The organism is Pseudomonas fluorescens (assembly GCF_902497895.1).
GTDB lineage: Bacteria > Pseudomonadota > Gammaproteobacteria > Pseudomonadales > Pseudomonadaceae > Aquipseudomonas > Aquipseudomonas fluorescens_BP.
Genome location: NZ_CABVHQ010000053.1, coordinates 1 through 42,198 on the forward strand (window position 1 = coordinate 1; position 42,198 = coordinate 42,198).

At 59.3% G+C, this 42,198-nt stretch carries 36 protein-coding genes; 21 read left to right on the plus strand and 15 right to left on the minus strand.

The features are described 5' to 3' along the window. Together F8N21_RS22410 and rpmE are read right to left on the minus strand one after the other, a co-directional pair. Nucleotides 1-665 (minus strand): malic enzyme-like NAD(P)-binding protein (locus F8N21_RS22410; RefSeq protein ID WP_318184208.1); only part of this gene is annotated, 665 nt, incomplete at its 3' end. A 369-nt stretch (nucleotides 666-1,034) separates the two neighbouring features. After that, nucleotides 1,035-1,268: a 50S ribosomal protein L31 gene (gene rpmE, locus F8N21_RS22420; RefSeq protein ID WP_150644193.1), complete on the minus strand. Its 234-nt coding sequence runs from the start codon at nucleotides 1,266-1,268 to the stop codon at nucleotides 1,035-1,037. Between the two features lie 329 nt (nucleotides 1,269-1,597). On the opposite strand from rpmE, the gene F8N21_RS22425 reads away from it, so the two are divergent. From F8N21_RS22425 to F8N21_RS22470, 10 genes are all read left to right on the plus strand, one after another. Continuing rightward, on the plus strand, nucleotides 1,598-3,817 hold the full coding sequence (locus F8N21_RS22425) for a primosomal protein N' (RefSeq protein WP_150644194.1): 2,220 nt from the start codon (nucleotides 1,598-1,600) through the stop codon (nucleotides 3,815-3,817). 268 nt (nucleotides 3,818-4,085) lie between these two features. Beyond that, complete coding sequence (gene argS / locus F8N21_RS22430; RefSeq protein WP_150644195.1) at nucleotides 4,086-5,822, plus strand: arginine--tRNA ligase; 1,737 nt, start codon at nucleotides 4,086-4,088, stop codon at nucleotides 5,820-5,822. A gap of 1 nt (nucleotide 5,823) precedes the next feature. Next, complete coding sequence (locus F8N21_RS22435) at nucleotides 5,824-6,522, plus strand: SPOR domain-containing protein (RefSeq protein ID WP_150644196.1); 699 nt, start codon at nucleotides 5,824-5,826, stop codon at nucleotides 6,520-6,522. A 245-nt stretch (nucleotides 6,523-6,767) separates the two neighbouring features. Then, nucleotides 6,768-7,298 carry an ATP-dependent protease subunit HslV gene (gene hslV, locus F8N21_RS22440; protein ID WP_150644197.1) on the plus strand — a complete coding sequence of 177 codons (531 nt, stop codon included), beginning with the start codon at nucleotides 6,768-6,770 and terminating at the stop codon, nucleotides 7,296-7,298. Nucleotides 7,299-7,354: 56 nt separating this feature from the next. Next, nucleotides 7,355-8,692: an ATP-dependent protease ATPase subunit HslU gene (hslU, locus tag F8N21_RS22445; protein WP_150644198.1), complete on the plus strand. Its 1,338-nt coding sequence runs from the start codon at nucleotides 7,355-7,357 to the stop codon at nucleotides 8,690-8,692. Between the two features lie 120 nt (nucleotides 8,693-8,812). After that, nucleotides 8,813-9,190, plus strand: coding sequence for a gamma-butyrobetaine hydroxylase-like domain-containing protein (locus tag F8N21_RS22450; protein WP_150644199.1), 378 nt, complete (start codon nucleotides 8,813-8,815; stop codon nucleotides 9,188-9,190). A 257-nt stretch (nucleotides 9,191-9,447) separates the two neighbouring features. Continuing rightward, on the plus strand, nucleotides 9,448-11,127 hold the full coding sequence (phaC, locus tag F8N21_RS22455; RefSeq protein WP_150644200.1) for a class II poly(R)-hydroxyalkanoic acid synthase: 1,680 nt from the start codon (nucleotides 9,448-9,450) through the stop codon (nucleotides 11,125-11,127). Between the two features lie 134 nt (nucleotides 11,128-11,261). Further along, complete coding sequence (gene phaZ / locus F8N21_RS22460; protein WP_150644201.1) at nucleotides 11,262-12,119, plus strand: poly(3-hydroxyalkanoate) depolymerase; 858 nt, start codon at nucleotides 11,262-11,264, stop codon at nucleotides 12,117-12,119. Nucleotides 12,120-12,232: 113 nt separating this feature from the next. Then, complete coding sequence (phaC, locus tag F8N21_RS22465) at nucleotides 12,233-13,915, plus strand: class II poly(R)-hydroxyalkanoic acid synthase (RefSeq protein ID WP_150644202.1); 1,683 nt, start codon at nucleotides 12,233-12,235, stop codon at nucleotides 13,913-13,915. Nucleotides 13,916-13,977: 62 nt separating this feature from the next. After that, entirely contained in the window at nucleotides 13,978-14,598 is a 621-nt protein-coding gene (locus tag F8N21_RS22470; protein WP_150644203.1) for a TetR/AcrR family transcriptional regulator, read from the plus strand. A gap of 163 nt (nucleotides 14,599-14,761) precedes the next feature. Here F8N21_RS22470 and F8N21_RS22475 read toward each other — a convergent pair whose 3' ends face one another. The 3 genes from F8N21_RS22475 to F8N21_RS22485 all read right to left on the minus strand — a co-directional run bounded on the left by F8N21_RS22475 (nucleotide 14,762) and on the right by F8N21_RS22485 (nucleotide 16,468). Next, nucleotides 14,762-15,526 carry a phasin family protein gene (locus F8N21_RS22475; RefSeq protein WP_150644204.1) on the minus strand — a complete coding sequence of 255 codons (765 nt, stop codon included), beginning with the start codon at nucleotides 15,524-15,526 and terminating at the stop codon, nucleotides 14,762-14,764. 10 nt (nucleotides 15,527-15,536) lie between these two features. Beyond that, nucleotides 15,537-15,959 (minus strand): phasin family protein, encoded by a 423-nt coding sequence (locus F8N21_RS22480; protein WP_150644205.1) that lies wholly within the window; start codon nucleotides 15,957-15,959, stop codon nucleotides 15,537-15,539. Between the two features lie 233 nt (nucleotides 15,960-16,192). Further along, entirely contained in the window at nucleotides 16,193-16,468 is a 276-nt protein-coding gene (locus tag F8N21_RS22485) for a polyhydroxyalkanoic acid system family protein (protein WP_150644206.1), read from the minus strand. A gap of 155 nt (nucleotides 16,469-16,623) precedes the next feature. Between F8N21_RS22485 and ubiE the strand changes: the two genes are divergently transcribed. The 11 genes from ubiE (at nucleotide 16,624) to F8N21_RS22540 (ending at nucleotide 28,726) form a co-directional block, all read left to right on the plus strand. After that, entirely contained in the window at nucleotides 16,624-17,394 is a 771-nt protein-coding gene (ubiE, locus tag F8N21_RS22490) for a bifunctional demethylmenaquinone methyltransferase/2-methoxy-6-polyprenyl-1,4-benzoquinol methylase UbiE (RefSeq protein WP_007989286.1), read from the plus strand. Then, nucleotides 17,394-18,017, plus strand: a complete 624-nt coding sequence (locus F8N21_RS22495; RefSeq protein WP_150644207.1) for an SCP2 domain-containing protein — start codon at nucleotides 17,394-17,396, stop codon at nucleotides 18,015-18,017. Before ubiE ends, F8N21_RS22495 begins: the two co-directional genes overlap by 1 nt. Next, nucleotides 18,014-19,618 (plus strand): ubiquinone biosynthesis regulatory protein kinase UbiB, encoded by a 1,605-nt coding sequence (gene ubiB / locus F8N21_RS22500; RefSeq protein WP_150644208.1) that lies wholly within the window; start codon nucleotides 18,014-18,016, stop codon nucleotides 19,616-19,618. The genes F8N21_RS22495 and ubiB overlap by 4 nt, the downstream gene beginning before the upstream one ends. Before the next feature lie 79 nt (nucleotides 19,619-19,697). Further along, complete coding sequence (hisI, locus tag F8N21_RS22505) at nucleotides 19,698-20,090, plus strand: phosphoribosyl-AMP cyclohydrolase (RefSeq protein WP_150644209.1); 393 nt, start codon at nucleotides 19,698-19,700, stop codon at nucleotides 20,088-20,090. Between the two features lie 2 nt (nucleotides 20,091-20,092). Beyond that, nucleotides 20,093-20,425 (plus strand): phosphoribosyl-ATP diphosphatase, encoded by a 333-nt coding sequence (locus tag F8N21_RS22510; RefSeq protein WP_150644210.1) that lies wholly within the window; start codon nucleotides 20,093-20,095, stop codon nucleotides 20,423-20,425. Between the two features lie 26 nt (nucleotides 20,426-20,451). Continuing rightward, the gene (locus F8N21_RS22515) at nucleotides 20,452-20,733 is read left to right on the plus strand and encodes a twin-arginine translocase TatA/TatE family subunit (RefSeq protein ID WP_150644211.1); all 282 of its coding nucleotides are present in this window, start codon (nucleotides 20,452-20,454) and stop codon (nucleotides 20,731-20,733) included. Between the two features lie 10 nt (nucleotides 20,734-20,743). Then, nucleotides 20,744-21,199 carry a Sec-independent protein translocase protein TatB gene (gene tatB / locus F8N21_RS22520; RefSeq protein WP_150644212.1) on the plus strand — a complete coding sequence of 152 codons (456 nt, stop codon included), beginning with the start codon at nucleotides 20,744-20,746 and terminating at the stop codon, nucleotides 21,197-21,199. Continuing rightward, a complete protein-coding gene (gene tatC, locus F8N21_RS22525; RefSeq protein WP_150644213.1) occupies nucleotides 21,196-21,996 on the plus strand; it encodes a twin-arginine translocase subunit TatC in 801 nt (266 codons plus the stop codon). The genes tatB and tatC overlap by 4 nt, the downstream gene beginning before the upstream one ends. Next, nucleotides 21,993-22,700, plus strand: coding sequence for a 16S rRNA (uracil(1498)-N(3))-methyltransferase (locus F8N21_RS22530; RefSeq protein ID WP_150644214.1), 708 nt, complete (start codon nucleotides 21,993-21,995; stop codon nucleotides 22,698-22,700). Before tatC ends, F8N21_RS22530 begins: the two co-directional genes overlap by 4 nt. 308 nt (nucleotides 22,701-23,008) lie before the next feature. Then, entirely contained in the window at nucleotides 23,009-24,925 is a 1,917-nt protein-coding gene (locus tag F8N21_RS22535) for a methyl-accepting chemotaxis protein (protein ID WP_150644215.1), read from the plus strand. A gap of 210 nt (nucleotides 24,926-25,135) precedes the next feature. Next, nucleotides 25,136-28,726: a fibronectin type III domain-containing protein gene (locus F8N21_RS22540; RefSeq protein WP_191624379.1), complete on the plus strand. Its 3,591-nt coding sequence runs from the start codon at nucleotides 25,136-25,138 to the stop codon at nucleotides 28,724-28,726. A gap of 267 nt (nucleotides 28,727-28,993) precedes the next feature. Here F8N21_RS22540 and F8N21_RS22545 read toward each other — a convergent pair whose 3' ends face one another. The 10 genes from F8N21_RS22545 to F8N21_RS22590 form a co-directional block, all read right to left on the minus strand. Then, nucleotides 28,994-29,728 (minus strand): amino acid ABC transporter ATP-binding protein, encoded by a 735-nt coding sequence (locus F8N21_RS22545; RefSeq protein WP_150644217.1) that lies wholly within the window; start codon nucleotides 29,726-29,728, stop codon nucleotides 28,994-28,996. Then, nucleotides 29,721-30,680 (minus strand): amino acid ABC transporter permease, encoded by a 960-nt coding sequence (locus F8N21_RS22550; protein WP_150644218.1) that lies wholly within the window; start codon nucleotides 30,678-30,680, stop codon nucleotides 29,721-29,723. The genes F8N21_RS22545 and F8N21_RS22550 overlap by 8 nt, the downstream gene beginning before the upstream one ends. A 164-nt stretch (nucleotides 30,681-30,844) precedes the next feature. Then, complete coding sequence (locus F8N21_RS22555) at nucleotides 30,845-31,642, minus strand: transporter substrate-binding domain-containing protein (protein WP_150644219.1); 798 nt, start codon at nucleotides 31,640-31,642, stop codon at nucleotides 30,845-30,847. Between the two features lie 311 nt (nucleotides 31,643-31,953). Further along, nucleotides 31,954-34,524 carry a glucans biosynthesis glucosyltransferase MdoH gene (gene mdoH / locus F8N21_RS22560; protein WP_150644220.1) on the minus strand — a complete coding sequence of 857 codons (2,571 nt, stop codon included), beginning with the start codon at nucleotides 34,522-34,524 and terminating at the stop codon, nucleotides 31,954-31,956. Continuing rightward, nucleotides 34,517-36,358, minus strand: coding sequence for a glucan biosynthesis protein G (locus F8N21_RS22565; RefSeq protein ID WP_150644221.1), 1,842 nt, complete (start codon nucleotides 36,356-36,358; stop codon nucleotides 34,517-34,519). The genes mdoH and F8N21_RS22565 overlap by 8 nt, the downstream gene beginning before the upstream one ends. Before the next feature lie 273 nt (nucleotides 36,359-36,631). Then, on the minus strand, nucleotides 36,632-37,069 hold the full coding sequence (gene dtd / locus F8N21_RS22570; protein ID WP_150644222.1) for a D-aminoacyl-tRNA deacylase: 438 nt from the start codon (nucleotides 37,067-37,069) through the stop codon (nucleotides 36,632-36,634). Continuing rightward, nucleotides 37,066-38,037 (minus strand): prolyl aminopeptidase, encoded by a 972-nt coding sequence (gene pip, locus F8N21_RS22575; protein WP_150644223.1) that lies wholly within the window; start codon nucleotides 38,035-38,037, stop codon nucleotides 37,066-37,068. Before pip ends, dtd begins: the two co-directional genes overlap by 4 nt. 298 nt (nucleotides 38,038-38,335) lie before the next feature. Then, nucleotides 38,336-39,139 (minus strand): N-formylglutamate deformylase, encoded by an 804-nt coding sequence (gene hutG, locus F8N21_RS22580; protein WP_150644224.1) that lies wholly within the window; start codon nucleotides 39,137-39,139, stop codon nucleotides 38,336-38,338. 10 nt (nucleotides 39,140-39,149) lie between these two features. Further along, complete coding sequence (hutI, locus tag F8N21_RS22585; protein ID WP_150644225.1) at nucleotides 39,150-40,355, minus strand: imidazolonepropionase; 1,206 nt, start codon at nucleotides 40,353-40,355, stop codon at nucleotides 39,150-39,152. 17 nt (nucleotides 40,356-40,372) lie between these two features. Beyond that, complete coding sequence (locus tag F8N21_RS22590; RefSeq protein WP_150644226.1) at nucleotides 40,373-41,782, minus strand: amino acid permease; 1,410 nt, start codon at nucleotides 41,780-41,782, stop codon at nucleotides 40,373-40,375. Nucleotides 41,783-42,198 lie beyond the last annotated feature (416 nt).

The following is a 42,198-nucleotide window of genomic DNA, read 5'->3' on the forward strand; positions in this document are numbered from 1 at the left end:
CCGGTACGGTCAACCATGAAGATGTTTTCGATCTTCGCGCCCATGCTCACCAGCAACTTCATGCAGGAGATAGCGGCAGCACCAGCACCCAGGCAGACGATCTTGGCTTCTGGCAGGGTTTTGCCAGCGATTTCCAGGGCATTGATCATGCCGGCAGCGGTCACGATCGCGGTGCCATGCTGGTCATCGTGGAACACCGGAATATCGCACTGCTCGATCAGAGCGCGTTCGATTTCAAAGCACTCTGGCGCCTTGATGTCTTCCAGGTTGATGCCACCGAAGGTGATCGAGATGCGCTTGACGGTATCGATGAAGGCTTGCGGGCTTTCGGAGTCGACTTCGATGTCGAACACGTCGATACCGGCGAAGCGCTTGAACAGCACGCCCTTACCTTCCATGACCGGCTTGGAAGCCAATGGACCGAGGTTACCCAGGCCGAGAATCGCGGTGCCATCGGAAATCACTGCAACCAGATTGCCCTTGCCGGTGTACTTGTAGGCGAGTTCAGGGTCGCGGGCAATTTCGCGGACTGGTTCGGCTACACCGGGGCTGTAGGCCAGCGACAGGTCGCGAGCGGTAGCGGTGGCTTTGGTGAGCTCGACACTCAGCTTTCCTGGACGAGGATGGGCATGATATTCGAGAGCGGCAGTTTTCAGATCAGACATATCGGCATTCCGCTTTTTACTGTTGGACGACGGACCGCCGAGGATACTCGTGTCGCAAAGTCCCTACAAGACTGACCAGTCACTGGTGTCAAGCGCCCTACCTTAAGACTTTGGGTGGAGAGCCACGGAACACAAGGGATTAACTGTTCACAATAATAAGATAAAATGTCTACAACTTTTTCTTGTTACCTCAGTTTTGTCGTTCACCAGAGCCTGCAGGTGATCTGTACGCCGGTCAACACGATCGGCGCCGTACAGAAAAGGCCTGAGCGCTGGAGAAGCAAATCGCGGGCATGAAAAAGGCGCCCACCAGGGACGCCTTTTTCAACAGCGAGAAAAAGCCCATCGGGCTTTCCCGCACGACCCACCTTACTCTGCAGCAGCAGGAGCTTTGGTAGCGCCGAAAGCACCGAAACGCGACTTGAACTTGTCGACACGACCGCCGATGTCCAGAGTCTTCTGCTTACCGGTGTAGAACGGGTGGCACAAGTTGCACACGTCAACCGGCAACGGCTTGGCCAGGTTGGAACGGGTTTCGAAGACATTACCGCAGCTGCAAGTAACTGTGATGGCTTCGTATACCGGATGGATATCGGCTTTCATGGTGTATTCCTCAGGCTAGCGTGCCGCCACCCAACACTATTGTTGAATACCGCACGTAATTAGGCCGCGGATTCTACCAGACCTTGGCAATCACGCAAGCTGTCCCGGGTGTCCTCCATCAGAAAAGGCTGTTCAATTTTGACGGCGTCTTTTATCGCCATGCGGCGTTGCCGCTACTCCCCATAGCGCGCTATGGCTCGTCGCGGCGCCTTGCCTGACGATAAAATCCACTCGTCAACTCTTGAACGCTTTCCTAATGCAGGACACTACCCCGACCGTCTGCTAGGCTCCGAACCTTCTTCACCGCCCGCTTACCGAGAAATCCCCGCGTGCCCGACGCCATTCTGCGCCTCGCCCTGCCTTCGCCGCTGCGCCGCCTGTTCGACTATCGCGCCCCTGCCGGTGTCCTGCGTGCCCATCTGCATCCGGGCATGCGTCTGCGCGTGCCGTTCGGTCGTCGCGAGATGATCGGGATCCTGGTGGAGGTCACCAGCCACAGCGAAGTCCCGGCAGCAAAGCTCAAGCCGGCGCTGGCACTGCTCGACGCCACGCCCCCGTTGCCTGCAGCGTTGTTCAAGCTGTGCCTGTGGACTTCTCAGTATTACCAGCACAGCCTGGGCGACACCCTGAGCTGGGCACTCCCGGTATTGCTGCGTCAGGGCGAGCTGGCCGAAGCCCGCCAGGAGCGTTTCTGGTCGATCAGCCCTGGCGCACGCCTCGACGATCCGCGCATCAGCCGCGCGCCACGCCAGCGCGAAGCCTTGGCGACCCTGGCGCAGCATCCCCACGGTGTGGCCCATCAGTTGCTCAGCAAGCTCATGCTCAGCAAAGACAGCCTTGACCTGCTGCTGGCCAAAGACCTGGTGCAGGTGGAAATCCGCAAGCACGCCCCCGACGAACGCCATGAACACTGGCTGGCGCAACCGGAACTGCCCCTCAATCCGGAACAGCGCGCCGCCTATGAAGCGATTCGCGCAGGCTTCGACAGCTTTCATGCGTTCCTGCTGGCCGGGGTCACTGGCAGCGGCAAGACCGAAGTCTATTTGCAGTTGATCCGCGAAACCCTGGAGGCCGGCAAGCAGGCACTGGTGCTGATTCCCGAGATCAACCTCGGCCCGCAAACCCTGGCGCGCTTCGAGCAGCGTTTCAACGCTCGCATTGCATTGGTGCACTCGGCAGTCAACGACCGCGAACGGCTGGAGGCCTGGCTGGCGGCCCGGGACGGTGACGCCGACATCATTATCGGCACCCGTTCGGCACTGTTCACGCCGATGAAAAACCCCGGCCTGATCATCATCGATGAAGAACACGACGGCTCCTATAAACAGCAAGAAGGCCTGCGTTATCACGCGCGCGATCTGGCCTTGGTGCGCGCGCGCCAGGAAAACATCCCGATCGTGCTCGGCTCGGCCACGCCTTCGCTGGAAAGCCTGCACAACGCCTACACCGGCCGTTACGGCCTGTTGCGCCTGAATCAACGGGCCGGCGGCGCGCAACAACCGCGCTTCCTGCGCCTGGACGTAAAAAGCCGCCCGCTGGACAGCGGCATTTCCGGACCGATGCAACAGGCCATCGGTCAGACGCTCGCGGCCGGGCAGCAGGTACTGGTATTCCTCAACCGCCGCGGCTTCGCGCCGACCCTGCTGTGCCACGACTGCGGCTGGATGTCCGAGTGCAACCGCTGCGATGCACGCATGACGGTGCATCAGCGCTCCGCTGAACTGCGCTGCCATCACTGCGGCTATGTGGAGCGTGTGCCACGCCATTGTCCGAAATGCGGCAAGGTGGATCTGCGCCCCGTCGGCGCGGGCACTGAGCGAGCCGAAGAGCGGCTGGGCATTCTCTTTCCGGATTACCCGGTGCTGCGAGTTGACCGCGACAGCACCTCGCGCAAGGACGCAATGAATCAGCTGTTCGCTACCATCCAGAAAGGCCAGCCATGCATTTTGGTGGGCACGCAAATGCTCGCCAAAGGGCACCACTTTCCTCGAGTGACTCTGGTGTCGATCCTGGATGCCGATGGCGGACTGTTTTCCGGAGACTTCCGCGCCAGCGAACGCATGGCCCAGCTGATCGTTCAGGTCGCCGGGCGTGCCGGGCGCGCCGAAGAGCCGGGCAAAGTGATTATCCAGACACATCTGGCCGACCATCCGCTGCTGGTGCAATTGACCGAGCAAGGTTATTTCGCCTTTGCCGAACAAGCCTTGAGCGAACGCCGCGCTGCGGGCTTGCCGCCGTTTGCGCATTTGGCACTGTTGCGAGCCGAAGCGCACAAGCCGGGGCAAGCCGAAAGTTTTCTCGATGAGGCCTGCAGCGAGGCTGAACGTTTGCTGGGCGAACAGAAACTGACCGGTATCGAGTTGCTCGGCCCGGTACCGGCCCCCATGGAGCGCCGCGCCGGACGCTATCGCGCGCAACTCTTGCTGCAAGCCAGCGCTCGGGCGCCACTGCATCGGCTGCTCAGCAGTTGGCTGCTGAAGCTTGAGCAAATGCCCAGCGGGCGGCAGGTGCGCTGGTCGCTGGATGTCGATCCGGTGGATTTGTATTGATCGATAAATAGTCAAAAGATCGCAGCCTGCGGCAGCTCCTACGGGATCAACGCTCGCCACAAAATTGATGGCGTACTCTGGTGGTGTAGGAGCTGCCGCAGGCTGCGATCTTTAACGGTCTTGCCAGACGCGAAGATCTTCCTGCCCGGCTCCGCAGGTCTATAACCTGCCCACGAAGGTTGGCAAGCCCGCCTTCGCAACGGATAATGCCCAGTTTTTCCACCTGCGCATCGAAGCGCCACCGCGTCTGCGGTCGAAAGAGAAGACCATGAAAGACACCATTCGCCAGCTGATCCAGCAAGCCATCACCCAACTCGTCAACGAAGGTGTGTTGCCTGAAGGCCTGACGCCAGCGATTCAGGTGGAGAATTCCCGCGACAAAACCCACGGCGACTTCGCCAGCAACATCGCCATGATGCTGGCCAAGCCAGCCGGCATGAAACCGCGCGATCTGGCAGAAAAAATCATCGCCGCGCTGCCGGCTGACGAGAACGTCAGCAAGGCCGAAATCGCCGGCCCGGGCTTCCTCAATTTCTTCCAGAACACCCAGGCTCTGGCTTCGCGCCTGGACGCCGCGCTCGCCGACCCGCAGATCGGTGTGCGCAAGGCGGGTCCGGTGCAGCGTACGGTGGTCGACCTGTCGGCACCGAACCTGGCCAAAGAGATGCACGTCGGCCATCTGCGCTCGACCATCATCGGTGACGGCGTGGCACGGGTTCTGGAGTTCCTCGGCGATACCGTGATCCGTCAGAACCACGTCGGCGACTGGGGCACCCAGTTCGGCATGCTGATGGCTTACTTGCAGGAAAACCCGATTACCAGCGACGAGCTGTCGGACCTGGAAAACTTCTACCGCGCCGCCAAGCAACGCTTCGACGAATCGCCAGAGTTCGCTGATCGCGCCCGCGGTCTGGTGGTCAAGCTGCAAGCCGGAGATCCGGACTGCCTGGCGCTGTGGACGAAGTTCAAGGACATCTCGCTGTCCCACTGCCAGAAAATCTACGACCTGCTGAACGTCAAACTGACCCCGGCCGACGTCATGGGCGAAAGCGCCTACAACGACGACCTGATCAACGTGGTCAACGACCTCAAGGCCAAAGGCCTGCTGGTCGAGAGCAACGGCGCCCAGTGCGTGTTCCTCGATGAATTCAAAAACGCCGACGGCGACCCGCTGCCGGTGATCATCGTCAAGGCTGACGGCGGTTATCTCTACGCCACCACCGACCTTGCAGCCGTGCGTTATCGCAGCGGCATGCTGAAAGCCGATCGCGCACTGTACTTCGTCGATCAGCGTCAGGCCCTGCACTTCCAGCAGGTGTTCGCGGTGGCCCGCAAGGCCGGCTTCGTGACCCATCCGATGGAAATGGAGCACATGGGCTTCGGCACCATGAACGGTGCCGATGGCCGTCCGTTCAAGACCCGTGACGGCGGCACCGTGAAGCTGATCGATCTGCTGACCGAAGCTCAGGAGCGCGCTTACGCGCTGGTAAAGGAAAAGAACCCGGAGCTGGCTGAAGCAGAACTGCGCAACATCGCCAAGGTCGTGGGCATTGGCGCGGTGAAGTACGCCGACCTGTCCAAGCACCGCACCAGCGATTACAGCTTCAACTTCGACCTGATGCTCAACTTCGAAGGCAACACCGCGCCTTACTTGCTGTACGCCTACACCCGGGTGGCCGGCGTGTTCCGCAAACTCGGCCAGGACTTCAGCCAGGTGCAAGGACAGATCGTGCTCGAAGCTGCGCACGAACACGAACTCGCGGCCAAACTGGCGCAGTTTGGCGAAGTGCTGAACAACGTCGGCGACAAGGGCACCCCGCACATTCTCTGCACCTACCTGTACGACGTCGCCGGGCTGTTCTCGAGTTTCTACGAGAACTGCCCGATCCTGACTGCCGAAACCCCGACACAGATGCAGAGCCGCCTGCGTCTTGCGGCACTGACCGGTCGCACACTCAAGCAAGGCCTGGAGCTGTTGGGTCTGGAAACTCTGGAGCGCATGTAAGTTGGCTGCCAAGAAAAAACCTGCACCCAAGCGTGGCGCCAGCCGTTACCAAGCGCCTGCAAAACAGCCGATTCCAGGCTGGCTATGGATGGCCATCGGCCTGACCGTGGGCGCGTTCATCGTCTTTTTGATGAAGCTCGATCCTGGCCAGGGCGATGACGTCAAGCGGGTCAAGCAAGAACAGCAGAAAGCCAGCAGGATCGCCGAAGCGAACAAGACGCCTCCGAGTCCACAGCAACCGGTGAAGCCAAAATACGACTTCTACACCCTGCTGCCGGAATCCGAAGTGATAGTGCCGCCGGATGCCGTGCCGGAGAAAACCCTGCCGACACCACAACCGGTACCCGTGGCCCCGGTGACGCCGGCCGAAGCGGCGAAGATCGACACTGCCCGGGCTCAGGCGGCACTCGCCGGCATTACCCCGCCGCCGGCACCGCCAGTCTCGAAAGCGGCGCCCGTGACCAAATTCTTCCTCCAGGCCGGCTCGTTCCGCAAAGAGGCGGATGCCGACAAGGTTCGTGCGCAGATCATTCTGCTGGGGCAGAGCGTGTCGGTAGAGTCCGGCACGGTGAAGGATGAGACCTGGTATCGGGTGTTGGTGGGACCGTTCAGCAACCGTGAACAGCTGACCACCGCGCAAAAACAACTGGCCGGCAGCGGCTTTAGCAATCTGTTGTTACAACAGCGCCAGAGCCGCTAAACAGAACCCAGGGATAGCTCCTACAGGACAGCGCACCACCTGTAGGAGCTGCCGCAGGCTGCGATCTTTTCGCAGGTTGGGGTTCGCTAGAATCTGAAGCAGGATCAAAAGATCGCAGCCTTCGGCAGCTCCTACGGGCCTCGCACCACTCGTCTCCCATCTCCTCCTGCAGTTGAAATACGCCTCGCCACCCCCATATGAGTTCCCATCAGGGCATTTTCGCCCCGCAGCGTGGAGACTCTCCCTTGACCACCATCGTTTCAGTTCGCCGCCACGGCAAAGTCGTCATGGGCGGCGACGGCCAGGTTTCTCTCGGCAATACCGTGATGAAAGGCAACGCGAAAAAAGTTCGTCGCCTTTACCACGGTGAAGTCATTGCCGGTTTTGCCGGGGCCACCGCTGACGCCTTCACCCTGTTCGAGCGTTTCGAAGGCCAGCTTGAGAAACATCAAGGTCACCTGGTTCGCGCGGCCGTCGAACTCGCCAAAGAATGGCGTACCGATCGCACCCTCAGCCGCCTGGAAGCCATGTTGGCCGTCGCCAACAAAGACGCGTCCTTGATCATCACCGGTAACGGTGACGTGGTTGAGCCCGAAGAAGGCCTGATCGCCATGGGTTCCGGTGGCGGTTACGCTCAGGCCGCAGCCAGCGCCCTGCTGAAAAAAACCGATCTGTCGGCTCGCGAAATCGTCGAAACCGCACTCGGCATCGCCGGCGACATCTGTGTATTCACCAACCACACCTTCACCATTGAGGAGCAGGACCTCGCCGAGTAAGCCTGTGCAGGCCTAGCGCCAAGGCTTTCACTCTTGCTTGAGGACCGCAAATTATTATGTCCATGACTCCCCGCGAAATCGTCCACGAACTCAATCGCCATATCATCGGCCAGGACGATGCCAAACGCGCCGTCGCCATCGCGCTGCGTAACCGCTGGCGCCGGATGCAGCTGCCCGAAGAGCTGCGCGTCGAAGTGACGCCCAAGAACATCCTGATGATCGGTCCGACCGGCGTCGGTAAAACCGAAATCGCCCGGCGCCTGGCCAAACTGGCCAATGCACCGTTCATCAAGGTCGAAGCCACCAAGTTCACCGAGGTCGGCTACGTCGGCCGTGACGTCGAATCGATCATCCGTGATCTGGCCGATGCGGCGATCAAGCTCCTGCGCGAGCAGGAAATGACCAAGGTTCGTCACCGCGCCGAAGACGCCGCCGAAGAGCGCATCCTCGATGCCTTGCTGCCACCGGCACGCATGGGCTTCAACGAAGACGCCGCGCCGAGCCAGGACTCCAACACCCGCCAGCTGTTCCGCAAGCGCCTGCGCGAAGGGCAGCTGGATGACAAGGAGATCGAAATCGAAGTAGCCGAAATGTCCGGCGTCGATATCTCCGCGCCACCGGGCATGGAAGAAATGACCAGCCAGTTGCAGAACCTGTTCGCCAACATGGGCAAGGGCAAGCGCAAGAGCCGCAAGCTCAAGGTCAAGGATGCGCTGAAACTGGTCGGCGACGAAGAGGCCAGCCGCCTGGTCAATGACGATGAGCTCAAGGCCAAGGCCCTGGAAGCGGTCGAGCAGCACGGCATCGTGTTCATCGACGAAATCGACAAGGTCGCCAAGCGCGGCAACTCCGGTGGGATCGACGTGTCCCGTGAAGGCGTTCAGCGCGATTTGCTGCCGCTGATCGAAGGCTGCACGGTCAACACCAAGCTGGGCATGGTCAAGACCGACCACATCCTGTTCATCGCCTCCGGCGCGTTCCACCTGAGCAAACCGAGCGACCTGGTACCGGAGCTGCAAGGCCGCCTGCCGATTCGTGTCGAGCTCAAGGCCTTGAGCCCGCAAGATTTCGAACGCATCCTCAGCGAACCGCATGCCTCGCTCACCGAGCAATACCGCGAGCTGTTGAAAACCGAGGGCCTGGCGATCGAGTTCTTGCCCGACGGCATCAAGCGTCTGGCGGAGATCGCCTGGCAGGTCAACGAGAAAACCGAAAACATCGGTGCCCGTCGCCTGCACACCCTGCTTGAGCGCCTGCTCGAAGAAGTGTCGTTCAGTGCCGGCGACCTGGCCACCGCGCAGGACGCTCAGCCGATTCGCATCGACGCTGACTACGTCAACAGCCACCTCGGCGAATTGGCGCAGAACGAAGACCTGTCTCGTTATATCCTGTAAGCAACACTTGTAGGAGCGAGCTTGCTCGCGAAGGTGTGTCAGTCGACATCAATGCGGCTGACACAACCTTCGCGAGCAAGCTCGCTCCTACAGGGTTCCACCCATAACGGAACTCAAGTCATGACCAGACTCCCCAGCGCCATCGAACTGCACAAAGCCTCGAAAACCCTGACGCTGAAATACACGCCGGATGAGGTCTATCACCTGCCCGCCGAATTCCTGCGGGTGCACTCTCCCTCCGCCGAGGTCCAGGGCCATGGCAATCCTATCCTGCAATTTGGCAAGATCGGCGTAGGCCTGAGCAAGGTCGAACCGGCCGGTCAGTACGCACTGAAATTGACCTTCGACGACGGCCACGACAGTGGTCTGTTCACCTGGGATTATCTGTACCAATTGGCAGTCCGCCAGGACGATCTATGGGCGGATTATCTTGCCGAGCTCAAAGCCGCCGGAAAATCCCGCGACCCTAGCGAATCCATCGTCAAACTGATGCTCTAAATCAAGCCTTTCGCTCTTTAGAGGGCATTTTCTAATTTCATCTGCTTGAATGCTCTGCCGCACGGCTGGCATTTGGCCTGCTTGCGAAAAAAATTAAACTCGGGTAACCAATGGAGCTGGCAAGTTCCCTGCAGTGCTCTGTGCAATAAAAGCAGCGATGCAGAATTAACGGTCACCCCGAGCAGTAGTACCTGGCGTTTGCTGTGTGATTGCACAGCTGCTCCCGGTACTCGCATCAGGACTATGGAGCGTCGTAGATGAGTAACAAGAATAACGATGACTTGAATCGTCAAGCCTCGGAAAACACCCTGGGGCTCAATCCCGTCGTCGGCTTGCGTGGAAAAGATCTGCTTACCTCTGCTCGAATGGTCTTGACCCAGGCCATCAAACAACCGATTCACAGCGTCAAGCACGTCGCGCATTTTGGCGTCGAGCTCAAGAATGTGATGTTCGGCAAGTCGAAGCTGCAGCCGGAAAGTGACGACCGCCGCTTCAACGACCCGGCCTGGAGCCAGAACCCGCTCTACAAACGTTATTTGCAAACCTACCTGGCGTGGCGCAAGGAACTGCACGACTGGATCGGCGACAGCAACCTGTCCGAAGCGGACATCAACCGCGCGCACTTCGTGATCACCCTGATGACCGAAGCCATGGCCCCGACCAACAGTGCGGCCAATCCGGCGGCGGTCAAACGCTTCTTCGAGACCGGCGGTAAAAGCCTGCTCGACGGCCTCTCCCACCTGGCCAAGGACCTGATCAACAACGGCGGCATGCCGAGCCAGGTGAACATGGGCGCCTTCGAAGTCGGCAAGAGCCTGGGGACCACCGAAGGCTCGGTAGTTTTCCGCAACGACGTGCTCGAATTGATCCAGTACCGGCCGACCACCGAGCAGGTGCACGAACGCCCACTGCTCGTGGTACCGCCGCAAATCAACAAGTTTTATGTGTTCGACCTGAGTCCGGATAAAAGCCTGGCGCGCTTTTGCCTGCGCAACCACCAGCAGACCTTTATCGTCAGCTGGCGCAACCCGACCAAGGCCCAGCGCGAGTGGGGTCTGTCGACTTACATCGACGCACTGAAAGAAGCCGTCGACGTGGTCTCGACCATCACCGGCAGCAAAGACATCAACATGCTCGGCGCCTGCTCCGGCGGCATCACCTGCACCGCGTTGCTCGGCCACTACGCCGCCCTCGGCGAGAAGAAAGTCAATGCCCTGACCCTCTTGGTCAGCGTGCTCGACACCACCCTCGACTCCCAGGTTGCGCTGTTCGTCGACGAGAAAACCCTGGAATCCGCCAAGCGTCACTCGTATCAGGCCGGCGTCCTGGAAGGCCGTGACATGGCCAAGGTCTTCGCCTGGATGCGCCCCAACGATCTGATCTGGAATTACTGGGTCAACAACTACCTGCTGGGCAACGAGCCTCCGGTCTTCGACATCCTGTTCTGGAACAACGACACCACCCGCTTGCCTGCGGCGTTCCACGGCGACCTGATCGAATTGTTCAAAAACAACCCACTGATCCGTGCCAATGCACTGGAAGTGAGCGGCACGCCGATCGACCTCAAACAGGTCACTACCGACATCTATTCCCTGGCCGGTACCAACGATCACATCACGCCCTGGAAGTCTTGCTACAAGTCGGCGCAACTGTTCGGCGGCAAGGTCGAATTCGTGCTGTCCAGCAGCGGGCATATCCAGAGCATCCTGAACCCGCCCGGCAACCCGAAGTCGCGTTACATGACCAGCACCGAGATGCCGGTCAAAGCCGAGGACTGGCAAGAAAACTCGACCAAGCACACCGACTCCTGGTGGCTGCACTGGCAGGCCTGGCAGGCCGAGCGTTCGGGCAAGCTGAAAAAGTCCCCGACCAATCTGGGCAACAAGGCCTATCCGCCAGGGGAAGCCGCACCGGGCACTTATGTACATGAACGTTAAGTTGTAGGCAGTCACGAAGTCCGCGGCACTCGGAGGTGCCGCGCGCCCTACTCAACACGGACGAGGCCAGGCCTCGGATTTTCTGGAACAAGCTCGGGAAGGCTTGCCAGCGGTTTAACCACAGGGCTTCTGAGATGCCGCAACCGTTCATATTTCGTACTCTCGACCTGGATGGGCAAACCATCCGCACCGCGGTACGTCCTGGCAAGCCTCATTTGACGCCCCTGCTGATTTTCAATGGCATCGGCGCCAACCTGGAGCTGGTGTTTCCGTTCGTCCAGGCGCTCGACCCGGATCTGGAGGTGATTGCCTTCGACGTTCCCGGGGTCGGCGGCTCGTCGACACCCAGCATCCCCTATCGTTTCCCTGGTCTGGCCAAACTGACCGCGCGCATGCTCGACTACCTCGACTACGGGCAAGTCAACGTCGTCGGCGTGTCCTGGGGTGGCGCCCTGGCCCAGCAATTTGCCTACGACTACCCGGAGCGTTGCAAAAAACTGGTGCTGGCGGCCACCGCAGCCGGCGTCTTTATGGTGCCGGGCAAACCGAAAGTGCTGTGGATGATGGCCAGCCCCAGGCGCTACATCCAGCCGTCCCACGTGATTCGGATCGCGCCGCTGATCTATGGCGGATCCTTCCGTCGCGACCCTAATCTGGCCGCCGAACACGCCAGCAAGGTGCGCTCGGGCGGCAAGCTGGGTTACTACTGGCAACTGTTCGCAGGCCTGGGCTGGACCAGCATTCACTGGCTGCACAAGATTCTTCAACCGACCCTGGTGCTGGCCGGCGATGACGATCCACTGATCCCGCTGATCAATATGCGCATGCTGGCCTGGCGGATTCCCAACGCCCAGCTACATATCATCGACGATGGTCATTTGTTCCTGATTACCCGTGCCGAAGCCGTCGCGCCAATCATCATGAAGTTTCTCGAGGAAGAACGTCAGCGGGCCGTGATGCACCCGCACCCATCACCGTTTGGCAGGACTTAGCGTCTTGCGCATGTCGACCGGATCATCGCCCGCGCAGGAGAGCTCTGGACCGACTATGGTGTCTGTCTTGAATAGATGTGCTTGTTGAAGGCTTGACGAAGGAGTGTTGACCCATGAGAGACAAAGCAACGCCGGGCTCGTTGCCCACCCCCGCGGCGTTCATCAACGCTCAGAGTGCGATTACCGGTCTGCGCGGCCGGGACCTGTTCTCGACCCTGCGCAGCGTAGCGGCCCACGGCCTGCGCCATCCCGTGAAAAGCGCCCGTCATGCGCTGGCCCTGGGTGGTCAGCTGGGTCGCGTGTTATTGGGTGAAACGCTGCACACACCGAACCCCAAGGACAACCGGTTTGCCGACCCGACCTGGAGCCTGAATCCATTTTATCGCCGCAGCCTGCAGGCCTATCTGAGCTGGCAAAAGCAGGTCAGAAGCTGGATCGACGAAAGCGGCATGAGCCCCGACGACCGGGCCCGCGCGCATTTCGTTTTCGCACTGCTCAATGACGCCGTATCGCCCTCCAATACGCTGCTCAACCCCCTGGCCATCAAAGAGCTGTTCAATTCCGGCGGTCACAGCCTGGTTCGCGGTCTCAGCCATTTGTTCGACGACCTGCTGCACAACAACGGGCTGCCAAGTCAGGTCAGCAAACACGCCTTCGAGATCGGCAAGACCGTGGCGACTACCACCGGCTCGGTGGTGTTTCGCAACGAACTGCTCGAGCTGATGCAGTACAAACCGATGAGCGAAAAGCAGTACAGCAAGCCACTGCTGATCGTGCCGCCGCAAATCAACAAGTACTACATTTTCGACCTCAGCCCGGGCAACAGCTTCGTCCAGTACGCGCTGAAAAACGGCCTGCAGGTATTCGTGGTCAGTTGGCGCAACCCGGATGTTCGCCATCGCGAATGGGGCCTGTCCAGTTATGTGGAAGCCCTGGAGCAAGCGATGAATATCTGCCGCGCCATCAGCGGCGCGCGCGAAGTCAATCTGATGGGCGCCTGTGCCGGCGGCCTGACCATCGCTGCCCTGCAAGGCCATCTGCAAGCCAAGCGGCAACTGCGACGGATCTCCAGCGCCACCTATTTGGTCAGCCTGCTCGATAGCCAGATCGAAAGCCCTGCCACCTTGTTTGCCGACGAGCAGACCCTTGAAGCCGCCAAGCGCGATTCCTACCAGCGAGGCGTGTTCGAAGGGCGAGACATGGCCAAGGTCTTCGCCTGGATGCGCCCCAATGACCTGATCTGGAATTACTGGGTCAATAACTACCTGCTGGGCAAGGAACCACCGGCCTTCGACATCCTGTACTGGAACAACGACAACACGCGCCTGCCCGCGGCATTGCATGGCGACCTGCTGGACTTCTTCAAGCACAACCCGCTGAGCCATCCCGGCGGGCTGGAGGTATGCGGCACGCCGATCGATCTGCAGAAGGTCAACGTCGACAGCTTCAGCGTGGCCGGGATCAACGACCACATCACTCCGTGGGACGCGGTGTACCGCTCAACCCTGCTGCTGGGCGGTGATCGCCGCTTCGTGCTGTCCAACAGCGGCCACATCCAGAGCATCCTCAACCCGCCGAGCAACGCCAAGGCCAATTTCATCGAGAACCCCAAACTCAGCACCGATCCACGCGCCTGGTATTACGACGCCACCCATGTCGAAGGTAGCTGGTGGCCACGGTGGCTGAGCTGGATTCAGGAGCGCTCGGGAACCCAACGGCCAACCCTGATGGCTCTCGGTAACCAGAATTATCCACCGATGGAGGCGGCGCCAGGTACCTACGTGCGCGTGCGCTGAATATTCACTGCACCACGGTCGGGCTGTTGGCCGTGGCATGACTCAACAACCAAGAAGACTGGATGAAAACCCGCGACCGGATCCTCGAATGTGCCCTGCAATTGTTCAATCAAAAGGGCGAACCGAATGTCTCTACCATGGAAGTTGCCAATGAAATGGGGATCAGCCCGGGCAACCTCTACTACCACTTTCATGGCAAGGAGCCGCTGATACTCGGCTTGTTCGAACGCTTTCAGGCGGAACTGACGCCGCTGCTCGATCCACCGGCGGATGCGCAACTGTCTGCGGAAGATTACTGGCTGTTCCTGCACCTGATCGTCGAGCGCCTGGCGCACTATCGCTTCCTGTTCCAGGACCTGTCCAACCTGGCCGGACGCTTGCCGAAACTGGCCAAGGGTATTCGCAATCTGCTCAACGCCTTGAAGCGCACCCTGGCCTCATTGCTGGCGCGCTTGAAAGCGCAGGGGCAACTGATCAGCGAAACCCAGGCGCTGGGGCAACTGGTCGAACAGATCACCATGACCCTGCTGTTTTCCCTCGACTATCAACGGATTCTGGGGCGCGAGGGCGAAGTACGGGTGGTGGTTTACCAGATCATGATGCTGGTAGCGCCGCACTTGCTGGCGCCGGTGAAGCTGGCGACCGAGCAGATGGCGTTGCGGTATCTGGAAGAGCATGTGTGATTGGAAGATCAAGAGATCGCAGCCTTCGGCAGCTCCTACGTCGGCGTAGGAGCTGCCGATAGGCTGCGATCTTTTGCGCTCGATCAGGCACCGGAGAGTTTTCTGACCAAAACAAAAACGCCCGACCTTTGCAGGCCGGGCGTTTTTGTCTGTCCCGAAAAAATCAGGACTGACTGGATGGCGTCGATGGAGTCGACGCAACAGTCGGGGTGACCGCAGGGGTCGGCGCAGCTGCAGAGTTCGAAGGGCTGACCGCAGCTGCCGGTTTGGCTTCTACTGCTGGCTTCGGCGCTGCTGCTTTGGGTGCCGCAGGTTTCTTGGCAACCGGCTTCTTCGCAGCTGCCGGTTTAGCGGCAACCGCTTTGGCTGCTGGCTTGGCCGCGGCAGGTTTGGCTGCTGCGGTTTTTGCTGCGGGCTTGGCTGCCGGTTTAGCGGCGGCTTTTACCAGAGGTTTGGCCGCGGTTTTAGCTGCCGGTTTGGCCGCCGCGGTCTTGCTCGCCACTGGCTTGGTCACCGACTCACCGGTCATGCGCTCGATCTGCTTGGTCAGGGTATCGACCTTGCTGTGCAGCGCCTTGACTTCATTGCGGCTCGGCACGCCCAGACGCGAAATGGCGCTGTTGAGTCGCTTGTCGAAAGCCTCTTCCAGCTCGCCCCATTTGCCCAGTGCGCGATCTTTGACATCACCCACACGGGACTTGGCCGATTGGGCGGAATCCTTGGCGGCATCGACTTTTTTACCGACGGCGCTCTTGGTGAGCTTCTCGGCTTTCTCACCATCTTTGACCAGGGTATCGAAGAGTTTGCTGCCGTCAGTGTCGATCTTCGAGTACACGCCTAAACCAGCAAGCCAGATTTTGCGGGAGTAGTCTTCGACTTTCCCGATCCACGAGCTGCCTTCTTTTTCAGTATACTTTTTACCAGCCATCCCGTTCTCCTTAATGTTTACGCGCGACACGTTCAAGCAATGCCGTCAACCCATCGAGCTTAGCAGAGAGTGTCTCAACATCATGTTTAGACGCAATGCCGAAGCGATTCAAGGCACTTGCGACGCGCGCGTCAAACGCCTTCTCGACTTTATCGAGCTGCACTTCGACTTTGCCCTTGAAGCTGGTGACGTCATCCTTGACTTCATCGATCTGACTGTTGGCCGCTTCAAGTTGCTGATTCACAACTTTTTTGCCTTTCTTTTCAACAGTTTGACCCGCTTCGATCAACTCCTGAAAGTACTCGCTGCCTTCCTTGCCGACCTTGGCGTAAGCCCCCAGGCCTGCCAGCCAGATCTTGCGGGCGTAGGATTTTACTTCGCTCGGAGCGGTTGTCTGAACGTCGGTTTTTTTCTTCAAAGTTACTTTGGCCATGGTGCACCTCACGCGCAAAAGGTTTGAGGAACTGCCCGCAGGGATGAGGGCTTAGGCACAAAGTAGTGAGAAAAATTAGAAACGGCACCCTAAGAAATGCCACCTCTGTAGGAGCGAGCTTACTCGCGATGAACGCTAACGATAACGCGGTCTGACTGATACACCGCCGCTTTGCTGCTATCGCGAGCAATCGAGCGTAGACCGGCTGCTCCTACACAGAAACAACAACAGGATTACGCCAAGGCCTTATCCAATGCCTTCTCGATTTCCGATTTGATCGTGCCGCTCATGGCCGACATCAGCAGGCCCAACTCGACATCGACTTTGATCGAGTTCTCGCCCACATGCACCGCACCTTTTACCCCGGGACGCTTGAGATTCAGGATGTCGCCTGACCACTGCGGCTCCAGGCCATATCGATCGGACAGTTTCTGCGCCAACATGTCGGCCTTCTCGCGGGCTGCTTCCTTACCCAGACCGTGGGCACGCTCAACACTAATACGGGCCATCGAATGACTCCTGTTTTATCGGGACTTGCTCAAGACATCTTGACCTTGCATGCGTCAAAACGTCCCGGCGGTTGCCTATCTTACATTCAGCCTTGCCAAGACAAAGACCGTCACCGGGATTAGAATGTCCCGCATTCTCTTCTGGTGACAGCGATATGACTGATCAGCGCAAAGGCAGCGATGCCGAACCCACCACTCACTTCGGCTTCAAAAACGTTCCGGAAAGCCAAAAGGCGGAAAAAGTCGCTGAAGTTTTCCACTCGGTAGCGGCCAAGTACGACCTGATGAACGACTTGCTGTCGGGCGGCATGCACCGACTGTGGAAGCGTTTCGCGATCGAGTTGTCTGGCGTACGCACTGGCAACCGTGTGCTGGACATCGCTGGCGGTACTGGCGACCTGACCAGAAAGTTTTCGCACCTGGTGGGCCCGACCGGTCAGGTGGTGCTGGCTGACATCAACGAATCCATGCTCAAGGTCGGTCGCGATCGTTTGCTGGACCTGGGTGTGGCCGGCAATGTCGAGTTCGTCCAGGCCGACGCTGAAAAGCTGCCGTTCCCGGACAACCATTTCGACTGCGTGACCATCGCCTTCGGCCTGCGCAACGTGACCCACAAGGAAGATGCCCTGCGTTCCATGCTGCGGGTACTCAAGCCCGGTGGCCGGCTGCTGGTACTGGAGTTCTCCAAGCCGACCAACGCGCTGATGTCCAAGGCCTACGATGCCTATTCGTTCGCCTTCATGCCGCTGATGGGCAAGTTGATCACCAATGACTCGGAAAGCTACCGCTACCTGGCCGAATCGATCCGCATGCACCCGAACCAGGAAACCCTGAAGTCGATGATGGTCGAGGCTGGTTTCGACCGGGTGACCTACCACAATATGACCGCCGGCATCGTCGCCCTGCATCGCGGCATCAAACCCTGATGTTGCTCAGCGCCCTGCTGGTCGGCGTCGAGCACGGCCTCAACCGCGTGCTGCGCCTCGACAGTACGGCGCTGCCGCGCCTGCAACACTTGAACGGCAAGGTGATTGCTGTCGATTGCCGCAACCCGGCGTTGCACCTGTTCATCATCCCCGGTGATGAAGGCCTGATGCTGGCCGCCCATTGGGCCGCCGAGGCCGACTGCACCTTGCGCGCTCCGGCGTCGAGTCTGCTGAGCCTGGCACTGAGCAAGGACAAGACCGCGGTCCTGCATGGCCCCGAGGTCGATCTCGAAGGCGACAGCGCGGTACTGCTGGATCTGGCGGCGATACTGCAGGACCTGGAGCTGGACTGGGAGTACGAACTCTCGCGCTGGCTCGGTCCGGTCGCCACGCAACTGATCGGCGGCCATCTTCGCAGCCGCGCACAGTGGTACCAACAAGGCTTCGCCAGCCTGAACCAGAACCTTGCCGAGTACCTCAGCGAAGAGTCGCGCACCCTGGTGGGCCAACGCGAAGCCGAAGCCCGTTTTAGTGAACTGGACCAGATCAAGCTTGATCTGGAACGTCTTGAGGCGCGTTTCGAGCGCCTTTCCCGATCCCTTGATTCAAGCGATAACGCATGAAGCTGCTTGCCGTCCGCCGTTTGTTGCGCATCCAGCGCGTCGTGATCCGCTACCGCCTCGATGACCTGTTGTTCGCCCTGCCACTGCCCTGGTTTCTCCTGGCGCTGCGCTACGTCTTGCCGTGGCGCTGGTTCCCGCGCAAGACGCTGACACTGACTCGCGGTGCGCGTCTGCGCCTGGCATTGCAGGATCTGGGACCGATTTTCATCAAGTTCGGGCAGATTCTTTCCACTCGCCGCGATCTGCTGCCCGAAGACATCGCCGACGAGCTGATGAAGTTGCAAGACCGCGTACCGCCGTTCGACTCGCAAGTGGCGATAGACCTGATCGAAAGCCAGCTCGGCAAGAGAATCAGTGAAGTCTTCAGCCGTTTCGACTTCGAACCGCTGGCCTCGGCTTCCGTGGCCCAGGTTCATGCCGCACAGCTGAAAAGCGGTGAAGAAGTAGTGGTCAAGGTCATACGCCCGGGCCTCAAGCCGATCATCGCCCAGGATCTGGCGTGGTTGTTCATCCTCGCCCGGGCTGCGGAAAAACTCTCCGCCGATGCGCGCTTGCTGCATCCGGTGGATGTGGTCCAGGACTACGAAAAAACCATCTACGACGAGCTCGATCTGTTGCGCGAGGCGGCCAATGCCAGCCAGCTGAAACGCAACTTCGACGGCTCGCCGCTGTTGTATGTGCCCCAGGTCTACTGGGACTGGTGCCGGCCGAAAGTGCTGGTGATGGAGCGAATCTACGGGATTCAGGTTACCGACCTGGCCACCCTGGCCGACCAGCGCACCGACATGAAAATGCTCGCCGAACGAGGCGTGGAAATCTTCTTCACCCAGGTGTTCCGCGACAGTTTCTTCCACGCCGACATGCACCCCGGCAATATCTTCGTCAGCACCGTGCAGCCGTGGAGCCCGCAGTACATTGCCATCGACTGTGGCATCGTCGGCAGCCTGACTCCGCAAGACCAGGATTATCTGGCGCGCAACCTGTTCGCCTTCTTCAAACGCGACTACCGCCGCGTCGCCCAGCTGCACATCGACTCGGGCTGGGTACCGGCGGAAACCAGGCTGAATGAATTCGAAGCGGCGATCCGGACCGTTTGCGAGCCGATTTTCGAGAAACCGTTAAAGGATATTTCCTTCGGCCAGGTGCTGATGCGCCTGTTCCAGACGGCACGGCGCTTCAACATGGAAGTGCAGCCGCAGCTGGTTCTGTTGCAGAAAACCCTGCTGAACATCGAAGGCCTGGGTCGCCAGTTGTACCCGGAGCTGGACCTGTGGAACACCGCCCAACCGTTTCTCGAGCGCTGGATGCGCGAACGGGTCAGCCCCAAAACCTTGCTGGGCAACCTGCAGAGCCAGGTCGAGCAACTACCGCACCTGGCCAATATGACCCGCGACCTGCTGGAGCGCATGTCGCAACCTCACACGTCCAATGCGCCACCAGCCTGGCACAGACGCAAGGACGACTGGTTCCTGCGTCTGCTCGGCTGCGCACACCTGGCGGGGGGTACGGTACTCGCTGCCGGTGGCCCATTGAATGAATTGGGGCACTGGCCGGCCGGAATCATGGTGGCGGTCGGTTTGTATCTGGTCGTGCGCCGATAGCCAGCAACGCGTGCTGCTGGCACACTGTTTCAACGCCTGGGCACAGCAATAAGCGCTGCGCCGGTTGTCGGAGTCGAAGATGAAAGATTGGCTGGACGAGATCAAATGGGACAACGACGGCCTGGTGCCGGCGATTGCCCAGGATCACAAGACCGGGCGCGTACTGATGATGGCCTGGATGAACCGCGAAGCGCTGGAACTGACCGCCGCCGAGAACCGCGCCATCTACTGGTCCCGTTCCCGTGGCAAACTGTGGCGCAAGGGCGAAGAGTCCGGGCACGTGCAAAAACTCCACGAGATGCGCCTGGACTGCGACGCCGATGTGATCATCCTGATGGTCGAGCAGATCGGCGACATCGCTTGCCATACCGGCCGCCAAAGCTGCTTCTACCGCGTCTACGAAAACGCTGACTGGAAGACCGTCGACCCGGTGCTCAAAGACCCGCACGCCATCTACAAGGCTGGACATTGAACATGAGCGATACCCTGACCCGCCTGGCCCAAGTGCTGGAAGAGCGCAAAGGCGCTGCCGCCGACAGTTCCTATGTCGCCAGCCTGTACCACAAGGGCTTGAACAAGATTCTGGAAAAGGTCGGTGAAGAATCGGTTGAAACCATCATCGCCGCCAAGGACGCCGCCATCAGCGGCGATTGCACTGATGTGATCTACGAAACCGCCGATTTATGGTTCCACAGTATGGTCATGCTCGCCCAACTGGGGCAGCATCCACAGGCTGTGCTGGATGAACTGGACCGGCGCTTCGGTCTGTCCGGACACGCCGAGAAGGCTTCGCGCCCGTCCGCTTGAATAACGCTTAAGAGAGGAATCGCAGCATGGGCATTTTTGACTGGAAACACTGGGTCGTCATCCTGGTTGTCGTGATACTGGTGTTCGGCACCAAGAAACTGAAAAACCTCGGCACCGACGTCGGTGAGTCGATCAAGGGCTTTCGCAAGGCCATGAACGACGATGAAAAACCTGCTGACCCAACGGTGACCCCGGCCCAACCGGTACCACCGGCACAACCACAACCACAGGCTTCGACACTGAACGAGCCGCACACCATCGACGTGCAAGCACAAAAAGTCGAAGAGCCGATCCGCAAAGACTTGTGAGCACTGACTAATGTTTGGTATCAGCTTCTCTGAACTGCTGCTCGTCGGCCTCGTCGCGCTGCTGGTGCTCGGCCCTGAACGGCTGCCGGGTGCCGCGCGCACGGCCGGTCTGTGGGTCGGGCGCCTGAAACGCAGTTTCAACGCGATCAAACAGGAAGTTGAACGGGAAATCGGTGCCGACGAAATTCGCCGGCAACTGCATAACGAACACATTCTGTCCCTGGAGCAGGAAGCGCGGAAGATTCTCGCGCCGCAACAGCAGACGCCGAGCACCTTCGTACCAGTGGCGGAGCAGTCGATCCATGCTCCGGCGCAGGTAGCCACCGCTGTCGACCCAACGCCAGCAGCAGCTGTCAAACCGGCCGAACCGACTGTCGGCCCGACTGCGACAGAAACTGTTTCCCCTGCGGCGGCACCCAGTACGCCTGCCCCCCTTGACCCCACTTTGCCGCCGCGAGCCCCATGAGCGCTGATAAACCGGAAAACGACCAGCACATGCCGCTGGTTTCGCACCTCACCGAGTTGCGCACCCGCCTGCTGCGTTGTGTCGCGGCGATTTTCGTGATCTTCGCCGGGCTGTTTGCCTTCACCCAGCAGATCTACACCTTCGTCTCCACGCCACTGCGCGAGTACCTGCCGGTGGGCGCGACCATGATCGCCACCGATGTGTCCTCGCCGTTCCTCACGCCGCTCAAACTGACGATGATGGTCTCGCTATTCCTGGCGATCCCGGTGATCCTGCATCAGATCTGGGGCTTTATCGCACCGGGCCTGTACAAGCACGAAAAACGCATCGCGGTGCCCTTGCTGGTCTCGAGCATCATGCTGTTCTACACCGGGATGGCCTTTGCCTACTTCCTGGTGTTCCCGCTGATCTTCAAGTTCTTCGCCGCCGCCACCCCGGCCGGCGTGGAGATGATGACCGATATCACCAGCTACCTCGATTTCGTCATGACGCTGTTTTTCGCCTTCGGCGTAGCCTTCGAAATCCCGGTGGCCGTGGTGCTGCTGGTGTGGATCGGCGTGGTCGACGTCAAATACCTGAAGAAAATCCGTCCCTATGTGGTCATCGGCTGCTTCGTAGTCGGCATGATCCTCACCCCGCCGGACATCTTCTCGCAGACCTTGCTGGCGGTGCCAATGTGGTTTCTGTTCGAAATCGGCATCCTCTTTGGCAGCCTGATCAGCAAACGCGGCGAGCATCCGGACGACCAGCCCGTCGACAGCGACCATGACGACCAGCCGCCAGCGACCCAAGCGTGAACCTGCTGCTTCTCGAAGAGGCCGACTTTATTGCGGCCGACCGGGTGATCCTGCGTGATCGGCGCCTGACCCACATGCAGGAAGTCCATCGCAGCGTCGTCGGTGACAGCCTGCGGGTCGGGCGCATCGGCGGGTTGATGGGTTCTGCCGAGTTGCTGCGCCTGGAAGCCTCTGAGGCGGAACTGCGAGTCAGCCTCGACCAGCCACCCCCGGCGAAACTGCCGCTGACCCTGTTGCTGGCCCTGCCGCGGCCGAAAATGCTCCGTCGGGTACTGCAAACCGTCGCCGCCATGGGCGTGCCGCGGGTAGTGCTGGTCAATAGCTACCGGGTCGAGAAGAGCTTCTGGCAGACCCCGTTCCTTGAGCCGCAAGCGGTTCGCGAGCAACTGATCCTCGGCCTGGAGCAGGCTCGCGACAGCGTGCTGCCGGAGATCATCATCGAAAAACGCTTCAAGCCCTTCGTCGAAGACCGCCTGCCGGCCATGGTCGAAGGCACCTTAGGTCTGGTCGGGCATCCCGGCAACTACCCGCCCTGCCCACGCGGGCTGGACGAACCGGTGACCTTGGCCATCGGCCCTGAAGGCGGCTGGATCCCCTACGAAATCGACATGCTGGCCAAGGCCGGCCTGCAACCGGTACAGCTCGGCGAGCGCATCCTGCGGGTCGAGACGGCCGTGACCGCCCTCCTCTCCCGACTGTTCTAAACGTCGAGCAAAAAAAACTGTGGCGAGGGAACTTGCGACGACGCGGTCCGTAGCAGCTGGCGAAGCCTGCGTCCGGCCGCGCAGCGGTCGTAAAATCACGCACCGTGGTGCTAACAGGTTAACCGTGGTTGCATACCTTGCGACTGCTGCGCAGCCGGACGCAGCCTTCGGCAGCTGCTACGAAGAATATGCGAAGCCAGGGCAAGCCCACTCGCCACAATAGTTCGCAGCTTCGCATCTACAGATTTCCTCCGGCCTGCCGATACACTCCCAATAGACCCATTCATGCGTCAAAGGGAGTTCACAGCATGTACCGTTGGCTAGCCCAGAACCTGGGAAATGTAAGCGTCAATCTGAAACTCGGCATCGGCTTCGGTCTGGTGCTGCTGCTGACTCTGCTGATCACCTTCACCGGCTGGATGGGTCTGAGTAGCCTGATCGAGCGCGGCGACAAGCTGGGCTATATCTCCACGCTGAACGAGCTGACCAAAGACCTGCGCATCGCCCGCCTGGACTACGAAATGCGTCGGGGCGAGCAAGGCCCGGCGGTCGTCAGCGATCTACTGAACCAGCTGGACGAGGGCCTGCAAGTCGCGCGCAAACGGCTTGAACAGCCCGATAGCATTGCCATGCTCGACAAACAATTGGCCGCTGTCACCGAATACAAACGCGCCTTTGTCGACATGACTCAAGCCACTGTGAACCGCGAAGCCAGCCGCGCCAGACTCGGCGGCGCCGCCGATAACGCGGTAGCCCGCGTGACGGAAGTCGAGAAGTCCGTGCTGCAAGGTGACAGCGTCGCCCAATTCAACAGCGTGATCGACCTGAGCAAGCTGGTACAGCAGGCGCGCTTCCAGGTCCGCGGCTACACCTACAGCGCCAAGGTCGAGGCTGAACAGCCGGCGCTGGACGCCATCGACGATGCCTTGAACAACCTCGAAAGCCTCCCCGGCAAACTGCCGGAACAGCATATCGCCAACCTGCAACAGGCTAGCGAGGCGCTCAAAAGCTATCGAGCGGCGGTCAGCCAGTTCCGCGACTCCCAGGTGGCCAGCGCTGCCGCCCTGAAACGCATGGCAGACCAGGGCAATATCCTGTTCGACATGAGCAAGCAGCTGAGCGCCGCGCAAATCACCAAGCGTGACAGCGATGCGGCGCAAGCAAAAAACACCTTGGCGCTGGTCACCGTACTGACGCTGCTGTTCGGCCTGATCGCCGCCTGGGCCATTACCCGGCAGATCGTCATTCCGCTGCAACAGACCCTGACAGTGGTCGAGCGCGTGGCTTCCGGCGATCTGAGCCAGGACCTCGACGTTCAGCGCCGCGACGAACTCGGCCAACTGCAGAGCGCCATACAACGCATGACCGTCGGCTTGCGGCAATTGATCGGTGGCATCGGCGCGGGCGTGACGCAGATCGCCAGCGCCGCCGCGCAGCTGTCAGCCGTCACCGAACAGACCAGCGCCGGAGTCAACAGCCAGAAGGTCGAGACCGATCAGGTCGCCACCGCCATGCATGAAATGACCGCCACCGTACAGGAAGTCGCGCGCAACGCCGAAGAGGCCTCCGAGGCCGCTGTCGCTGCCGACCAGCAGGCCCGCGAAGGCGACAAGGTGGTCAGCGAAGCCATTGCGCAGATCGAACGCCTGGCCACCGAGGTCGGTAATTCCACCGAGGCCATGAGCCATCTCCAGCGCGAAAGCGACAAGATCGGCAGCGTGCTCGACGTAATCAAATCGGTGGCGCAACAGACCAACCTGCTGGCGCTCAACGCAGCTATTGAAGCCGCCCGCGCCGGTGAGGCCGGACGCGGTTTTGCGGTGGTCGCCGATGAGGTGCGCAGCCTCGCCCAGCGCACCCAGAAGTCCACCGAGGAAATCGAACAACTGATCGTCGGCCTGCAAAGCGGCACCCAGCAAGTCGCCACTATCATGGACAACAGCCGCAGCCTGACCGATAGCAGCGTCGAGCTGACTCGGCGCGCTGGCGGCTCGCTGGCCAACATCACCCGCACCGTCTCAGCCATTCAGGCGATGAACCAGCAAATCGCCGCCGCTGCAGAGCAGCAGAGCGCCGTGGCCGAAGAGATCAACCGCAGTGTGCTGAATGTGCGCGATGTGTCCGAGCAGACCTCAGCTGCCAGCGAGGAGACCGCCGCTTCCAGCGTTGAGCTGGCGCGGTTGGGGACTCATTTGCAGATGTTGGTGGGCAAGTTCAGGGTTTAATTACCAGCAGCGGCTGCAGAAACAAGGATAACCGTAAGTTGTCCAACACTCATGGAGCCGCACAAACACTTGGCTCAAACACTTGGCTCAAACACAAAACCTGAAACAATAGGCTCTTTTTATACACTATGCCACTAGCAGACCTGCTAGTGGTCAGTGACTCCTGCCTGTGCATTAATCGCTTTAATGCCCAGCCACAGGAAAGCCAACATGTCACTACAAGAACCGATTCAAGGTACTGACATTGAATTGCAAAATGTTTTTTTGCAGCCCCCAACCGTGTCTGATACCGAAAATGATGTCTTGAAATACAACAACTTAACCGCTAATCCGGTGATAGGTGTTGCGTCTTGGTTGGGTATCAATAGCCAATCAAGGCTATGGCTACATTGCGAGTGCACTTACGCCAACGGGCGCTCTGGAGTCATTGAATTAGCAGAAGCCGTCCCGGCAAACAGCCAAATTGGCACACAGGCTTTCAGCTGCGAGCTACCGCTTGAAGAACTTGCGAAGCTGGCAGACAACACCCCCATTACCATAATTCTTATGGTGAGTACCGACGGTACACGACAAGAACAGTCGCTCAGCAGCGCTCGCTATAGCCTGATGTTCCAACACCCTATAACCCTGGTCAATTATAGTCGCTGGATGACAGAGCTCGGGTCCAATATAGAACAACTAAAAATACATGATCTGATATTACCCGAAGCCCATAATGCTGGCGTCGACCAGGAGGGCGCTGGATGGCCGACGGATCAGTGGGGGGCTTGCCAGGACGACACTTTTGATTATCAACTGAACAATGGTATTCGAGCTCTTGATTTGCGACTGTACAGGGACGGGTCGAGCTTCATATTTAAACACGGATCGTATGACGCTAATCGCGGGTTGTTTGAATGCCTTGATAAGGTTTCAGCATTCGCAAAGGCAAACCCAGGGGAAATTGTGATATTAGATTTCCACGAAGTATTTGCAGACGGTTTGGAAGAGAGCGTCTTCTCAGCGTTGCAATTACGTATCAGTCAGCTTTGCATTCCCCCATCGGCACAGAGCCTGACGATCGGTCAAATCCGCAACCGATTCCCCGGCAAGAATGTCATTATCGCCTGGAACAGTCCATATTGGTTTTGCTGGGGAAAAGTTCATCAAACCTGGACCGGCGAAGACCTGAATGGCGAGAGAGCTCTTTATAACCATATACTTCGCACTATGGCCGACCCACCAAAGAATCAGCTATGGTCGATTTTTGCTGCCGGCTACAATACATTGGGACCTATACGCTTTAAGCCCAACGCTATCCATTGGGACTGTTTCTTTAACAACGTTGGATCTGTTCGCTATAGGCAACCCAGCAAAGGAAACATGATCAACGTTGATTTCTTCGGTGGAACAGGCGCAGTAGATCGGTGCATCACTGCCACGCGAGACAGGGCAAGCAAAGCCAGACTGTCCGTTCCAACTCAGCTGACAACCAGTGACGTTACAACCAACTCAATCAGATTAAAATGGGCACGCCCGCAAGACAGCGAAACCATTGTCGGCTACACACTTTATGCAAACGACCAACCTTTTGCTAAACTACTTGAGACAGAATTCGTATTCACTGGATTAACGGAAGGCAGAAAATACCACCTCCAGATTGTCCCCCACTTCGCCTCTGGAGACGGTGCTGCAGCCGAGATCACTGCCGTGACAGTAGACGCAACAAAACCCAGCAAGCCTACAGATCTCCGTTTCACTTTCATTGAAACCCACCCTCAGGCTCTTCTTCGGTGGACTGCGTCGACTGATAATGTCGCAGTTACCCACTACAAGATTTATGCCAACAACAATCTACTCGATACTGTAGACGCCCAAATCAACTATTACCTGGTCAATGTAGCTGACTTTTTTACGTACAGAGTTCGCGCCGTGGATGCCGCCGGCAACTTCGCTGACTCTGACTCGCTGACAATGACCTCGGACCATTCGCCACCCAGTAAACCCACCAACCTTCGCGCCTCCACAATCACCGCCAACTCCATCAGCCTGGAGTGGGCTGCATCCAGTGATAATGTCGGGGTTACCGGCTATCGGATCTACCGCAACGACACACCGATCGACACGGTTAGCAGCACCTTTTACATCGATCGTGGTCTAGCCGAGACTACCCACTATGTTTTCAAGGTACGTGCGCTGGATGCTGCCGGAAACTTTGCCGACTCCGACCCATTACCGGTCACTACAGTAGACGGGACAGCACCTTCCAAGCCAACCAACCTCAGAATCGAGACTGATACGGAAAGAAGCTATCTCTTTTGGGACATGTCAACTGATAACGTCAAGGTCACCGGCTATGAGGTATATCGAAACGACAAGCTACTCGGCACGATCAACTTTACGGCTTTTTTCCCTATCGACGTGACCGAACCCTATTGGTTCAAGGTGCGCGCACTGGATGCTGCCGGAAACTATGCTGACTCGGACCTGTTAGCATCCAAAGACGATCAGCCACCCAGCAAACCCGGCAATCTGCGAGCCACCACCATCACCGGCAACTCCGTCACCTTGGAGTGGGCTGCATCCACTGATAACTTCTGGATCACCGGCTATCAGATCTTCCGCAATAACACGCCGATAACCATAGTTAACAACACCCATTACAACGCCACCGGTTTGACCGAGAGTACAACCTATATTTTCAAAGTACGCGCGCTGGATGCTGCCGGAAACTTTTCTGACTCCGACCCACTGCCAGTCACCACTCCGGACACGACAGCCCCCTCCAAACCCACTAACTTCAGAGCCACCGCCATCACCGGCACCGCCGTAGTCCTGGAGTGGGCTGCATCCAGTGATAACATCGGGATTACCGGCTATGAGATCTACCGTGACAACACTCTGATCTACACAGTTACCGGCACTCGCATCGAGGTCAACGGCCTGACCGCGGGTACAACCTATATGTTCAAGGTGCGCGCGCTGGATGCTGCCGGAAACTTTGCCGACTCCGACCCACTGCCAGTAACCACCACCAAACCAGACACGACAGCCCCCTCCAAACCCACCAACTTCAGAGCCACCGGTATTACCGGCACCGCCGCCGTCCTGGAGTGGACTGCCTCCAGTGATAACGTCGCGGTCATCCTCTATGAGATCTACCGTGGCAACGTAAGGGTCGAGACAGCTACCGGCACCCGCATCGTTATCACCGACCTGACCGAGGGTACAACTTATACTTTCAAGGTGCGCGCGCTGGATGCTGCCGGAAACTTTGCCGACTCCGACCCACTGCCAGTCACCACCAAACCAGACACGACAGCACCCTCCAAACCCACCAACTTCAGAGCCACCACTGTCACCGAAACCTCTGCCACCCTGGATTGGGATGCATCCAGTGATAACGTCGCGGTTACCGGCTATCAAATCCTCCTCAACAGCAAGCCGTTAACCACAGTTGACAGCACCCGTCACGTCGTCGGCGGCCTGACCGGCAATACAACCTATTATTTCAGCATACGCGCGCTGGATGCCGCCGGGAACCAGTCGGAAACGGCGTATGTTGAAGTGACCACAGTGGGCAACGGGCCAACCCAGTTGGAGTTTAATCGGCTTTCCAGCACGGCCGGAACGATCCAGTGGAAACCTCCGATTGACAGTGTCGGTGTCACCGGTTATCAGCTGTCCATTGATGGACAAGCCGTTCGGGAGGTTTCCCAAACTGGTTTCATGTTCACTGATTTGTCACCTGGTACTCATCTCTTCGAAGTGCGCGCTATACGCAATGGACAGTACTCCGATCCAGCCTCTATCAGCGGCTGATCGGAGGTACAGAGAGGCAGGCAAAGCTGCCTCCTTGGGTTTTGAATAAAACCTGTCCAGCTTGATGGCTACATGATGCAATGTCGCAAAAGCTCCCGCGTCCATAGATTCTTCGGCGAGTCGAAGAATCTATGGACAGGGAGCCTTCCAGGCATTTTCCTGCACAAATTTGCCCGACCATCGCGAGTCCCGATACGAACCCCACGCCTGACAGACTCCACCTCAATTCGAAGAAACAATCCCTAAGACACGCTGGAGAAACAGGACCTACAACACCTGCCTCAAAAATGCCTGAGCCCGCAAATCCTTCGGTGCGGCAAAGAATTCGTCCGGCGGGGAGTCTTCCAGCAGTTTGCCATGATCGAAGAACAGCACCCGATCCGCCACTTCCCGGGCGAAACCCATTTCGTGGGTGACGCAGACCATGGTCATGCCTTCCAGGGCCAGGGTTTTCATCACATCCAGCACTTCACCGACCATTTCCGGGTCGAGTGCCGAAGTCGGCTCATCGAACAACATGACCTTCGGCTCCATAGCCAGTGCACGGGCTATCGCCACGCGCTGTTGCTGGCCGCCGGACAGGCGTGACGGGAACTCGTTGGCCTTCTGTGCAATACCGACCTTTTCCAGCAACGCCCAAGCCTTGGCTTCGCGCTCCTGCTTGCCGCGCTTGCGCACGACTTTCTGCGCCAGGCAGAGATTTTCCAGCACGGTCATGTGCGGGAACAGGTTGAAATGCTGGAAGACCATCCCGACTTCACGGCGGTAGGCATTGACGTCGGTTTTCGGGTTGGCCAACTCCAGACCATCGATGCTGACGGAACCGGAGTCGAACTCCTCCAGGCCATTGAGGCAGCGCAGAAAGGTCGACTTGCCGGAACCGGACGGACCGATCACCACCAGCACTTCGCCCTTGGCCACGTGGGTGGTGACGTTATCCACCGCACGGACCACCTGGCCACGGGTGTCGAAGACTTTTACCAGATCGCGGACTTCAATCACTTTGCGCGAGCCTCCGCTCAAGCCGGCTGGCGATTTTCGACAGCGGCAGGTTGATCAACAAATACAGGCCCGCCACGCAGAACAGAATTTCGAACGGCGAGAACGAGGTGGTGATGACTTCCCGGCCGCTCTTGAGCAATTCGGTAATGGCGATCACCGACACCAGCGAGGTGTCTTTCACCAGACTTATGAATTGCCCCGCCAACGGTGGCAGCACACGCTTGAAGGCCTGTGGCATGACCACATGGCGCATCGACTGACCAGCGCTCAAACCCAGCGAACGCGCCGCCTCGTTCTGACCACGGGCAATCGACTGCACACCGGAACGGACGATTTCCGCGACATAAGCACCGGTGAACAGCGACAGCGCGGCAATTCCGGCAAATTCGCGGGACAGGTTCATCACCGTACCGATGAAGAAGTAGAAGATGAAAATTTGCACCAGCAGTGGCGTACCGCGCACCAGCTCGACATAGACCGTCGACAGGTCGCGCAAGGTCGGGTTGTTCGATAGCCGGCACAATCCGGTCGCCAGGCCGATCAGCAGCCCGAGCACGCCGGACACCACCGACAGCCATAGCGTCGTCCACAGGCCCCAGACCAGCGGCCCGGCCGCCCAATGACGAGTGACACCGATCACATCGCCTTCGGCCACATCATCGCCACGGGCGACTTGCAGGCTGTTGTCGTCGACCGTCAGGCGCTGTTCGTCACCTGCGTCATTGCGCAGGGTGACTTCGGCTTTATCGCCTTTACGCACCAGTTCGCTGACAGTGGAGATATCCGCTGCCCGCTGGGATTCTTCGGCGTGGTAGACAAAGTACTGCGGCACTCGGTTCCAGCGCCACTCATAGGACATCAGCGAGGTGGCGTAATACAACGCGCCAGCCAGGCCGATCAGCACCAGCACCGTCAACAGGTGCCAGGGCCATTGGGCTTTTTTCTGTTTCATTAATCTGCAGGTTCCGAAGTCTGTGTCGCCAGATAAGCCGTCTTCGCGAGCAAGCCCGCTCCCACATTGGACCGAGTCCTTAGCAAGTACAGGGTCAACTGTGGGAGCGAGCTTGCTCGCGATTGGAACGGCGCGGTGCTAATGACACCCCACCGCCAAAGGCCTTATTCCATATCCTTGAGCCAGGCGGTGTCTTTGAACCACTTGTCATGGATGCGATCGTAGGTGCCGTCTTCGTGGATCTGGTGCAGGAAATTGTTGATGAAGTTGAGGCTGTCGTAGTCGCCCTTCTTCAGACCAAAGGCCAGCGGCTCGTAGGTGAAAGGCTTGTCGAGGAAGACCAGCTTGCCGTTACCCACCTTGTTCACCGCCACGACGTTGTAAGGCGCGTCGTAAATAAAGGCGTCAGCCTTGCCATTGACCACGTCGAGCACGGCTTCCTGCTCGTTGTCGTAACCGTGGTACTGGGCCTTGGAGATCAGCTTTTTAGCGACCATTTCACCCGTGGTGCCGAGCTTGGAGGTGATGCGATAGTCGGCGCTGTTCAGGTCTTTGTAAGACTTGATCGTACCTTCGAGTTCCTTGCGGATCAGCAGGGTCTGGCCAACCACGATAAAGGGTTCGCTGAAGTTCAGGCGCAGGTTGCGTTCCTGGGTCAGGGTCATGCCGCTGCCGATCATGTCGAACTTGTCGGTCAGCAGGGCCGGGATAATGCCGTCATAGCCGGTGGAAACCGTCTCCAGCTTGACGCCCATGGCCTTGGCCATGGCTTTGAGCAGGTCGACTTCGAAGCCGATGATCTCGCCGCGCTTGTTGGTCATCTGGAACGGCATGTAGGTCGGGTCCATGCCGACTTTCAGTGTGCCACGCTTGACCGCGTCATCGATGGCGCCGGCCTGAGCCGCGCTGACTGCAACCAATGCCGTGACGCCAAGCAGCAGCATCGAGAGATACTTCTTCATCATCAAGTCCCCTGAACCCGTTTTGTTGTGAGGCGCGCAAAAAGCAGGTTTCCGTTTGAAAACCGACAGATACGGACAATAAGTTGTCCGGGCGCACCAATTCGGGGAGCGATGCTAACTCACTCGTTTGTTTGCACAAGGGTTTAAGGAGGATTCGTTGTTGATTCGAAAAAAGATCGCAGCCTGCGGCAGCTCCTACGCCGACCGCGTATACCCGTGAGCTACCGGGTGTACGCAAATCCCGTAGGAGCTGCCGCAGGCTGCGATCTTTTGGCAGCCCCACGCTCCCAAGTCGGAAGCGGGGGCTTTTCTCAGGCCGGCAGTGCTTCAACCGATACCGGTTGGAGCGGCAACTGCGGGGCATGCGGATCGGCTTCGATCGACTGGCGCCAGGCGCTCAGCCATTCGGCGTGACCTTCGCTCCAGACCTGCTCATGCAGGCGCCCCAGCGCTACCGGATCACTCAGCAGAGCCAGACGTTCGTCGTTGCTGAGCCCGGCAGGGCCGGCTTTCAGCGCGTGACGCACCCGCTCGATACGCAGCCATTCGATCGGTTCGACCGAACGGTGACGGGACGTGGCCAAGGCACACGCCAGGGCGTTCTGCTGCGGGTCGACCACTGCCCGGATGAAACCTTCCTTGAGCGCGTGCCAACGGTTTTCGTGGGTGTACTGATCGGTCGCCAGCAAGGCCTGTGGCGGCGCATATTCCTCAGGGATCAGGAACAGGCTTTCATCACGGGACTTGAGGCCCAGACCGACTCGGCTGGAGATCACCGAGACCGGAATCGACAGCATCAGCGAACCGACGATCGGCACCAGCCACCAGAGGAAGCTTGGGTTGAGCCAGATCACCAGCAGGGCCCAGAAGAAGCCCAGCAAGGTTTGCGGACCATGGCGGCGCACCGCTTCACTCCACGGGGTGGAGTCGTCGTCACGTTGCGGAGAGTTCCAGGTCGCGGCCCAGCCGAGGAACGCGGCGAGTACGAAACGCGTGTGGAAAATCATCCGTACCGGTGCCAGCAGCATGGAGAACAGCATCTCCAGCAACATCGACAGGGTCACCTTGAACTTGCCACCGAATTCTTTCGCGCCCTTGGCCCAGATCAGGATGATGCTCAGCAACTTCGGCAGGAACAGCAACACGACGGTGGTCGAGAACAGCGCGATGGCCTTGTCCGGATGCCATTGCGGCCACAGCGGATAGAGCTGTCGCGGCTCGAGGAAGTACTGCGGCTCCATCAGCGTGTTGACCGCCAGCAAGGCCGTCGACAGCACCAGGAAGAAGAACCACAGCGGTGCCGACAGGTAGGACATCACGCCGGTCAGGAACACCGCACGGTGCACCGGGTGCATGCCCTTGACCAGGAACAGTCGGAAGTTCATCAGGTTGCCGTGACACCAGCGGCGGTCACGCTTGAGTTCGTCGAGCAGGTTCGGCGGCAGTTCTTCATAGCTGCCCGGCAAGTCGTAGGCAATCCACACGCCCCAGCCGGCACGGCGCATCAGCGCGGCTTCGACGAAGTCATGGGAGAGAATCGCACCGGCGAACGCGCCTTTACCAGGCAATGGCGCCAGGGCGCAATGTTCGATGAACGGCTGCATGCGAATGATCGCGTTGTGGCCCCAGTAGTGGGATTCACCCAACTGCCAGAAGTGCAGGCCTGCGGTAAACAGTGGACCGTATACACGCGTGGCGAACTGCTGCATGCGGGCATACAGCGTATCCATGCCCGAGGCACGCGGGGCAGTCTGAATGATCCCGGCATCCGGCGTCGCTTCCATCAAGCGCACCAGGCTGGTCAGGCATTCGCCGCTCATCACGCTGTCGGCGTCGAGCACCACCATGTACTTGTAATCACCGCCCCAACGACGGCAGAAGTCGTCGAGGTTGCCGCTTTTGCGTTTGACCCGACGGCGACGGCGGCGATAGAAGATTTTGCCGAAGCCTTTGGCCTCGCGGCAAACATCCAGCCAGGCGTGCTGCTCGGCGACGCAAATGTCAGCGTCGTTACTGTCGCTGAGAACAAAGAAGTCGAAGCGATCCAGGTCACCGGTCGCCGCAACCGACTCGAACGTCGCTCGCAAACCGGCGAATACCCGCGGTACGTCTTCGTTGCAGATCGGCATCACCAGCGCGGTGCGCGCGTCCTTGGCGATCGGCTCGTTGCCGGCACTTTTACCGGAAATGCGGTATTTGTCATGCCCGGTGAGCAACTCGAGGAAGCCCATCAGGGCGGTCCAGAAGCCCGCCGACACCCAGCAGAACAGAATCCCGAACAGAATCAGGATGCTGGTTTGCAGCGCGTATGGCAGCACTTGCGTGGCGGTTTGACTCAGCGGTTGATGCAGAACTTCGTTCAGATCGACGAACGACCAGCCCTGGTACGGCATGATGCCTTTCATGTACCAGCCGGCAACGATGGTCTGGCCAAGCATCAGCACCAGCAGAATGTAGCGACGGATCGAACCGACCGTACGCCAGCGGGCAGCCGGCAGCACGCGTTCATCGCGCGGCAGTGCCGGCGGGTTGGTGCGCCCGGTCAGACGACGCCAGCCGCGCACCAGGATATTGGTGCGCCACGGCTCCGGCACGACCTTGGTCCGGCGAATCGGCGGCGTCGCCTTGAGGCAGACCCGGCCTTCGGCGTCGACCGCCAACATCTCGGCCTCCTCCAGCTCATGCGCGCAGTTCAAGGTCAGACGGCGGCCTACCGAAGCTTGTGCAGCCTCGACAGGCGCGTCGAACGTCGAAGACGACAGGCGTTCATGCAGCTCGCTGAACGACTTGCAGCCCGCCAGTTCGGCGCGTTGCGCATCGCTCATCGGCAGATGGGCCAGGTACTCGGCGAGAGTCTCTGGCTGTGCTTGGGAATTACTCATCGGCAGGCAACTGGTAGCTCCAGGTCTCGGTCAATACTTTTTCAGTTTTTACCGGTTCCAAGGTTGAGAGCGGGGTGACTGGGGCCGCTTCGGCAGCTGCAGGCTGCTTGGCGTCTGGTTCTTTCTGTTCGTTCTGTTCTTTCTGCTCTTGTTTCTCTTGTTTCTCTTGCTGCTCTTTCTGCGCTTGTTTCTCTTGCTGCTCTTGCGCCGCTCGCTTCTCTTGCTGCTTGGCGGCGATTTTGTCGGCCTTGGCAATGGAAGAGTTGGTCACAGGCGCTACCTTGGCAGGCTCCGAAGCCTCGATGGTCTGGATCAGCGCGGCACGCATCTCGGTCGGCTTGCTCGGGTCCTTGATCTTCATCCGCAGCGTCAGGCGCCAGCCTTGGGTCTCTGGATTGTAGCGAACGCTGTTTTCCACCAGCTCGGCGTTATCACCAACGCTGACCTGACTGCTAACCGCCGCGTCCTCCGGCAGAGCCTTGAGGGACGGACCTTCGAAGTCCACCAGATAAGCGACGCTACCATCCGGCTGACGGATCAGGTTCGACTGCTTCACGTCACCGGTAGAGCGCAGGGTCTGCTGGACCCAGGCGCTGTCGACCGGGTGCAGTGCAGCTTCGTCCATGGTCCAGTGCATACGGTAGGCGAAGTCCAGCGGCTGGCCTGGCTCAGGGAGCTTTTCCGGGCTCCAGAAAGCCACGATATTATCGTTGGTTTCGTCGGCAGTCGGAATCTCGACCAGATCGACGGAGCCTTTGCCCCAATCGCCCTTCGGTTCGATCCAGGCACTTGGACGCTTGTCGTAGCGGTCGTCGAGGTCTTCGTAGTGGCTGAAGTCACGACCACGTTGCAGCAGACCGAAACCACGCGGGTTCTCGATCGAGAAGTTGCTCACGGCCAGGTGTTTCGGGTTGTTCAGCGGACGCCAGATCCATTCGCCATTACCGGCATGGATCGACAGACCGCTGGAGTCGTGCAGCTCGCGACGGTAGTTGAGCACTTTCGACGGCTGGTTGGCGCCAAACAGGAACATGCTGGTCAACGGGGCGATCCCGAGTTTGTTGACCTTGTCACGCAGATACACCTGCGCCTTGACGTCGACGATGGTGTTGCTGCCGGGACGCAGGGTCAATCGGTAGGCGCCAGTCGAACGCGGCGAATCCAGCAAGGCAAAGATCACCAGGTGCTTGTCGCCCGGCTTGGGTTGCTGAACCCAGAATTCAGTGAAGCGCGGGAACTCTTCGCCGGATGGCAGCGCAGTGTCGATCGCCAGGCCACGGGCGGACAAGCCGTAGACATGGCCTTTGCCGACGACGCGGAAGTAACTCGCGCCGAGCATGGTCATGATCTCGTCTTGCTTGTCAGCCTTGTTGATCGGGTACAGCACACGGAAACCGGCGTAACCCAGCTGCTCGGTGGCCTTTGGATCGACTTTGACGTCGCCGAAATCGAAGCGACTCGGGTCGTATTTGATCTCTTGAACGGTGGTGGAGGTGATCTCGTTGATCTTCACCGGCGTGTCGAAGTGCATGCCCTGGTGATAGAACGACAGCTTGAACGGGGTTTTCTGATCGGCCCATTCGGCTTTTTCGCTGCGGAAACGAATTTTCTGATAATCGGCAAACTTCATTTCACGAAATTCGTTCGGCAGGTTACTGCGCGGGGCTTCGTACTTTTGCCCGGCCAGCTCTTTGGCCTTGGCCGACACATCATCCAGATTGAAAGCCCAAAGCTGGCCGGCGCTGAGCAGACACAGCAATGCAGAGCCTGTCGCTAGAGCGTTTCGTAACCGTTTGGCAGACAATTTTAGTGCAATACAGGGACTAACAATCACGAGCAACCCTCGCCGAAAACAGATCAAAAAACCAACGGCCAGCTTCTATATGCCAGGTTGGCGAGCATTGTTCCGACTCCGACGGGGCTAAATGATTCCCCAAACGGTTCCGGACAAGTCTCTACCTAAGTCAAAATGGACCAACGAACGCTGATCTTCGTAGCGCGCGATTATCTAGTAGGCCGCGTTACAACGCATCAGTGGTAACAAAGTATTATCGCGAAACGTCCGATTTCGGGCCAAAAAGGCTCTAAAAAGGTGTTTCAAGCGCTTTCAGGTCTGCAACAGAAAGGTCACCGGGCCATCATTGACCAAATGCACCTGCATGTCCGCGCCAAATATCCCTGATGCCACATTGCCATGCAACTGCCGCGCCCTGGTCAATAGATAGTCAAAAAGCTCTTCTGCCAACGCTGGAGGAGCAGCGGTAGAAAAGCTCGGGCGCAAGCCGTTTTTGGTATCCGCGGCCAAGGTGAACTGCGACACCAGCAGCAAACCGCCACTGACGTCAGCCAAAGACAGGTTCATCTTGCCTTCGACATCACTGAATACCCGATAGTTAAGCAGTTTATTCAGCATTTTGTCGGCATTGGCCCGAGTATCCTCGGGCTCGACCGCCACCAGCACCATCAAGCCCTGGTCTACGGCCCCAACGACCTCTCCTGCTACTTCGACTCGCGCGCCACGTACGCGCTGTAGCAGGCCCTTCATGCTTCTTCGGGTGGCAAGTCGAGCAAGCGCCGGGCCATTTTGGCCGCCGCGCGCACCAAGGCATCAGTGATCCCCGGTTCGGACGCCGCATGGCCGGCATCGCGAATCACCTGCAACTCACTGTTCGGCCAGGCCTGGTGCAGTTCCCAGGCGTTATCCAGGGGACAGATCACATCGTAGCGACCATGGACGATCACCCCTGGCAGGTGAGCGATCTTCTGCATGTCGCGAATCAACTGATTGGGCTCAAGAAAGGCTTTGTTGGTGAAATAGTGGCATTCGATACGGGCAATCGACAGCGCGCGCTGCGGCTCGGAGAAGCGGTCGACCACCAGCGGGTTGGGCCGCAAGGTCGCCGTGCGGCCTTCCCAGGTCGACCAGGCTTTGGCTGCGTGCATCTGGGCAATCTGGTCGTTGCCGGTCAGGCGCTTGTGGAAAGCCGTGAGCAGATCATCGCGCTCATCCAGCGGAATCGGCGCCACATAGTCCTGCCAGTAGTCCGGAAACAGGCGGCTGGCACCGGCCTGGTAGAACCACTCGATCTCTTGCGCACGGCAGAGGAAGATCCCTCGCAGGATCAGCCCGTGGACCCGTTCCGGGTGGGTCTGCGCATAGGCCAGCGCCAGGGTCGAGCCCCACGAGCCGCCAAACAGCACCCACTTTTCGATGCCCAGATGTTGGCGAATCCGCTCAAGGTCAGCAACCAGATCCCAGGTGGTGTTGTTTTCCAGGCTGGCGTGAGGGGTCGAGCGACCGCAGCCACGCTGATCGAAGGTGACGATGCGGTACAGATTCGGATCGAAATAACAGCGACTCTGCGCATCGCAGCCGGCCCCTGGCCCACCATGGATGAACACCACCGGCAAACCTTCCGGTGAACCGCTTTCGTCGACATACAGGACATGTGGCTTATCGACGGCCAGATCGTGCCGGGCGTAGGGTTTGATCTGCGGGTACAAAGTCTGCATTGCGCGCTCCGTAAGGGGTCGAGGTCATCCCTGGGGGGACTTCTATTATTCTGCCGTCCGGCATCATAAACCCGAATTGTGCAATGAGCATGTCCTTGGAGAAATTGGCGGGTGTTTCGGGATCACGACGACCCTGAGTGAACCTTTTTTGTGGCGAGTGGGCTTGCCCACGCTCGGCCGCGAAGCGGTCGTAAAGCCAGCGAATGCGATTTATCTGGAAGAACGCGATTGCTGATTTCAGGACCGCTTCGCGGTCTAGCGGGGGCAAGCCCCCTCGCCACAGGGTCAGTGCTCCGCCTCAGCGCGCGTAGTGCTTCTGCCCCCACGCCAACAACCCCTGCAGCAACTCCTTGAGCACCACCTGAGTCGGCGCCGCCAGATCAGGGCGATAACGGAACGGCTCGACCTCTTCCATATAGGTGCGCTGCCCCAGTTCGAGCTGCACCGCATGGATATTTTCCGCCGGATTGCCGTAATGCCGGGTGATGTGGCCGCCCTTGAAGCGCCCGTTCAGCACATGACTGTAGTCCGGGTGCCGGGCGCAGATGGCTTCCAACTGATTAGCCAGCTGTGGATCGCAGCTGGCGCCATTGAAGGTGCCGAGGTTGAAGTCCGGCAGTTGCCCTTCGAACAGGTGCGGGATCACCGAGCGGATCGAATGCGCATCGAACAGCAGCGCATAGCCGAACTCGGCTTTCAGTCGTGCCAGCTCCTGTTGCAAGGTGCTGTGATAGGGCATCCAGACCTGCTCGAGATAGCGGGCGCGTTCCTCGGCGGACGGCTCCAGTCCGTCACGGAACAATGGCACACCGTCGAACAGCGTCGCGGGGTACAGACCCGTGGTGGCGCCGACATATAAAGGCTTGTCGTCGGACGGCCGGTTCAGGTCGATGACGAACCGCGAGTACTCGGCCGCCAGGGTGCTGGCGCCCAACTCTTGAGCGAACTCATAGAGCTGCGGGATATGCCAGTCGGTGTCCGGCAGGCTTTGCGCCTCGGGGATCAGCCCGGCTTCTACCGCAGGAGTCAGACGCAGACCGGCATGGGGCATGCTGATCAGCAATGGCACCCGGCCTTGTTTGAAGTTCAGAACCTTATCCACAGCCATTCTCCTAAATCGTGACTTCAACGCCGTGACGCACGACGCGTTTTTCCAGGTCGCCGCCCAGCCAGTACGCCAGGTCTGCCGGACGATCGATCTGCCAGGCGACGAAGTCGGCGACCTTGCCGACTTCCAGCGAGCCATGGGTTGTGTCCATGCCCAGCGCAGTGGCCGCATGAATGGTCGCGCCGGCCAGAGCCTCCTCCGGGGTCATCCGGAAGCAGGTGCAGGCCATGTTCAGCATCAGCCGCACCGACAACGCCGGCGAGGTGCCTGGGTTGAGGTCGCTGGCGATGGCGATTTTCACCCCGTGTTTGCGCAAGGCTTCCATCGGTGGCAACTGGGTTTCGCGCAAAAAGTAAAACGCGCCTGGCAGCAACACCGCGACGGTTCCGGACTCGGCCATGGCAATCGCGTCGTCTTCGGTCATGAACTCCAAATGATCAGCCGACAACGCGTGATAACGCGCCGCCAGACTCGATCCATGCAGGGACGACAGCTGTTCAGCATGCAGTTTCACCGGCAAACCGAGGTTCTGCGCGGCGATGAACACCCGCTCGACCTGCTCCGGGGAAAACGCCAGGTATTCGCAAAACGCATCCACCGCATCCACCAGGCCTTCAGCCGCCAGCGCCGGGAGCATTTCGCTGCAGATGTGCTCGATGTACTCGTCGGCGCGATCGGCATATTCCGGCGGCAAGGCGTGCGCCGCCAGGCAGGTGCTGCGCACACTGACCGGCAGCTCGGCGCCGAGACGGCGGATCACTCGCAGAATTTTCCGTTCACTGGCCAGATCCAGACCGTAACCGGACTTGATCTCGACGCTGGTGACGCCGTCGCGCAGCAGGCTCTTCAAGCGTTTATGGGCGCTGAAGAACAACTCCTCCTCGCTGGCTGCCCGGGTCGCGCGCACGGTGCTGGCAATGCCTCCACCGGCCGCGGCGATTTCGGCATAGCTTACGCCTTGCAGGCGCTGCTCGAACTCGCCGCTGCGGTTGCCGCCGAACACCGTGTGGGTGTGACAGTCGATCAGGCCCGGGGTGACCCAGGCTCCGGCGAGGTCGTGGACCTCGGGGTATTCGCCTGCCGGCAGTTCACTGCGCGGGCCGATCCACTCTATGTGCGCTCCTGACGTCACGATGGCGGCATCCTCGATGATCGAGTAGTTGCCCTGCGCCATGCTTGCAACGTGGCAGTGTTGCCAGAGAGTTTTCATCCAAGGCCTCCGTTAGATTATCGATGGAACAAAGAAGGGTCGTGGTCGACCTCGACCGCCTGTCCGGCCGCCGGTTTGACCCACAGTTTATAAGCAATCACCAACAGTACGATCCACACCGCACCCACCACCAGCGCTGCCTGGGTATCCGGGAAGTAACCCAGGACGCCGAAGACAAACAGCATGAACACAATCGCTGCCGCCGGTGCATAGGGCCAGAACGGAACCGGGAACTGCAGTTGAGCGACTTGTTCGCGAGTCATGGAACGACGCATGGCCACTTGGGTGACCAGAATCATCAACCAGACCCAGACCGTGGCGAAGGTCGCAATCGAGGCGATCACCAGGAACACGTTTTCCGGGATCAGGTAGTTCAAGACCACGCCGCCCAGCAGGGCTGCACCCATGACCACCACGGTCATCCAGGGCACGCCTTGTTTCGACAGTTGAGCAAACCCTTTGGGCGCCTGACCTTGCTGCGCCAGGCCGTACATCATGCGTCCGGCACCGAAAATGTCGCTATTGATCGCCGAGACGGCCGCCGAGATCACCACGATGTTAAGGATGGTCGCCGCCGAGCTGATGCCGAGGTTGTCGAAAATCTGCACGAACGGGCTGCCCTGGCTGCCGATCTGCGGCCAAGGATAGATGGCCATCAGCACAAACAGCGTCAGCACGTAGAACAGCAGAATCCGCAGCGGCACCGCATTGATCGCCCTTGGAATCACCCGCTGTGGGTCCTTGGCCTCACCGGCGGTGATGCCAATGATTTCGATACCGCCGAACGCGAACATCACCACCGCCAACGATGCGATCAAGCCACCGATGCCATTAGGCATAAAGCCGCCATGGGCCCAGAGGTTGCTCAGGCCAGTGGCCTGTTCGGTGCCGGCCGAACCGATGCCGAACAGCATGATGCCGAAGCCGCCGAGGATCATCGCGACGATGGCGGCGACTTTCAGCAGCGACAGCCAGAACTCCATTTCACCGAAGACTTTGACGTTGCACAGGTTCAGCCCGCCGATCAGGAACACGATGCCCAGTACCCAGACCCAACGTGCCACCTCCGGAAACCAGAAACCCATGTAGATGCCGAACGCAGTGACGTCGGCCAGGCAGACGATGATCATCTCGAAGGCGTAGGTCCAGCCGAGGATGAAACCCGCCATCGGGCCCAGGTAGGTGCTGGCGTACTGACCGAAGGAACCGGCGACCGGGTTGTGCACGGCCATTTCACCGAGGGCGCGCATGACCATGAACACCGCCGCGCCACCGATCAGGTAGGCGAGCAGCACGGCCGGACCGGCCATTTGAATGGCCGAGGCAGAACCGTAGAACAGCCCGGTGCCGATCGCCGACCCCAGTGCCATGAAGCGAATATGGCGGGCGGACAGCCCGCGTTTCAAACCCTTTTCTTGCTCGTGCATTTCTCGTCCTTAATTATTTTTGTCGGAGAACGTCGATAAGGGGTGAATGGGCCGAGTCAGACTTGAGATCTCTGGCGTCAACACAATCCACCCCTCACCCTAACCCTCTCCCCAGGGGGGCGAGGGGACTGACCGCGAGTTTCTTGCGAGGTACTGCGACCTGAAATCACGAGGTGAATGTGCCTCTCGAAAACAACACAGATCGGCTCCCTTTCCCCCTCTCCCCCTTGGGCATAGGTATCTACATATCTCGCTGGTCGAACACCCTACCTGTGGCGAGGGGGCTTGCCCCCGCTGGGTCGCGAAGCGGCCCTAAAACCGGCTATCGCGGTTTTCCAGGTAGAACGCATCCGCCGGTTTTACGACTGCTGCGCAGCCGAGCGGGGCGGTGCGGCGTTCCGACAAGCCCCCTCGCC

What these genes read in the sequence shown, in the direction of transcription:
- F8N21_RS22540 (WP_191624379.1), top strand. Translation starts at nt 25,136, where the DNA reads ATGTCACTACAAGAACCGATTCAAGGTACTGACATTGAATTGCAAAAT.
- hslU (WP_150644198.1), top strand. Translation starts at nt 7,355, where the DNA reads ATGTCCATGACTCCCCGCGAAATCGTCCACGAACTCAATCGCCATATC.
- tatC (WP_150644213.1), top strand. Translation starts at nt 21,196, where the DNA reads ATGAGCGCTGATAAACCGGAAAACGACCAGCACATGCCGCTGGTTTCG.
- phaC (WP_150644202.1), top strand. Translation starts at nt 12,233, where the DNA reads ATGAGAGACAAAGCAACGCCGGGCTCGTTGCCCACCCCCGCGGCGTTC.
- ubiB (WP_150644208.1), top strand. Translation starts at nt 18,014, where the DNA reads ATGAAGCTGCTTGCCGTCCGCCGTTTGTTGCGCATCCAGCGCGTCGTG.
- ubiE (WP_007989286.1), top strand. Translation starts at nt 16,624, where the DNA reads ATGACTGATCAGCGCAAAGGCAGCGATGCCGAACCCACCACTCACTTC.
- rpmE (WP_150644193.1), bottom strand. Translation starts at nt 1,268, where the DNA reads ATGAAAGCCGATATCCATCCGGTATACGAAGCCATCACAGTTACTTGC.
- F8N21_RS22475 (WP_150644204.1), bottom strand. Translation starts at nt 15,526, where the DNA reads ATGGCTGGTAAAAAGTATACTGAAAAAGAAGGCAGCTCGTGGATCGGG.
- phaC (WP_150644200.1), top strand. Translation starts at nt 9,448, where the DNA reads ATGAGTAACAAGAATAACGATGACTTGAATCGTCAAGCCTCGGAAAAC.
- F8N21_RS22535 (WP_150644215.1), top strand. Translation starts at nt 23,009, where the DNA reads ATGTACCGTTGGCTAGCCCAGAACCTGGGAAATGTAAGCGTCAATCTG.
- F8N21_RS22510 (WP_150644210.1), top strand. Translation starts at nt 20,093, where the DNA reads ATGAGCGATACCCTGACCCGCCTGGCCCAAGTGCTGGAAGAGCGCAAA.
- tatB (WP_150644212.1), top strand. Translation starts at nt 20,744, where the DNA reads ATGTTTGGTATCAGCTTCTCTGAACTGCTGCTCGTCGGCCTCGTCGCG.
- F8N21_RS22485 (WP_150644206.1), bottom strand. Translation starts at nt 16,468, where the DNA reads ATGGCCCGTATTAGTGTTGAGCGTGCCCACGGTCTGGGTAAGGAAGCA.
- F8N21_RS22550 (WP_150644218.1), bottom strand. Translation starts at nt 30,680, where the DNA reads ATGAAACAGAAAAAAGCCCAATGGCCCTGGCACCTGTTGACGGTGCTG.
- dtd (WP_150644222.1), bottom strand. Translation starts at nt 37,069, where the DNA reads ATGAAGGGCCTGCTACAGCGCGTACGTGGCGCGCGAGTCGAAGTAGCA.
- pip (WP_150644223.1), bottom strand. Translation starts at nt 38,037, where the DNA reads ATGCAGACTTTGTACCCGCAGATCAAACCCTACGCCCGGCACGATCTG.
- F8N21_RS22480 (WP_150644205.1), bottom strand. Translation starts at nt 15,959, where the DNA reads ATGGCCAAAGTAACTTTGAAGAAAAAAACCGACGTTCAGACAACCGCT.
- F8N21_RS22555 (WP_150644219.1), bottom strand. Translation starts at nt 31,642, where the DNA reads ATGAAGAAGTATCTCTCGATGCTGCTGCTTGGCGTCACGGCATTGGTT.
- mdoH (WP_150644220.1), bottom strand. Translation starts at nt 34,524, where the DNA reads ATGAGTAATTCCCAAGCACAGCCAGAGACTCTCGCCGAGTACCTGGCC.
- phaZ (WP_150644201.1), top strand. Translation starts at nt 11,262, where the DNA reads ATGCCGCAACCGTTCATATTTCGTACTCTCGACCTGGATGGGCAAACC.
- F8N21_RS22590 (WP_150644226.1), bottom strand. Translation starts at nt 41,782, where the DNA reads ATGCACGAGCAAGAAAAGGGTTTGAAACGCGGGCTGTCCGCCCGCCAT.
- F8N21_RS22515 (WP_150644211.1), top strand. Translation starts at nt 20,452, where the DNA reads ATGGGCATTTTTGACTGGAAACACTGGGTCGTCATCCTGGTTGTCGTG.
- hisI (WP_150644209.1), top strand. Translation starts at nt 19,698, where the DNA reads ATGAAAGATTGGCTGGACGAGATCAAATGGGACAACGACGGCCTGGTG.
- F8N21_RS22495 (WP_150644207.1), top strand. Translation starts at nt 17,394, where the DNA reads ATGTTGCTCAGCGCCCTGCTGGTCGGCGTCGAGCACGGCCTCAACCGC.
- hutI (WP_150644225.1), bottom strand. Translation starts at nt 40,355, where the DNA reads ATGAAAACTCTCTGGCAACACTGCCACGTTGCAAGCATGGCGCAGGGC.
- F8N21_RS22450 (WP_150644199.1), top strand. Translation starts at nt 8,813, where the DNA reads ATGACCAGACTCCCCAGCGCCATCGAACTGCACAAAGCCTCGAAAACC.
- argS (WP_150644195.1), top strand. Translation starts at nt 4,086, where the DNA reads ATGAAAGACACCATTCGCCAGCTGATCCAGCAAGCCATCACCCAACTC.
- F8N21_RS22470 (WP_150644203.1), top strand. Translation starts at nt 13,978, where the DNA reads ATGAAAACCCGCGACCGGATCCTCGAATGTGCCCTGCAATTGTTCAAT.